At 72.9% G+C, this 55873-nt stretch carries 52 protein-coding genes (2 of these 52 cut by a window edge); 19 read left to right on the top strand and 33 right to left on the bottom strand.

The window, feature by feature from the left end; all coding sequences use genetic code 11:
- The 3 genes from ACZ6RC_RS17740 to ACZ6RC_RS17730 all read left to right on the top strand — a co-directional run.
- Positions 1 to 329, top strand: partial view of a VWA domain-containing protein gene (locus ACZ6RC_RS17740; protein WP_469583926.1) — the 3' end only. The gene continues 949 nt to the left of window position 1, outside the view; only the last 329 of its 1278 coding nucleotides appear in the window; its start codon lies off the left edge, out of view; it ends in the stop codon at positions 327 to 329.
- Positions 329 to 1183, top strand: coding sequence for a hypothetical protein (locus ACZ6RC_RS17735; protein WP_469583923.1), 855 nt, complete (start codon positions 329 to 331; stop codon positions 1181 to 1183). The genes ACZ6RC_RS17740 and ACZ6RC_RS17735 overlap by 1 nt, the downstream gene beginning before the upstream one ends.
- 84 nt (positions 1184 to 1267) lie before the next feature.
- The gene (locus ACZ6RC_RS17730) at positions 1268 to 2377 is read left to right on the top strand and encodes a DUF6183 family protein (RefSeq protein WP_469583918.1); all 1110 of its coding nucleotides are present in this window, start codon (positions 1268 to 1270) and stop codon (positions 2375 to 2377) included.
- Positions 2378 to 2502: 125 nt separating this feature from the next.
- Here the strand turns inward: ACZ6RC_RS17730 and ACZ6RC_RS17725 are convergent, their stop codons facing one another.
- The 3 genes from ACZ6RC_RS17725 to ACZ6RC_RS17715 all read right to left on the bottom strand — a co-directional run bounded on the left by ACZ6RC_RS17725 (position 2503) and on the right by ACZ6RC_RS17715 (position 5380).
- A complete protein-coding gene (locus tag ACZ6RC_RS17725; protein WP_469583915.1) occupies positions 2503 to 3120 on the bottom strand; it encodes a hypothetical protein in 618 nt (205 codons plus the stop codon).
- Positions 3121 to 3364: 244 nt separating this feature from the next.
- On the bottom strand, positions 3365 to 4657 hold the full coding sequence (locus ACZ6RC_RS17720) for a YncE family protein (protein ID WP_391137176.1): 1293 nt from the start codon (positions 4655 to 4657) through the stop codon (positions 3365 to 3367).
- A 156-nt stretch (positions 4658 to 4813) separates the two neighbouring features.
- Positions 4814 to 5380, bottom strand: coding sequence for a dihydrofolate reductase family protein (locus ACZ6RC_RS17715; RefSeq protein WP_469583911.1), 567 nt, complete (start codon positions 5378 to 5380; stop codon positions 4814 to 4816).
- A gap of 158 nt (positions 5381 to 5538) precedes the next feature.
- Between ACZ6RC_RS17715 and ACZ6RC_RS17710 the strand changes: the two genes are divergently transcribed.
- A complete protein-coding gene (locus tag ACZ6RC_RS17710) occupies positions 5539 to 6243 on the top strand; it encodes an NADPH-dependent F420 reductase (RefSeq protein ID WP_469584368.1) in 705 nt (234 codons plus the stop codon).
- Between the two features lie 89 nt (positions 6244 to 6332).
- Here the strand turns inward: ACZ6RC_RS17710 and ACZ6RC_RS17705 are convergent, their stop codons facing one another.
- Positions 6333 to 6656, bottom strand: a complete 324-nt coding sequence (locus tag ACZ6RC_RS17705; RefSeq protein WP_469583908.1) for a hypothetical protein — start codon at positions 6654 to 6656, stop codon at positions 6333 to 6335.
- Positions 6657 to 6824: 168 nt separating this feature from the next.
- Here ACZ6RC_RS17705 and ACZ6RC_RS17700 point away from each other — a divergent pair, with 168 nt between their 5' ends.
- On the top strand, positions 6825 to 7265 hold the full coding sequence (locus ACZ6RC_RS17700; protein ID WP_391137184.1) for an OsmC family protein: 441 nt from the start codon (positions 6825 to 6827) through the stop codon (positions 7263 to 7265).
- Positions 7266 to 7401: 136 nt separating this feature from the next.
- The gene (locus ACZ6RC_RS17695) at positions 7402 to 7962 is read left to right on the top strand and encodes a type 1 glutamine amidotransferase domain-containing protein (RefSeq protein ID WP_453616843.1); all 561 of its coding nucleotides are present in this window, start codon (positions 7402 to 7404) and stop codon (positions 7960 to 7962) included.
- A 65-nt stretch (positions 7963 to 8027) separates the two neighbouring features.
- Here the strand turns inward: ACZ6RC_RS17695 and ACZ6RC_RS17690 are convergent, their stop codons facing one another.
- From ACZ6RC_RS17690 to ACZ6RC_RS17670, 5 genes are all read right to left on the bottom strand, one after another.
- Entirely contained in the window at positions 8028 to 8522 is a 495-nt protein-coding gene (locus tag ACZ6RC_RS17690; RefSeq protein WP_469583904.1) for a hypothetical protein, read from the bottom strand.
- 73 nt (positions 8523 to 8595) lie between these two features.
- A complete protein-coding gene (locus ACZ6RC_RS17685; RefSeq protein ID WP_469583901.1) occupies positions 8596 to 9858 on the bottom strand; it encodes a DUF6357 family protein in 1263 nt (420 codons plus the stop codon).
- Positions 9859 to 10014: 156 nt separating this feature from the next.
- On the bottom strand, positions 10015 to 10692 hold the full coding sequence (locus ACZ6RC_RS17680; RefSeq protein WP_469583898.1) for a DUF4253 domain-containing protein: 678 nt from the start codon (positions 10690 to 10692) through the stop codon (positions 10015 to 10017).
- 350 nt (positions 10693 to 11042) lie between these two features.
- Positions 11043 to 11840, bottom strand: a complete 798-nt coding sequence (locus tag ACZ6RC_RS17675; protein WP_469583895.1) for a hypothetical protein — start codon at positions 11838 to 11840, stop codon at positions 11043 to 11045.
- A 127-nt stretch (positions 11841 to 11967) separates the two neighbouring features.
- Positions 11968 to 13461: a carboxylesterase/lipase family protein gene (locus ACZ6RC_RS17670; protein WP_469583892.1), complete on the bottom strand. Its 1494-nt coding sequence runs from the start codon at positions 13459 to 13461 to the stop codon at positions 11968 to 11970.
- A 155-nt stretch (positions 13462 to 13616) separates the two neighbouring features.
- On the opposite strand from ACZ6RC_RS17670, the gene ACZ6RC_RS17665 reads away from it, so the two are divergent.
- A complete protein-coding gene (locus ACZ6RC_RS17665) occupies positions 13617 to 13976 on the top strand; it encodes a hypothetical protein (RefSeq protein WP_391137202.1) in 360 nt (119 codons plus the stop codon).
- Positions 13977 to 14091: 115 nt separating this feature from the next.
- On the opposite strand, the gene ACZ6RC_RS17660 is transcribed toward ACZ6RC_RS17665, so the two are convergent.
- From ACZ6RC_RS17660 to ACZ6RC_RS17645, 4 genes are all read right to left on the bottom strand, one after another.
- Positions 14092 to 14502, bottom strand: coding sequence for a nuclear transport factor 2 family protein (locus ACZ6RC_RS17660; RefSeq protein WP_469583888.1), 411 nt, complete (start codon positions 14500 to 14502; stop codon positions 14092 to 14094).
- Positions 14499 to 15029, bottom strand: coding sequence for a GNAT family N-acetyltransferase (locus ACZ6RC_RS17655; RefSeq protein ID WP_391137208.1), 531 nt, complete (start codon positions 15027 to 15029; stop codon positions 14499 to 14501). Before ACZ6RC_RS17655 ends, ACZ6RC_RS17660 begins: the two co-directional genes overlap by 4 nt.
- A 65-nt stretch (positions 15030 to 15094) precedes the next feature.
- The gene (locus ACZ6RC_RS17650; protein WP_469583884.1) at positions 15095 to 15613 is read right to left on the bottom strand and encodes a DinB family protein; all 519 of its coding nucleotides are present in this window, start codon (positions 15611 to 15613) and stop codon (positions 15095 to 15097) included.
- A 55-nt stretch (positions 15614 to 15668) separates the two neighbouring features.
- Positions 15669 to 17015, bottom strand: a complete 1347-nt coding sequence (locus ACZ6RC_RS17645) for an ROK family protein (RefSeq protein WP_469583881.1) — start codon at positions 17013 to 17015, stop codon at positions 15669 to 15671.
- A 285-nt stretch (positions 17016 to 17300) separates the two neighbouring features.
- Between ACZ6RC_RS17645 and ACZ6RC_RS17640 the strand changes: the two genes are divergently transcribed.
- On the top strand, positions 17301 to 18716 hold the full coding sequence (locus ACZ6RC_RS17640; protein WP_391137218.1) for a sulfatase-like hydrolase/transferase: 1416 nt from the start codon (positions 17301 to 17303) through the stop codon (positions 18714 to 18716).
- Positions 18717 to 18847: 131 nt separating this feature from the next.
- On the opposite strand, the gene ACZ6RC_RS17635 is transcribed toward ACZ6RC_RS17640, so the two are convergent.
- Positions 18848 to 19219, bottom strand: a complete 372-nt coding sequence (locus ACZ6RC_RS17635) for a cupin domain-containing protein (protein WP_391137221.1) — start codon at positions 19217 to 19219, stop codon at positions 18848 to 18850.
- Positions 19220 to 19663: 444 nt separating this feature from the next.
- On the opposite strand from ACZ6RC_RS17635, the gene ACZ6RC_RS17630 reads away from it, so the two are divergent.
- The 3 genes from ACZ6RC_RS17630 (at position 19664) to ACZ6RC_RS17620 (ending at position 22246) form a co-directional block, all read left to right on the top strand.
- Positions 19664 to 20101 carry an SPW repeat protein gene (locus ACZ6RC_RS17630; protein ID WP_391137224.1) on the top strand — a complete coding sequence of 146 codons (438 nt, stop codon included), beginning with the start codon at positions 19664 to 19666 and terminating at the stop codon, positions 20099 to 20101.
- A 215-nt stretch (positions 20102 to 20316) separates the two neighbouring features.
- The gene (locus tag ACZ6RC_RS17625; protein ID WP_391137226.1) at positions 20317 to 20670 is read left to right on the top strand and encodes a DUF805 domain-containing protein; all 354 of its coding nucleotides are present in this window, start codon (positions 20317 to 20319) and stop codon (positions 20668 to 20670) included.
- 283 nt (positions 20671 to 20953) lie between these two features.
- Positions 20954 to 22246, top strand: a complete 1293-nt coding sequence (locus ACZ6RC_RS17620; RefSeq protein ID WP_453616872.1) for an ATP-binding protein — start codon at positions 20954 to 20956, stop codon at positions 22244 to 22246.
- 72 nt (positions 22247 to 22318) lie between these two features.
- On the opposite strand, the gene ACZ6RC_RS17615 is transcribed toward ACZ6RC_RS17620, so the two are convergent.
- Both ACZ6RC_RS17615 and ACZ6RC_RS17610 read right to left on the bottom strand, forming a co-directional pair.
- Positions 22319 to 22843: a GNAT family N-acetyltransferase gene (locus ACZ6RC_RS17615; RefSeq protein WP_469583875.1), complete on the bottom strand. Its 525-nt coding sequence runs from the start codon at positions 22841 to 22843 to the stop codon at positions 22319 to 22321.
- Positions 22844 to 22914: 71 nt separating this feature from the next.
- Complete coding sequence (locus ACZ6RC_RS17610; protein WP_469583872.1) at positions 22915 to 24633, bottom strand: hypothetical protein; 1719 nt, start codon at positions 24631 to 24633, stop codon at positions 22915 to 22917.
- A 178-nt stretch (positions 24634 to 24811) separates the two neighbouring features.
- On the opposite strand from ACZ6RC_RS17610, the gene ACZ6RC_RS17605 reads away from it, so the two are divergent.
- The gene (locus ACZ6RC_RS17605) at positions 24812 to 26323 is read left to right on the top strand and encodes a PP2C family protein-serine/threonine phosphatase (RefSeq protein WP_453616880.1); all 1512 of its coding nucleotides are present in this window, start codon (positions 24812 to 24814) and stop codon (positions 26321 to 26323) included.
- A gap of 240 nt (positions 26324 to 26563) precedes the next feature.
- On the opposite strand, the gene ACZ6RC_RS17600 is transcribed toward ACZ6RC_RS17605, so the two are convergent.
- Positions 26564 to 28057 (bottom strand): DNA-binding protein NsdB, encoded by a 1494-nt coding sequence (locus ACZ6RC_RS17600; protein ID WP_391137241.1) that lies wholly within the window; start codon positions 28055 to 28057, stop codon positions 26564 to 26566.
- A 234-nt stretch (positions 28058 to 28291) separates the two neighbouring features.
- Between ACZ6RC_RS17600 and ACZ6RC_RS17595 the strand changes: the two genes are divergently transcribed.
- From ACZ6RC_RS17595 to ACZ6RC_RS17585, 3 genes are all read left to right on the top strand, one after another.
- On the top strand, positions 28292 to 29416 hold the full coding sequence (locus ACZ6RC_RS17595) for an aminoglycoside phosphotransferase family protein (protein ID WP_391137244.1): 1125 nt from the start codon (positions 28292 to 28294) through the stop codon (positions 29414 to 29416).
- 361 nt (positions 29417 to 29777) lie between these two features.
- A complete protein-coding gene (locus tag ACZ6RC_RS17590) occupies positions 29778 to 31715 on the top strand; it encodes an N-acetylmuramoyl-L-alanine amidase (protein WP_469583869.1) in 1938 nt (645 codons plus the stop codon).
- 158 nt (positions 31716 to 31873) lie between these two features.
- Complete coding sequence (locus ACZ6RC_RS17585; protein ID WP_469583866.1) at positions 31874 to 34063, top strand: terpene synthase family protein; 2190 nt, start codon at positions 31874 to 31876, stop codon at positions 34061 to 34063.
- Positions 34064 to 34132: 69 nt separating this feature from the next.
- Here ACZ6RC_RS17585 and ACZ6RC_RS17580 read toward each other — a convergent pair whose 3' ends face one another.
- The 8 genes from ACZ6RC_RS17580 to ACZ6RC_RS17545 all read right to left on the bottom strand — a co-directional run bounded on the left by ACZ6RC_RS17580 (position 34133) and on the right by ACZ6RC_RS17545 (position 40721).
- Positions 34133 to 34501, bottom strand: a complete 369-nt coding sequence (locus tag ACZ6RC_RS17580) for an RNA-binding S4 domain-containing protein (protein WP_391137252.1) — start codon at positions 34499 to 34501, stop codon at positions 34133 to 34135.
- Between the two features lie 17 nt (positions 34502 to 34518).
- The gene (locus ACZ6RC_RS17575; RefSeq protein ID WP_391137255.1) at positions 34519 to 35019 is read right to left on the bottom strand and encodes a hypothetical protein; all 501 of its coding nucleotides are present in this window, start codon (positions 35017 to 35019) and stop codon (positions 34519 to 34521) included.
- Between the two features lie 786 nt (positions 35020 to 35805).
- A complete protein-coding gene (locus ACZ6RC_RS17570) occupies positions 35806 to 36216 on the bottom strand; it encodes an ACT domain-containing protein (protein ID WP_391137258.1) in 411 nt (136 codons plus the stop codon).
- Between the two features lie 48 nt (positions 36217 to 36264).
- Entirely contained in the window at positions 36265 to 36510 is a 246-nt protein-coding gene (locus ACZ6RC_RS17565; RefSeq protein ID WP_391137261.1) for a DUF397 domain-containing protein, read from the bottom strand.
- 73 nt (positions 36511 to 36583) lie between these two features.
- Entirely contained in the window at positions 36584 to 37750 is a 1167-nt protein-coding gene (locus ACZ6RC_RS17560; RefSeq protein WP_391137264.1) for a thiolase domain-containing protein, read from the bottom strand.
- Positions 37743 to 38816, bottom strand: coding sequence for a thiolase domain-containing protein (locus ACZ6RC_RS17555; RefSeq protein ID WP_469583859.1), 1074 nt, complete (start codon positions 38814 to 38816; stop codon positions 37743 to 37745). The genes ACZ6RC_RS17560 and ACZ6RC_RS17555 overlap by 8 nt, the downstream gene beginning before the upstream one ends.
- Positions 38813 to 39853, bottom strand: a complete 1041-nt coding sequence (locus ACZ6RC_RS17550) for a Zn-ribbon domain-containing OB-fold protein (protein ID WP_469583856.1) — start codon at positions 39851 to 39853, stop codon at positions 38813 to 38815. Before ACZ6RC_RS17550 ends, ACZ6RC_RS17555 begins: the two co-directional genes overlap by 4 nt.
- A 67-nt stretch (positions 39854 to 39920) precedes the next feature.
- Positions 39921 to 40721 carry a crotonase/enoyl-CoA hydratase family protein gene (locus ACZ6RC_RS17545; RefSeq protein ID WP_391137273.1) on the bottom strand — a complete coding sequence of 267 codons (801 nt, stop codon included), beginning with the start codon at positions 40719 to 40721 and terminating at the stop codon, positions 39921 to 39923.
- A gap of 176 nt (positions 40722 to 40897) precedes the next feature.
- Here ACZ6RC_RS17545 and ACZ6RC_RS17540 point away from each other — a divergent pair, with 176 nt between their 5' ends.
- Both ACZ6RC_RS17540 and ACZ6RC_RS17535 read left to right on the top strand, forming a co-directional pair.
- The gene (locus ACZ6RC_RS17540) at positions 40898 to 42532 is read left to right on the top strand and encodes an acyl-CoA synthetase (protein WP_469583851.1); all 1635 of its coding nucleotides are present in this window, start codon (positions 40898 to 40900) and stop codon (positions 42530 to 42532) included.
- Positions 42533 to 42671: 139 nt separating this feature from the next.
- Positions 42672 to 43481: a pentapeptide repeat-containing protein gene (locus ACZ6RC_RS17535; protein WP_453616899.1), complete on the top strand. Its 810-nt coding sequence runs from the start codon at positions 42672 to 42674 to the stop codon at positions 43479 to 43481.
- Between the two features lie 26 nt (positions 43482 to 43507).
- Here ACZ6RC_RS17535 and ACZ6RC_RS17530 read toward each other — a convergent pair whose 3' ends face one another.
- Positions 43508 to 44059 carry a cupin domain-containing protein gene (locus ACZ6RC_RS17530; protein WP_469583848.1) on the bottom strand — a complete coding sequence of 184 codons (552 nt, stop codon included), beginning with the start codon at positions 44057 to 44059 and terminating at the stop codon, positions 43508 to 43510.
- A gap of 64 nt (positions 44060 to 44123) precedes the next feature.
- Positions 44124 to 45347, bottom strand: a complete 1224-nt coding sequence (locus ACZ6RC_RS17525; RefSeq protein ID WP_469583845.1) for a cytochrome P450 — start codon at positions 45345 to 45347, stop codon at positions 44124 to 44126.
- Positions 45348 to 45636: 289 nt separating this feature from the next.
- Here ACZ6RC_RS17525 and paaK point away from each other — a divergent pair, with 289 nt between their 5' ends.
- Positions 45637 to 46926 (top strand): phenylacetate--CoA ligase PaaK, encoded by a 1290-nt coding sequence (gene paaK, locus ACZ6RC_RS17520; RefSeq protein WP_469583842.1) that lies wholly within the window; start codon positions 45637 to 45639, stop codon positions 46924 to 46926.
- A 249-nt stretch (positions 46927 to 47175) separates the two neighbouring features.
- On the opposite strand, the gene ACZ6RC_RS17515 is transcribed toward paaK, so the two are convergent.
- From ACZ6RC_RS17515 to ACZ6RC_RS17500, 4 genes are all read right to left on the bottom strand, one after another.
- On the bottom strand, positions 47176 to 48717 hold the full coding sequence (locus tag ACZ6RC_RS17515) for a fatty acyl-CoA synthetase (protein WP_469583839.1): 1542 nt from the start codon (positions 48715 to 48717) through the stop codon (positions 47176 to 47178).
- A gap of 37 nt (positions 48718 to 48754) precedes the next feature.
- On the bottom strand, positions 48755 to 49861 hold the full coding sequence (locus ACZ6RC_RS17510; protein ID WP_391137293.1) for a calcium:cation antiporter: 1107 nt from the start codon (positions 49859 to 49861) through the stop codon (positions 48755 to 48757).
- Positions 49862 to 50002: 141 nt separating this feature from the next.
- Positions 50003 to 51553, bottom strand: a complete 1551-nt coding sequence (locus ACZ6RC_RS17505) for an acyl-CoA synthetase (RefSeq protein ID WP_391137296.1) — start codon at positions 51551 to 51553, stop codon at positions 50003 to 50005.
- Positions 51553 to 52659 (bottom strand): NAD(P)H-dependent flavin oxidoreductase, encoded by a 1107-nt coding sequence (locus ACZ6RC_RS17500; RefSeq protein ID WP_469583835.1) that lies wholly within the window; start codon positions 52657 to 52659, stop codon positions 51553 to 51555. Before ACZ6RC_RS17500 ends, ACZ6RC_RS17505 begins: the two co-directional genes overlap by 1 nt.
- A 171-nt stretch (positions 52660 to 52830) precedes the next feature.
- On the opposite strand from ACZ6RC_RS17500, the gene ACZ6RC_RS17495 reads away from it, so the two are divergent.
- The gene (locus ACZ6RC_RS17495) at positions 52831 to 54642 is read left to right on the top strand and encodes a serine hydrolase domain-containing protein (protein WP_469583832.1); all 1812 of its coding nucleotides are present in this window, start codon (positions 52831 to 52833) and stop codon (positions 54640 to 54642) included.
- Positions 54643 to 54664: 22 nt separating this feature from the next.
- Here ACZ6RC_RS17495 and ACZ6RC_RS17490 read toward each other — a convergent pair whose 3' ends face one another.
- The gene (locus tag ACZ6RC_RS17490) at positions 54665 to 55705 is read right to left on the bottom strand and encodes a proline iminopeptidase-family hydrolase (protein WP_469583829.1); all 1041 of its coding nucleotides are present in this window, start codon (positions 55703 to 55705) and stop codon (positions 54665 to 54667) included.
- Positions 55706 to 55775: 70 nt separating this feature from the next.
- Positions 55776 to 55873: the 3' portion of a LysR family transcriptional regulator gene (locus ACZ6RC_RS17485; protein ID WP_391137308.1), read on the bottom strand. Its footprint extends 811 nt past the window's final position; the window shows 98 of its 909 coding nt (coding positions 812-909); its start codon lies off the right edge, out of view; it ends in the stop codon at positions 55776 to 55778.

The following is a 55873-nucleotide window of genomic DNA, read 5'->3' as shown; positions in this document are numbered from 1 at the left end:
GCACGGACGTGATCTCGACCGGTCTGCGCTATCCCAAGCCCCCGCGCGACGACGCCGACGGGGACGACGGCAAGCCGGCCGCCGAGACCGTCTGTCTCCAGATCGGCAACTCCTTCTCCGCGCCCCCTTCGGTGAAGACGACGCCCGGCATGCCGATCGAGCTGGCCGTCGACGTGGTCGACGCGCCCGACGAGGCGTCCGACGTGGCCGCCTTCGGTCTCGGGCGCGGCTGGTGGCTGCTCGGCGTGCTCGTACTGGCCGGTTTCGTGGGTGGCCTGCTGTGGGGCTGGCTGTCCCGCTGGCGCGTCGCCGTCTGGAGGACCAACTGATGCGTAGCGTACGCACGCTGACCGCCGCACTGCTGGCGGGCACCGCCCTGCTCGGTACGGCCGGACCCGCCCTGGCCGACTCGCCGACCCCGGCGGCCACCTCCACGGAGGCAGCCGGCGGGAACGAGGCGGACGGGAGCGCCCCGGCCCCGACGGAGGCGGGCACCACCTTCCGTACCGCCGCCGCGTTCCGGCAGGGGCAGCAGGCGACTGCCGAGGCCTCCACCGGCGACTACCTCTACTGGGTCTTCCCGGCCGACAGCGGGCAGCGCCCGACCGTGACCGCCTCGGTCACCCTGCCCGAGCCGGCCGCCCGGCACGGCGCGTCGACCTGGCGGATCGACGTCTACGACGGTCTGCGGCGCCACCAGCCGTGCGTGTACGGCATGCAGTCCAGGGTCGCGGCGAAGGAGGCCGCGACGGTCGAGCTCGCCTGCACCCTGCGCACCGTCCGCCCCTGGGCGGAGACCTGGGACGAGGATCCGCTGCCGGGCAGCTACTACGTACGGCTGACGGTGACCGGTCTCCCTGAGGAGGACCTCGGCCTGCCGTTCACCACGAAGGTCGGCGCGGTCTCCACCGAGCGGGGCGGCGCGTACGCCGGCGGCGGATCGCTCGCCGCCCCGCTCGTGCCCGGCGCTACCACGGCGGACGTCGCGGAGGCCGACGCCGACGCGGGCAAGCCGTCCGTGGTCGAGGCCCGGGCGCCCGAGGACGGCTGGTCCTCCGGCTGGTGGTCCGACCGCTGGGTGTGGACGGCGGTGGGCGGAGTGCTCGGCGCGCTCGCCGGGATCGGCGGCTACACCCTGACCCGCGGCGCGGGCCGCCCCTCACGGATCCCGCCGGCCGCCTGAGACGGACGAGCGGCCACGGCGCCCCCGTGGCCGCTCCCGCCCCGACGGGCCGACGGCTCGGCACCGGCCCGTACGCTGCTCACCATGCCCGCACCGTCCCCCCTGCCCGACGACGCCTCCCTCCGGGTCCACGCCGTCACCGACCCCGAGCGCCTCTACACCCTGGCCACCGACCCCGCCAGGACGGCCCGTTCGTGGTACGACCACGAGATCGTGCGCCTGGTCGTCGTCCTGACGGGCCATCACGGGCAGGCCGCCACGGACTGGGCGGTACGCCTCGGGGAGCACGCGGCCCGGCAGGGCGACGCCCCGGGGGCACGCTGGTTGACGCGACGGATCGCCTGGGAGCTGGTGCGGCGCCCCGGATCGGCCGCGCTCCGGCCGCACTTCGAGGCGCCGCCCGAGCGGCCGGACGCACCCGAGACGGAGTTCCACGCCTGCCTGCTCCAGGAGATGGCCCTGCGCTGGGGTCTGCGCGAGGAGCCGTACCTCGGCTACGGGACACGGCTGCGGACCCTGGGCCATCCGCTCGCCTGGCTGCCGCTCACCTCCCTGTACGCCGAGCACGCGATGCGCGAACGGGCCCCTCTCCAGGGCTCCATGCTCGGCTCCCTCACCCCCGAGGAGCTGTACGACCGCTATCCGGGCATACCGCCGACCGAGGGGGGCGCGGCCGCGGGACGGGACGCCGTACCGACGCCGGACGAGGGGCGTGCCGCGACGGTCGAGGCCCCGTTCGCCGGTTTCGGTGCGGCCGAGGCGCTGTTCTTCGCCCTGCCCCGCCCGCTCGATCCCGCGGACTTCAACGCCTCGCTCCTCACCTCACTGCGGGCGCCCTGCCTCGGGGGCCTCGTCCCGGACACGCTCGCGGCCGCGCACACCACCGTCGACGACGCGGCCGGAGACCTGTTCGTCGGAGCCTTCTCGGGCGGCGTCTGGGGGGACGGCGGGGAGCAGGGCGCGTACGCCAGGCTGCTGACCTGGCGCGCGCTGTACGCCCTGATGGATCTGGACCCCGCCGTCCCGCACCCCGAGGCGGTGCGCCGCGCGGCCGAGCACCGCTGGCTGCGGCTGGCCGCCCGGCGCGGGGCGGGCGACCGCTGGTTCCACGGGGACCTGTCGGACACCGCGTTCGCCGTGCTCGACCCGTCCCGCACCCGGGTCGCGGTGGTGGCGGCCACCGACACCGACTGACCCCGGGCGCCCGCCTTTCACGTCGGCGTAGTGGAGTCGTCGTGGTGTCGTCGTGGAGTCGTACCGTCGACGGTCGTCGGTGTGCGGCGCCGGTCCTGGCGGGGCGGCGCGCTCGGAGGCCGTCGTCAGCGTGGCGCCGAGCGGGTGCGGCGGGGCCAGCCGTAGCCGTCGATGAACTGGTCGAGGACGGGTGAGCTTCCGGTGGCGAGCAGGACGCAGGCGTCGATGCCGTCCGCGAAGGAGGCTTCGGGCCCGCCGACGGCCCGTGCCATCCGCTCCTGTGAGCTGACGCCGATCAAGCCGCCGTCGACCACGTGCTGCCACACCGTGGCGTAGCGCCGGCCGGGCATGACCAGTTCGGCCGTACCGGCCGCGGGGCGCGGGCCGGGGAACCGCAGGTGCAGTTTGAGCAGGGGGTCGTGGCCGCCTATGCCGGACCAGCCCGTGGCGATCTCCATCCGGCCGTACGTGTCGGCGGCGCCGGCCTCGTCGAGGAGCGCGAACGCCTCCCGCAGCTGCGGGGCAGCGCCGAAGGTCCGCTCGTCCTCGTGGACGTAGACGACGAAGAGGGGGTCGAGGGGTTCGAGGCCGGATCCGTCGCCGGCCGCCATGGTGCCGGCGGCGGCGACGAACACCGTTCCCGCCAGGAAGTCCTGACGGTGTCTCGCCTCGTCCTCCGGTGTGAACGACGTCTTGCGCAGCAGGGGCTCATGAGTGGGCCGTGTCGGCTCGTCCTGGTTCACGGCCGGGACACTTCCCCTCGCCCACCGCCGTACACCTCCGGTACGCCCGGGCGCGCCCCTGTGCCTCCGCACGCCGGGCGCATCGGGGTTGGACCCGTGACGCCGGTGGGACGACGTCCGCCACGGCCCGGGGTTTCCCAGCGTGCGGAGGCGGCCCGGGTTTCCGGAGTGCGGGCGCGGCCCGGGCTTCTCGGCGTGATGGCGCGGCCCGGGTTCTCAGCGCGCGAGCGGGGCCCGGGGTTTGTCAGCGTGCGGAGGGGCCGCTCCAGTCGGCGGGGACGCGGGCGAGCCTGACCCGCTGCGGGTGGTCGCCGACGGCGACTTCGGCGACCTTGCGGCCGGTGGCGAAGTCGATGGCCGTGACCCGGTCCGCGCCGCTCTCGGAGATCACGCAGGCGCGGCCGTCGCCGCTGACGGTCGCCCAGTAGGGCTTGGACGCCGGGACCAGCGGCCCCTCCCGCAGGGTGGTGCGGTCGACGACGGTGGCGTAGTCGTCCATGGTGCCGGCGACACAGAGACGGCTGCCGTCCGGGCTCATCGACATGCCGTGGTGGCGGGAGTCGTTGACCCAGGTCGTACGGTTCGGGTCGGTCTCGGGGTTCTTGGGAAGCTCCTTGACGCGGGTGATCCGGTCGGTGGCGACGTCGTACTCGACGAAGCCGTTGAAGAAGGAGACCTGGAAGTACATCTTCGACTCGTCGGGGCTGAAGGCCACCGGACGCACCGCGTCGGACAGGTCCTTGCGGCCGAAGGCGTCGAGCCGGGCGCGCATGTCGACGACCCGTACGGTCTCGAAGGTGCGGGCGTCGACGACGGTGATGCGGCGGTCGCCCTTGGTCCAGTCGAGCCAGGGTTCGTCCAGGGCGGTGGTCACCTCGCCGATGGCCATGTTCCAGAGGTGGCGGCCGTCGGCGCTGAAGATGTTCTCGTGCGGTTTGTCGCCGGTGGCGAACGAGCCGAGCTGCCTGCCCGTGACGATGTCGAGGACGTGCACGGTGTTGGAGGTGGAGGCGGAGACGGCGACGCGGGTGCCGTCGGGAGAGACGGCCATGTGGTCGGAGCGGAAGCCCGAGACGGGGAAGCGCCAGTTGATCGCTCCGGTACGGAGGTCGAGGGAGACGACGTCGGCGAAACTGGGCCGGGAGACGACCATCGCCGAGCCGTCGGGCGTGGCGTACATGTCGTCGACGAACTGGTCGTGCCCCTCGCCGGGGCCCTGCCGGATGCCGAGGAAGAACGCCAGCTTGATCGGGTTGAGGCCGATCTCCCACATCCGGCGCTCACGGTCGGGTATGACGTTGATCCGTCCGATCCGCCGGAAGTCGCCGGTCGACTCGATGACGTCGGCCGTGCCGTCCCAGTTGTTGCCGACGAACATCACCTCCCGCAGGCCCTGGGAGGCCGGGACGCCCGTGGTCCCCGTGCCGCCGGGGGCCGCGGCCACGGTCGAGCCGCTGCCGACGGCGAGCGCGAGGGTGGCGGCGAGGGAGCCGAGCAGGAGGCGGCGCGTGCCACGACCTGTGCGGGGAGCGGACATGCGTGGTCCTTCCGGGAGTACGTCAACGGCCCCGACTCCCGCGCGGCGACAGCGAGTTACCCCGAGTAAGTCGAGTTACTCGAAAGTAGGCATTCGTCGCTCCCGCCACAAGAGTGCGTACGGAACTCCCCGTCCGCCTGCCGCCCGGAGCGCGCCCTAGCGGACGCATTCGTAGTGCATGAGGACCACGCCGTTCCCGAAGGTCCGGGTCTCCGCGAGGCGGAGGGTGGTCGTCGCGTCGGTCGGGGGAAAGAGCGGCTTGCCCCGCCCGATGAGGACGGGATGCACGTAGAGGCGGTAGGCGTCGATCAGGTCGTGTTCCCTGAACGCGGCCGCCAGGTCCGCCCCGCCGAGGGCCAGGTCACCGCCCGGCGCCTCCTTGAGCGCCCGGATCTCGTCCGCGTCGACGCTCCGTACGATGGTGGTGTTCCAGTCGGCGCGTTCGAGGGTCGTGGAGTAGACGGTCTTCGGCTTCGTGCGCCAGATCTCGGCGAACTCCACCATCTCCGGGCTGCTCGCGGGGTCGCTGTCGGCCGTGGGCCAGAAATCGGCCATCAGCTCGTACGTCACGCGGCCGTCGATGAAGCCGGCCACGGCGGCCATCTCCTCGTTGAAGTGCCGGTGCAGCTCCGCGTCGACCATGTGCCAGTCGAGCGATCGGTCCGGCCCCTCCATGTAACCGTCGAGCGAGACCGACATGTACAGGATGATCTTTCGCGCCACGGCTCGGTCTCCCTCTCCTCGATCGCGCCCCGGCCGACAGTAGCCGCAGGGGGCGGCGCCGGGGGCGAGCCACGCCTCCCGCACCGGGTGATCCTCCCGCCGGCTCTCGAGGGTGAGGACGGAGGGGGGAATAGGTGCACAGGGTCGGCAGTTCTGGCCTGGCGTGGCACTCGGCCGCACCCGGTTCGGAAGGAAGCTCCATGAAGATCGGCATCATCGGCGCGGGCAACATCGGCGGCAACCTCACCCGGCGGCTCACCGCACTCGGTCACGACGTCTCCGTCGCCAACTCCCGTGGCCCGCACACCCTCACCGCTCTCGCCGAGGAGACCGGGGCGACGCCCGTACCCGTCTCGGAGGCCGCCCGCGGCGCCGAGATCGTCGTGGTCACCGTCCCGCTCAAGGCGGTCCCGGACCTCCCCTCCGACCTCTTCGACGGCGCGGCGGAGGGCTTCGCCGTCATCGACACCGGCAACTACTACCCCCGTGAGCGTGACGGCCGCATCGCCGCCATCGAGGACGAGGGCCTGACCGAGAGCCGCTGGACCGAACGCCACGTGGGCCACGCCGTGATCAAGGCCTTCAACGGCACCTACGCCCAGGACATCCTCGACAAGCCGCGCCCGGCCGGCGACCCCGAGCGGATCGCGCTGCCGGTGGCGGGCGACGACGAGGCCGCGAAGCGGACCGTACGCGAGCTCATCGACGCCCTCGGCTTCGACACGGTCGACGCGGGCGGCATCGACGACTCCTGGCGCCAGCAGCCCGACACGCCGGTCTACGGCCTGCGCGACGGCGTCGAGGCGGTGACGAAGGCCCTCGCGGAGGCCTCGCCGGAGCGCCCGGAGGCGTTCCGCGGCTGACCGCGATGCGATGTCGGGGCCGCTCACCCCTCCGTGTCATCCGGCGGGATGTCCGGCCGTCCCGCCGGACGTCGCTCCCGGTCGCCGGGCTACGCGCGGCGGGCGCGGGCGGGCCCTCCGACCCGGTCGGCGGTCGCGGCAGCACGCGCGGAACGCGCCGCCCGGACGGAGCGAACGCCCGCGCCCGCCCGGTGCAGCGCCCGGCCCGCCGAGCAGGTGCGCAGCTGGGAGCGGGAGAGACGGGCCCGCTGCCCACCGCTGGTGATCAGGGCGTTCACCGGCGTCATCGGGTCGGCGCCGACCGTCTTGGCCAGCAGGACGCCGACGACCAGGGGAACGAGCGCCACGGCCAGCGCCGAGCCGGTGGTGGTGACGTGCTGCATGCGGCGGTCGCGCCGGTTCTCCGAGGTCATGCACCGATTCCACCAGCGCGGCCGCGTCCGGGGATGGGGCGCCGTACTCAGTCCGTACGTACGCGGCTACTCACCCGGGGATCCGCGCGCCCCCTTGGCGGCCCGGAGCGGGTGGGGTTGCGTGGACGGACGACCACCACGCACCCGAGCCGAGGAGCACCGCCGAACATGGCCGACTACCGCATCGAGACCGTCCGCAACGGCTACCGCGACTGGACCGCCCGGAACGACCGGGGCGCCGAGGTACGGATCGGGGCGGCGGACGACACCTCGACCCAGCCGTCGTTCACCCCGGTCGAGCTGCTGCTCGCGGCGATGGGCGGCTGCGGCGGCCTGGTGATCGACCGCACGGCGCGCGCGGTGGACCACGACGAGCTGCGGATCGTGGTGGAGTCGGTCTCGGGCCCTGAGGACGAGGGGCGGGTGGGCCGGATCAGGGTCAGCTACGAGTTCGAGCTCCCGGAGAGCAACCCGAAGGCCGCCGAGGTCTTCGCCCGTGGCGTGCGGCTGACGCACGAGAAGCACTGCACGGTGAGCAGGACCGTGGAGCACGGCGCGGCGGTGGAGGCGGTCCTGCCGGACGGCACGGTCGGATTCCGGGCCGGCTGACGGCGTCGCCACCCGGATTTTCCGACACCTGGGGCCCGGGTGCCCACACGCTTCCGAAGTGTCCCGGTTTGGGATCGCGTCTGGTGGTGACACGAAAGGGGTGACAGCGACGCCTGCGATCAAGGAGGACACGGCCGTGACCCTGGACGGAAAGCACGTACTCGTCATGACGACGAACTACGGCACGGAGCAGGACGAACTGAAGAAGCCGGTGGAGGCGCTCCGCGAGGCCGGCGCGCAGGTCACCGTGGCGGCCCAGCAGGCCGAGCCCGTGGAGACGCTGGTCTCCGATCGGAAGCCGGGCGAGAAGATCCTTCCGGACACGACGTACGGCGAGGTGACGGCCGAACGGTTCGACGCGGTCGTGATCCCCGGCGGCACCGTGAACGCCGACAACCTGCGGCTGGACGAGACGGCGTGCCGCCTGGTCGAGTCCTTCGCCGAGGCCGGCAAGCCGGTGGCCGCGATCTGCCACGGTCCCTGGCTGCTCGTCGAGACCGGCTTGGTCAAGGACCGGGAACTCACCTCGTACGCCTCACTGCGCACCGACGTGACGAACGGGGGCGGAAAGTGGGTGGACCGCGAGGTCGTCGTCGACTCGTCGAACGGCTTCCACCTGATCACCTCACGCAACCCGGGCGACCTGGAAGCCTTCTCGGGAGCGATCATCAAGGCGCTCGGCGGGACGCCGTCCTGAGCGACGTACGCGGCGTGCGGGAGGCCGGCTTCCCGCACGCCGCCGTAACGGGCCACGATTCATGATCACAGGGATGTGTCGGGCCTGAACGCGTACGTCCGAAGCGGATCCAGATGGAGTTCGTGCGGCCCCATGCAGTCCGCGGCAAGCGTGGCCACGCCCGCCCCGCACACGCACGTCATGTTGAGGCCTCCCGTTCCGAGAGGTCCGCAACAACCGTGGTGCATACCCAGAGAGCCGGCCAGCCGCAGGCTCGGCGCGTCCTCCGGGTGCACGATGACAGAGTCCCGGGGGCCGGCGGGCACCATGTCGGTCATGGCGGGCGGCATCAGAAGAGCCCGGTTCGCAGGTGCGGACACCGCCCGGGGGACTGGGGCCACGAAGGGGGCGCCCCAGGGTTCGGGGTCGATGGCGTAGCTGCCTCGCGGGACTGTCGAAGGCGCGAGCCGCGTATCGCCGTGCCGGTCCGTGTCGCGTAGCGAGATGTCCGGGACGCCATGCAGCTTCTGCAGGTCCGGGGTGAGTTCGGCACCGCACTTCGCGCAGGAGAAGACCGTCATGCAACCGTTGTATCTCACTGAACCTGCCGGGTTCGACGAGGTGTACGGACGCGTGCGCGGGCTCCCGCTGGGACTACCGGGCGTTGCGCCGCCGACGCGCGCGCTCGAAATCAGCGACGTCCGACATCCAGGGGCCGTGCTGGTCGAGTGCGGCGCAGCCGCCGCGGACGAAGGCGCTCACCAGGTTCCGGTATCCGCCGATCCCGTCGACCAGGCTGTACTCGACCTGGTACTCCGGTTCGGACCCGCCTTTCCTCTCGCGCAGGGTCGTGATCCGGGCGATGGAGTCGGCGTAGAAGTGGAGCTGGATCCCTTCGCCCCTCTCCTCGTCCTCGATGGTGAACACTTCGTTGTCCGCGGCAGAGCGGTCGCCGACGAACTCCCAGAACTCGGCGGCGGCCGTGCGGGGGCCGTCCCGTAGCCACTTCTTCTCGACGCCCTTGTCGTCGGTGAAGGACAGGGCGGTCTTCCGCGCACTTCCGCCGGATTCGGCGCGGTGGTCGGCAGCCTCCTCGTCGTCCTCCATGGGTGTGTTCCTGGAGCGCTCCGCGGCCTCCGAGCACATCAGGAAGCTGACGGTACGCACCGCGTCATCGACGAGCTCAGGGTGTGCACGGCGCACGGCCGCTTCGACCGTCGTCTTCATCCGATCCCAGTCGCACTTGTCCGTGGCGCGTTTTCCCCGTCGCGGGTCGCGGCCGATCCGCATCCCGGCGCAGGCCTGCTCCGCGGTGGCGATCACCCGCGTGACCTCGGGCAGCAGCGCGGGGGCGACGGCATCGGGTATCCGCCGCGGGATCGTCGCGCCGTGCAGATACTGGCCCGTGTATCTCAGGATCGCGGCGTCGAGCGGACCGAGCACTGCTCCGCGCTCGGCGCGACGGCGGTTCGCCTGGTACTCCTGCGCTCGTTTCCCATCTGACGTCTCTGTGGCCGTGCGCATCGCCGCGCAGACCTGGCCGCGCTCCAGCAGCGCGATGTCGGCGCCGTGGGCGACGAGCCGGCTCCTGTCCCACCCGATGCGCTGGAAGAGCGCGTCGACGTCCGCGGGCGCGGCGAGGAGGATCGGGTCCAGGAGCGCGACGGCAGCGTTCTCGTCGAGCCGGCCCCGGGTTCCGGCGGCGTCGCACAGCGGAAGGACCGCGCTCCACAGCAGCAGGTGTCGAGCCAAGTCCTCCCGGATCACCCGAAGATGCGCTTCGCTGATCGGGAACGTGAACGTGCGAGGCTCGTGGTTGGCGTCGGCCCCCGCACCGAGCATCAGCTTCAGCTCGCCGTCCTCGCGGATCACGTTCGGGATCCAGCCGCTCTGGCGGGTGAAAACGACGTCTCTCATGAACTCAGGCTTCCCCGTCCTGGCACCGGCCGGCATCACGGCGATGTCCATCGACACCACGCGGTCGACGAAGGCTACCTGGTCACCGACAGAGGCCCCCGAGTGCTTTTGCTCGGGCATGCGCGCAGTCCTCGACCCGCCGTTCTCCGGGCAGGGTCAGTCCCACCAGAAGTCCCAACGGTGGGCGCCGATGATCCGGTCGGCGTACGCAGTCAGTGTGTACGGTCTGCTGCCCTGCCAGATGTTGTCCGGGCAGAACCCGAAGTGCTCGGCCGCAACCAACAGAGCCTCACGCTCGCTCACCGGTGGCGCAGCGACACTGAGGTGCAACGTGGAGAACCCGACCGCGACGACACGGGCGCCGAACCGGTGCTCCCAATCCCGGATGACCGCGGAGAACTTCGCCGTGTCGTTGTCGTAGTTGCAAGGCCCGGCCCAACCCACGGCCGTCAACGCTTCCGCACCGGACTCTGCGGCGACCAGCCCCAGTCGTACCTGTGCGCGGTCGGCGAGGAATGCCTGGGCGAACTCGGAGGCCAATCGCTCCGGACTCGTTGCAGTCTTCCTGCTGAGCGCGGGGCCGGGCCAGACCTGCCCGAAGGGCGCCGTGACGGCGAGGCGCCCGTCGGTGCCAAGGATGTCGCCTTCTTCGTCGACGGCCGTGTAGGTCGCCCACCACCCTGCGAGGAGGCCGACAGGGTCGTGGCCGGCCGGGGAGGACATCTGGTCGGGGAAGAGCTCCCCGGATCCCCACGGGCGACATGCGCCGTCGTTCGGATCCAGTGCGTCGAGCAGCAGCGGCCACAGGCCGGAGCGCGGGTGTTCGGCGTGCATCCGCGTCCACAGCTCAGCCGTGGCCGGCCCCTCACTGAGCCACAGGGGCTGTACGTCTCCGCCCCCTTCATCCGACGTGACCATCCGACCCGGCGGCAGCAGGCCCCGAGGGCTCAGCGGAGATCCAGGATGCATGCGGCAGATGCTACTGCTGCGACCGGTAACCATCACCGAGAGCCCCGACACTCGATGCAGGTCCGCTGAACGCCTGCCGGATGGCTTCCTGGTCGGGCGTCGGTCCGGCAGCGGCCGGCCAGCCGGGAGCGCCGGCCACGGCCGGTAAGGACGGCGTGCCGCCCCGCCCCGCCCCGCACGCAGGACGGGGCGATGGCGGCACGAGCCTCCAGAGGTCAGAGCGTGAGCACCGGTCGGGTGGAGAAGTCCTCGTAGAGGTCGTCACCGTCCGGGCCGTACACGAACTCGGCCATGGAGGGGTTGCGGTTGGCGGTCGCCAGGGGCAGCCACGCCAGCACATGGCCGTACCCCCCGCACACCGACTCGCCACCGTCACCGCCATGGGCGGCAGTGACGTCGCTCGACAGTTCCGTGCGGTAGGTGTCGTAGGCGATGCGCAGGCCGAAGGCGCTCAGCTGCTCGTGCGGGCCGGTGCGGTCGCCGTAGGGAATGCGGTCGAGGGGGCAGTCGTCGCCCCACCGGAAGAGAGTGTCCGCGCCGGCTCCGCAGGCGTGCTCCCATTCGTCGGAACTTGGCATCCGTAGGCCACGGGCCGCAAGGACGGTCGGCATGTCGGCAGGCAGGTCGGTCAGATTCTCGTCCTCCACGGCCATCAGCACCGTAGGCAAGACGACGCTCCGGCGGGGGCTCAGTACCCGTGCGAGGTGGGTCCGCAGATCGGGGCCGTAGCCGAACCCCTGTTCCAGGCTCTCGGCATAGTCGGCGGCCTGCTCAGGCGTCGGCTGCCAGACGTCGAGGTCGAGTCCGAGCGTGACCGCGCCGCCGGGTATCAGGGCGAACTCCTGCCCATCGCGCTCGATGCGAACCCGGTGCAGCGGAGCACCGAGATGCTCGACGGTTTCCACGACGGTCACGCGGCCACCCACCTGGTGGGCGGCCTCCTGGGCGACGCGACGTGCGGCAGGCAGCTCGAAGGACCGCCACTGGTCGAGACCGAGATCAGCGAGAGACATGGATCGCAGTGTCGCACTCAGGTCTGACACGACGCGCGACCGACGAACCTCGAAGCCCCGCGACCGCCCTCGGTGCTGCTTCGGCATCGTGGGCGCGGCCGCCGGGTTTCCCGGAACCGTTCGACCGTCAGGCCAGCCAGATCTCGCGGACCCGGCCCAAAGGGTCGGTCTCGATGCGCGGCTGCGCGCCCCACAGCATCGTGGCCCGGGCGTCCGCCGTGTAGCGCGGCCACTCCTCGCCCGGGTCCTGGTCCCGTACGAAGGCGACCCAGGCACGGTGCATCGCGTCGGCCAGCGCCTGAGGGGGCGCCTCTCCGGCCGCCGCCGTGACGCCCTCGGCGGCGAGCAGGTCGAACGCGAACGGCAGGTCGAGGCAGTGGAAAGCCGAACCGTTCACCGGTGACTCCCATCGGAACTCGTAGAACCATGTGGGGTGTTCGCGCTCCGCGCGGGCGTCGGCGACGGCCAGGGACGGGGCGCGGAAGGTGGCGTCGGTCAGGGCCTGGCCGAAGAGCCGGTCCGGGGCTTCCGTGGCGTAGGCGGCGGTGAAGCGGTCCACCCGGGTCGCGTCCAGGCCCAGTGAGCCCAGGAGGACGGGTACGGGCGGTCCGTCCGGGCCGGGCGCGGGGAAGGCGTTGAACTCGTGCGCGGTGAAGCCCAGCATCAGCGGGACGTCGGCGCCCGCTTCGCCGGTGGCCAGCGCGTCGGCGACCGGAACGGGGATCAGCTCCCCGTCCGCGAAGGGGGCCAGCGACAGCAGCGGCGGCAGTCCGGCGCGGTCGGGGCCCGGCTCCCCCAGCCGGTCCTGGAGGGCCAGGAGTTCGTCGTCGCCGAGGTCCCGCAGCGCCGCGGCGGTGGCGGGGACGCCGGTCCGGTCGGTGAAGAGCCGGGAGGCGGCCCGGGCGACCTCGGGCCCGTCCGGCCGCAGCACCGCGCCGGAGACGGAGATCGCCGACCGGAACAGTCCGCGGGCCGCCGGGACGGCCAGCAGCGTCTGCACCGCGCCGCCGCCCGCCGACTGTCCGGCGATGGTCACCTTGGCCGGATCGCCCCCGAAGCGGGCGATGTTGTCCCTGACCCATGCGAGGGCGGCGATCCAGTCGCGCACGCCTCGGTTGTCCGGTGCGCCGTCGAGGTGGAGGAACCCCTCGATGCCGAGACGGTAGCCGAGAGAGACCAGGACGACGCCGTCGCGGTTGAAGGAGGCGCCGTCGTACCAGGGGCTGGCCGCCGAACCGGCGACGTAACCCCCGCCGTGGATCCACACGAGGACCGGCAGGGCGGCCGCCGGATCGGTGGCGGGGGTGAAGACGTTCAGATTGAGCACGCCGGCACCGGGGACGGACGGCTCGGGGATGGTGGTGACCTCGGCGAAGGGGCGGCGCTGGGCCGTCGGACCGTAGGCGGTGGCGTCGAGGGGCTCGGTCCAGGGCTCAGGCGGCACGGGCGCCGCGAACCGCAGCTCCCCCACAGGGGGTTGCGCGTACGGGATGCCCAGGAAGCGGAGGCAGTCGTCGGCGCGGCGCTCGCCGCGTACGGGGCCGCGGGTGGTGGCGACGACGACGGCTTCGGCGTCCGCCCTCCGCGAGGAGGGGGCTGGCGGGGAAGTCGGGGCGGACATGGTGAGCCTTCCTGGCCGGGGCGGCGGGTATGGGAGTCGCACGTCAAAGTGACACGTGTAACTTAGCGTGTCAAGGCGCTCCTTCGTGTGCCGCGCGCCCCTCTCGGGTAGACCGGGTGCGAGCGATACGACGAGAGCGGGGGCGGGTCGTGGCCATGAGCGCTGACACGGCGATCGGTGTTCTGATCCTGGCCGGCGGTGCGGCCCTGATCGCGGCGGGCGTGCTCAGGAAGGGCCGCGCCGTGCAGCCGCTGTCGCCCCGGCGGGCACGTGCGGTGGACGAGCGCAGATCCGCCCGCGCCCTGCTTCGCGCGGCCGACCTGGCCCTCGCCACCGCCCGCGAAGCGGCCGGCCCCGGCGAACCGGCCATCGTGACGGTGGAGGACGTGATCCGGGTGGCCGAGGACCACTTCGGCCAGGTGGACGTCCCCCGCTCCCGGGCCGCGGCGGCCCTGCGCTGCGAGTACGAGCGGGGCGACTACGCCACGGACTGCATGACCGACGCTTACGCCTGACGAGGCCTGGGGCGGTTTTCGAAAGTCCGATCCGGCCGCGGGGCCGGTCGGCACGGTGCCCCTGGCGGAGGCCGGCCACCCCGGCGGTCCGGTAGGACCCGGCGTGCGGTTCCGGCTACGCCTCCTCGGGCGGGTCCGGGACGGGTGTCGCCTGGTGGTAGTACATCCGCCATCCGTGACCGGCGCGGTCATCGCCGCGGCGCCACAGGGAACTTCGGCGCGCCCGACGTCCGTCGATCACCGTCTCGTAGGTCAGGTGGACCAGGCCGGGTGCGAGGGCGACGCCGGTCATGGCGGAGGGTTCGTAGCGCGGGGTGTCCGTCGACGCGCCGGGCAGGGCGGGGAGGGCGGCGAGCATGGTCTCGTAGGTCCAGCGGCGGCCGGAGGAGCCGATCTCGACGAAGTCGGGGTCGAGGAGTTCCGCGGCGAGCCGACGGGAGGCGCGGACGGCCGGGTCCATGAGGCGCAGCTCGGCGGCGACCGCCTCCGCGACCTCCCCCGCCTCCTCCGCCTCAGCACCGCTCACAGGGTGATCCAGTAGCGCCGCTTGAGGCCGATCTCCGTCTGCCGTACGTCCTCCAGCACACCGCCGTTACGCTCGATCGTGCGCGCGGACGCGATGTTGTCGTCGTCGCAGGTCACAAGGAGCCGCTCGATGCCCAGGGCGCGCGCCTCGGGGAGGACCGCGCCCAGCGCCCAGGTCGCCAGGCCCCGGCGCCGTGCGGAGGGGCGGATGCTGTAGCCGACGTGGCCGCCGGCCCGCAGCAGGAAGTCGTTGAGCGCATGGCGCAGGTCGATGGCGCCGAGATAGGCGTCGTCCTCCACGATCCACCAGTGCGTCGCACGGACCCAGCCCTCGGCGAGGGGTCGCGCCGGGTCGGACTGTTCGCGCAACCGTCGCACCCAGCCGGCGAACACGTCGGGGTTCGCGAGGACGTCCTTCCCCGCCAGGCGCATGCCTCCGCCGTCCTGCCGCGCACCCGGGGTCCACTCCTCGTGGGCTTCGAGCCAGGAGGTGTGCAGGCGTGCCGTGGGAGCGATCAGTTCGGGCATGCGGGCGACGATAACAGGGCAACGACCCCGTGATCAGCGGATATACGACACGTCGGGGGAGGTCCTCACTCGCCGGTCGTGCCGTCGATGCGCTCGCGCAGCAGGTCGGCGTGGCCGTTGTGCCGGGCGTACTCCTCGATCATGTGAGCGATCACATACCGCAGGGAGTACGTGTCGTCGCCGATGCTGCCGCAGAGGTCCAGCGACTCGGCCGCGTCCACGACGGCCCGGGCGCGGGCGCACTCCTCCTTCCACACGGCGAAGGCCTCGTCGACATCCGCGTCGTCGACGTCGAAGTCCGCCCAGTCGGTCGACCCGGCCGCCGTCCACCGGCTGGTGCTCCGCTCGCCGTTGATCACGTTCCGGAACCAGCCCCGCTCGACCTCGGCCGCGTGCCGCACCAGGCCGAGGAGCGACAGACCGGAGGGTGCTATCGCCCGGTCCTTGAGCTGTTCCGGCGTCAGTCCCACGCACTTGAGCGCCAGGGTGTCGCGCTGGAACTGGAGCATCGCGGTGAGCGTGGCCCGCTCGTCGGCATGGCGGGGCGGCTCGGTGCGGGTGGGCGGTGTGCGGAGATCACTCATGGCGGCATCCTGTCAGGGGCCACTGACAACGCATGCCGGAGCCCGCTCCCCTTCCTCACTCCCCGCTCCTCGTGGGCGAGGGCCCCGCGTGCCCGAAGGGGCTCTTGAAGAGGGTGCTCAGCAGGACGGTGCCCGCCGCGACCGGCAGCACGGCCGGTCCCGCGTGGGGGCTGACGATGCGTTCGGGGTCGTCGCACCCGTGCGAGAACGCGAGGGCCGCGCACCTGATCTCGTCCAGGTAGGCCGGTTCGAGGCCGCTGGCGTACTCGGTCACGACGAGCAGGTCCGGGTTGAGGACGTCGAGCAGCAGGGCCGCGGCCCGCCCCACGGCGCGGGCTCGCTCGCGCAGCAGCAGGTCCGCCCGCCGGTCGCCCGCCGCGGCGGCGTCCACGACGAGGAAGACGTCGGGCTCGGGCACGATCCCGCGGCGCCGTGCCTCCTGTCCCAGCGCCGTGTCCGATGCGGTCGCCTCCAGGCATCCCGAACGGCCGCATTGGCAGGGTGCCGTGGACTCCGGTACGAGGAGGTGGGAGACGTCTCCGGCGGCCGATCCGGGGCCCTGGTGGACGACCCCGGCGATGCCGACGGCCGCGTCCACGACCGTGCCGACGAAGAGATGGACGAGGCTGCGCCGGGCGGCGGGCCTGCCGAAGAGGATCTCGGACTGGGCGATGGCCCGCGCGTGGTTGTCGATCCGCACGGCTGGACCACCGGGCCCTGCGGTGAGCCCGCCCAGCCCCGCGCCGCCCCCGCTCGTCCCTGCCGTGAACCCGTCCAGTCCGGCGGCGCTCCCGCTCGTCCCTGCCGTGAACCCGTCCAGCCCAATGCCGCTCCCGCTCCTCCCCGTAAGCCCTCCCAGGGCGGCGGCGCTCCCGCTCGCCCTCGTCGTGAACCCGGCCACCCCCGTGGCGAGTTCGGCCGCGAGCGGCCGCCCCTGCCAGCCCAGTGCGTCGTGACGCACGACCACACCGCTGGAAGGGTCGACCCAGCCGCCGAGGGCCGCGCCGATCCCGAGGAGGGGCCGTCCCTCGGTGTGGTCCGCGAGGAAGGCGCCCAGTGCGCGGGCGATCCGGGCAGGCAGCTCGCGGGGGTCGGTGCCGTCGTGCGGAAGGGCGCGGCGGGCGAGGACCCGGCCGCGCAGGTCGACCAGGCCGAAGGTCGATCCGGGGACCCCGATGTGGACGCCACCGGCGACCGGGCCGCCGACCTCACCCAGGTGCAGGTCCACCGGGATCTGGGGGCGGCCGACGGTGCCGCCCTCCCACAGGTCGGGCCGTCCGCGCAGCAGCCCGAGGCGGGCGAGGTCGGTGGCCTGCCGGGAGACGGCGGCCGGACTGAGCCCGGAGAGCCGCGCGATGGCTCCGCGGGAGACCGGACCGTGGTCGAGGACGGCCCGGAGCACGGCGGCCGCGTTGGCCTCCCGGCGGCCATCGCCCGTCTTCGGCCGGCCCTTACCCGTACTCCTGGGACCTTCGCCAGCGCCGCGCCCGCCACCGCCCGCTCTCTCCGGGGCGTGGCCCGCTCCCTGCGCGCCGTGCGGGGTCGTCGCCATCGGAGGCCTCTCTGCGCGGCGCGGTCGTCGACCGCCTCTGGCGGCGACATTACTTCCGCTGCGAGAATAATCCCCCGCCCGCCCTCCTACGCCGTCGTCCTCCGATCTGTCCGACCCGTCGAAGGGACTCCCCCGGTGCACCCGAGCGCCCCGCCCCATGTGATCGTCGTCCTCACCGACCAGCAGCGGTGGGACACCACCGGCGCGCACGGCAATCCGGCGGGGGTGACCCCGGAATTCGACCGGATGGCCCGCGAGGGCACGCTGGTCGAGCAGGCGATCACCCCCAATCCCGTCTGCGCGCCCGCTCGTTCCTCGCTCCAGACCGGTTGCTATCCGACGCGGACGGGGGTGTTCCGCAACGGTCTGCCGCTGCCCGCCGACGTCCCCACGCTCGCGGGGGTCTTCGCCGAGGCCGGGTACGTCACCGGTTACATCGGCAAGTGGCACCTCGCGGGCGAGGAGCACCCGGACGGGCCCGTGCCGGCCGAGCGGCGCGGCGGCTACCGGAGGTGGCTCTCCTCCGACCGGCTGGAGTTCACCTCGGACGCCTACCGCACGGTCGTGTACGACGAGGAGGGCGAGCCGGTCCGGCTGCCGGGCTACCGCTCGGACGCGCTGGTCGACGCGGCGATCCGGTTCGTCGCCGACCACCACGACCGCCCGTTCCTGCTGTTCCTCTCACTCCTCGAGCCGCACCACCAGAACCCGACCGACGACTATCCGGCGCCGGTCGGGTACCGGGAGCGGTACGAGGGGCGTTGGCTGCCGCCGGATCTGGCGGCGCTCAGCCCGGGCGCTCCGCAGGGAGGCGCCCACCGCCATCTCGGCGGCTATCTCGGGCAGATCAAGCGGGTGGACGAAGGCGTGGGCCGGCTGCGCGACACGCTGCGCAGCCTGGGGATCGAGAAGGACACGATCCTGGCCTGGACGGCCGATCACGGTTCGCACTTCCGTACCCGCAACGGCGAGTACAAGCGTTCCGCGCACGAGGCGTCGGTGCGGGTGCCGTTCGCGATGACGGGGCCCCGTTTCCGCGGCGGCGGGCTGATCCGGCAGCCGGTCGGCACGGTCGACCTGATGCCGACGCTCGTCGAGGCCGCGGGGCTCGCGGTGCCGGACAGTGTGCAGGGCCGGTCCCTGCTGCCCCTGATCGGGGGCGGGACCGATCCGGAGCGACCGTGGTCGGTCCTCGTTCAGATCAGTGAGGACCAGGTGGGCCGTGCGGTCCGTACCGACCGGTGGAAGTACGTGGTGACGGCGCCGCCCGGCGTCGACCCCTGGCGCCACGCGGAGGCCGACCGGTATCGGGAGACGGAGTTGTACGACCTGGCCGCCGACCCCTACGAACTCGAGAACCTCGTGGGCCTGACCTCGCACCGGGTGGTCGCGGACGGGCTGCGGGACACCCTGGCCGAGTGGCTGGCGCGGGTCGAGGGTGTGAGGCCGGTGATCGAGTCGGCGGCGCCGCGCACCCTCGACGGGCGCGGCCCGGACACGCTGCCCGCGGGACTGCCGTGGGAGGGAGTGCGGTTCGGGCACGCGTCCTGAGGCCGTCGCCGGCCGGACACCACGCGTTCGGAGACGGGAGGGGCGGGGAAGGCCGCACCGACGGACGGCACGACGCCCGGGGGGAGACCCGCGGTACGGGCGGAGGGGAAGGGGGGCGGCGCCGTCGGGTGTCAGCCGTCCTTGCGCACGGCGTAGTCGCCGAAGCCCGCCCAGTCCAGGACCACGCACGCTTCGTCGCCGAGGACCCAGGCGTCATGCCCGGGGGTGACCGTGAAGTACTCTCCCGGGCCCACTTCCCCGGTCTCGCCGTCGTCCATGACGATCTTCATCCGGCCGCTCGCCACGTATCCGACGTGGGACGCCTGGCAGGTGTCGGTGCCGGCGATCGGCTTCACGTGCTTGGTCCACTGCCAGCCGGGCTCGAACACGGCACGGCCCACCGGTCCCTGATCGGTGGTGAGTAGGTCCAGCCTGCCCATGCCGCCCTCGAAGGGGCGGGTCTCGTCTGCGGAGTCGAAGCTCCTGGACATGATTCCGGTCATGGTCATCCGCCTCCCGGCGGTGGACGTGGAGCAACCCCGAGTCCACTTCCAGGCTACGCCCGAAGGCCGCCGCGGCGGACGTCGAAACGGACGTCCCCGCGGAGGGCGTGGAAGGGTGCCCGTGCGTTCGGCGTCGCCTCCGGTAGGCCCGTCCCGCAATCGCCGACCCAGACGGGCACAATCCGGAGATCATGACGCGCCCTTACAGCCGGTAGACCGCCGACGCCGCTTATAGAGCTCTCCGGAGGTTTTCGCAACCTTTCGGCGGTCATTCACTGAGCGGTCACTTTCTTGGTGGATCCCCGCACATCCCCCGGCTCATTTCTGTACAGATCCCTATCGGACAGACCTACACATAAAGCCCAGATAAGAGCACAATGAAAGCGCGGTACGTTGCCGCACAGCATGGTCGGACGTGCATGACGCCAGAAGGAGGCGAGTCGTATGTCTGACGTCTCTCACCGCCCCGGTGATATGCGGGGCCACCCCGACGCACCGGAAATGCGGGACCGCTACTCCCGGATGCTGCAGACCCGCGGCGTCACGGCGGTCGAGGAACTGGTGATCCTGGCCGGCGTATGGGCCGCGATCTCCCCGTACACGGTCCACTTCGCAGCCGCGACCCCGGATCTCGCCATCAGCAACCTGATCGTCGGAATCGCCCTGGCGGTCGTCGGCCTGTGCATGTCGATCGCCCCGGAGCGAACGGGAGACCTCAATCTCGCCGTTCTGTTGATGGGCGCCTGGCTGATCATCTCTCCGTGGGTGGTCGCAAGGGACGCAGGCACCGGCGCGATCCTCAGCAATGTCATCACCGGCGCGTGCGTGTGCCTCTTCGCGCTCACGGCGGGCGGTCTGCTCATGAGCAAGAGAAGGACGTGAGGAGTTCCTGACCTCCCCCGGACGGCGTCGCATCCCATGGATGCGACGCCGTTCTCCGTATGCCCGCCCACAGGGCGCAAATCCAGACAGATCCCCGCCCAACACCCCTTCCCAGGTAACGAATTGACCCACGCCGTTTCAGCCACATAAGTTCTGCGTAAGCTTGCTCCACAGGGACAGGCTCCCGCTCACATCCCAGTCCTTGGGGGGACGAAGTGAACTGGTACCTCGACGTTCTCAAGAAGTACGCCGTATTCAGCGGCCGGGCGCGCCGTAAGGAATTCTGGATGTTCACGCTCTTCAGCGTGCTCATCAGCATCGTGCTCACCATCATCGACAGCATGCTGGGAATCCAGCTGCTCAGCCTGATCTACTCGCTGGCCGTGCTGATCCCGACGCTCGCCGTCTCGATCCGCCGCCTGCACGACACGGGCCGCTCCGGTTGGTGGATCCTCATCGGTCTGATCCCGCTCGTCGGCGCGATCATCCTCATCGTCTTCTACGCGAGTGAGGGCAACCAGACCGAGAACGCCCACGGCCCGAACCCGAAGCTCGCGCCCGCGTACTGAAGGTAGCGCCGACGGTCCGGTCGACGTCGCACCCAGAAGCCCCCGGAAGGTTCCTTCCGGGGGCTTCGTGCGTGCCCGTCCGGCTCCGCGCCCGGCTCCCCGGACGGTCCCCACCCCCCCCTCCGTGAGGCTCGCGCGTCCCGGGTGCAGGCCGAGACCGGCCCCCACAGACCAGTGACGGTTCGTAGCATTCGCCGCGGCCGCCTTGTGCACTCCGGCGCACGACCGGGGTCCCCGGCCGCCCCTAGCCTCGCCGCATCAGTACGAACGAGGGGCGGTACCGGTGAACTGGCTCATCCATGACTACCGCGAGAGCGATCTCGCCGCGGTCGTCCACCTGATCGACACCACGGCCGAGCTCGGGCAGGAGTCCGTCTTCTCCCTCGCCGAGTGCATCGGCGCCCTGACCTCCCGCCAGCCCGCCGTCGTCGCCGTCCACCAGGGCGTGCCCATCGGGGCGGCCCTGGCCTGCGTGGCGGGCGAGCGGGCCTGGGTGATGCGGATCGCCATCGCCTCCGCGTGGCGCGGCCGCGGACTCGCCAGCGCGCTGCTGGTCGAGCTGGAGCGGCGGCTCGTCGCCGCGCGGGTGGGACGCATCGCGTACGTCCTGCCCGAGGAGGACCTGCTCGGCGAGGGTCTCCTCAACGCCGGCTACACCCGCCAGCCCGCCGTGGCCTACTTCGAGAAGGTCGAGCCGCTGCACGGGCCCGCCGCCAATCTCCTGGACGACCTCGGCGGACGGCTCCTCCCCGGCGATCTGTGGGCCAAGGTGGCCGGCATGGAGCGCGAGAAGGACCTGATCGAACGGCGGGTCGTGCTGCCCCTCGCCGAGCCGGAGCGCGCGGCGCGGCACGGCGTGCGTCCGCCGCGCGCCGTGGGCCTCTTCGGTCCCCCGGGGACCGGGAAGACGACGTTCGCACGCGGGATCGCCTCCCGGCTCGGCTGGCCCTTCGTGGAGATCCTGCCGTCGCGCCTCGCCGACGAGGGCAATCTCGCGGCGGCGCTGCGGGACGCCTTCGCCCGGATCGCGGAGCTGGAGCGGGTCCTGGTCTTCATCGACGAGGTGGAGGAGATCGCCCCGGTCCGCCAGGAACCCGCGCAGCCCGGCGGGATGCACGGAGTCACCAACGAACTGCTCAAGCTCATCCCCGGCTTCCGGGAACGGGACGAACGGCTCCTGGTGTGCGCCACCAACTCGATCCGCTCCCTCGACCCCGCCTTCCTCCGCCCGGGCCGGTTCGACTACCTCATCCCGATCGGTACGCCGGACAAGGCGGCCCGCGCCGCGATCTGGGGGCGCTACACCGACGGCAGGACCGATGTGGACGTCGACGAACTCGTGGTGGCGAGCGAGTTGTTCACGCCCGCCGACATCGAGCACGCGGCCCGGATCGCCGCCCAGAACTCCTTCGAGCGCGACCTGGTCGCCGTCGGAGCGCGCGGCGGTGCCGACGAACGGGTGCCGGGCGCGACGACCGCGGACTACCTTGCGGCCATCGCCGAGTGCCGGCCGACCGTGACGCCGGAGATGATCACGCAGTTCGAGTCGGACATCACCACGCACGCGCGGTTCTGACGTCGCGGCGGGGAGCGGCACCGGGGCCGCCGGATCGGTGGCGGTGCCGAGTGACAGGCGGTGGGTGGTGGCTCAGGCGGGGCCGGGGCGCTTCCGGTAGAGGACCTGGTGGGCGTCGAACTCCACGAAGGACGCGGCGTGGGTCATGCCGATCCCCTCCAGGAGCCGCCGGGAGCGGTCGTTCGCCTCCTGGGTCACCGCGACGACGCTCGGCGCGCTCTCCAGGGCGCGGTCGACGGCGGCGCCGACGGCCTCGCGGGCGTAGCCGTGTCCCCAGTACTCGGGCAGGAACTGGTAGGAGACCTCGGTCTCCCCGTCCCGGGCGTCCGGCTCCAGGGTCACGAGCCCGAGCAGCGCCCCGTCCGACGACCGGACCACGGCGTGGACGCCGGGTGCGCCGACGATCCGCCGCTGCCGGATGCGTACGACCTGGTCGGCGACCGGCCCTCCCAGGTGGTGGCGGACCAGCGGATCGGTCCACAGGCGCGTGACGGCCGGTACGTCGCCCGTCCGTACGGGCCGCAGCAGCAGGCGTTCCGTGGTGAACGCCGTCCGATCGGCTCGGTCGCCCGCGGCCGGGGCGGAAGAGGTGGCCATACTCCGATCATGACACTGCCCTCCCTCCTGCCGCGCCCCACCCCGGGCGGCGGCTTCGGGGGTACGGCGGGTCAGCGCATCCGGCGCCGCAGTGCGGCCAGCGCCCCGGGCTGGCGGCCCGGCACCTGTCGGCGCAACGCGTAGAGGACGGGGCCCAGTTCACCCGCGCGGGCGGGGTCCTCGATCTGCTCCCACTGGTGGTGGGCGCGGTCGACGGCGCCTTCGACATCGGGGTCGCCGGGCCCCTGGCGCAGTCCGAGTCGGGCCTGCGCGGCGGAGATCCACAGTTCGCAGCTGCGGGCCGGGTCCCCTGCCAGCCGGGCGAGGTCGGCGCGCACCTCCATCCAGTGCACGGCCTCCTGCGAGCGGGCGCCGTGCCTCCGCAACGCCTCCCTCTCCCAGGCCGCGGCCACCGCGATGGCCTCCCCGTGCCGGCCCGCCTGCGCGGCGGCCAGGATCTCGCGATGGGGGTCGTGGGCCGGGGCGGACGAAGCGGGCACGGTCCCGTTCCCTGCGGGCGCCCCGCCGTCGGCGCCCCGCCCCGAACCGGCCGGCGCACGGCCGGTTCCGCGGTGGTCCGCGGCCTCCTCGACGCCGGGGGCGTGCGCCTCCGCGGGCGCGGGTGCGCCGTCGGCCGGGTGCGCGACCACCGCGCTCCCCCCGGCCGCCACCACGTCGGCGACGGCGTGCGCCTCCGCGGGCGCGGGTGCGCCGTCGGCCGGGTGCGCGACCACCGCGCTCCCCCCGGCCGCCACCACGTCGGCGACGGCGGGCGCGGTCAGGGGCGCGGGGTTCGCCGTGGCGGGCCCCGTGGCCGGTGGCCGGCCGGCTGCCGGCGCCTCCTTCACGCGGGCGGTGGTGAGCCGCATCGTCCGGCCGGCCGACACGGGCGGCACACCGGCCGCCCCACCGGACACGGCGCTCTGCCCGCCCTGGAAGGGGGGCGCATCGGGAAGCGGCCCCGGGCCGGCCGCCGGGACCGGTCCCTGCGCCTGCCCCTGCGCCGAGCCCCGCGCGAAAGCCAAGGTCGGCGCCGGCGAAACTGCCGGGCCGGGCGTCACCACGGGAGCCGGCGCATGACATACCACCGGCGAAGCTGCCGGGCCGGGCGTCACGACCGGTCCCTGCGGGTGGGGCTCAGGGGTCAGCAGCAGGGCCTGGCCGCCGCCTTCGTCGGCGACGGCCTCCGCCGCGCGTCGGTGGAGGTCGGCGAGCGAGGGGCGGGCGCCCGAGCGCCAGACGGTGGCGAACGTACGGAGGTACTCCGGCGTCGCCGGTTCACCGCGCCGGGGTGCCGGGGCGACGCGGCCGTACAGCAGCGGGCCGGACCCCAGGAAGAGGAGGCCGGGGGCGGCGGTCAGGCGCTGCCAGAGCTCCGCCTCCGCGACCAGGTCGGCCACCACCGTCGTCGTTCCCGGCGCACGGACGGCGAGTTCGCCCGCCAGCCAGTGCCACGGCAGGCCGGTGTACCGCAGCGTGGTCGTGGTGGTGCGGGCGAGTGCCAGGTGGGGCAGGTGCTGGCGGCGGTCCAGATGGAGCTGGCCCGCGAGGTAGACCGCCAGCGGTCCCGGCGTCGCCGCCGCCGCGCGCAGCCGGGTCAGCACGGTCTGCGGGTCCAGCGGATCGGCCAGTTCGACGACCGTCGCCGCCGGCGTGCCGGTCAGCACGCTGGGCGGCACCGCCGCCAGCGCCGGCAGGACGGACGCCGCGTCCATCGCCCGTCCGCGCCCCGCCGGCGCCGCCGCCAGCAGTACCGCCGTTCCCACCGTGTCCACCGCGTCGCTCACCACAGCAGCACCGTAACCCGAGCACGGGTGGCCGATAATCGGCGGGCCGTAGGCATATGTCAGAAGCACCACCGGATCGAGTGTTGCCAAATCCCTTACGGCCTGTCTCGCCCTGTGCAACAGTCGTATCCGGGCCTTGTTTTCCACACTCGGCCGCGCCGCGCCTGTATCGGAGTACGACATGCCGTCCCATCTGTTCGCGGACCGTCCCGCCCAGCCGCCGGAGCCCGGCATGGTGGACGCGTTGATCTCGCAGACCCGCCGTCTGCGCGGTGACGTGGACGCCGTGCGCCGGGACGCGGTCCTGGACGAGGACGATCCGAAGAACCGCTGGCAGCGCGCCCTGTGCGATCTCGCCGTCCATCAACTCGACGACTTGGGCGCGCACTTGAGCCAGCTCAAGGTGGGGATGCCGGGCGAGCCGTCCGCGCCGCCCGCCCTGGAGCCGGCGAGCGCGGAGAGCCCCGATCGGCTCCCGCGGGTCGATGCCGTCCCGGCGGTCGTCCCCGAGCCCGGCGCCGCGTACGGCGGCCCGGCCCCGGCGCGCACCGGCTCCCTGCTGAGCCGGGTCGGCAGCGCCGAGTGGAATCTGCTGACCGACGAGGTCAGCTGGTCCGAGGAGCTGTTCCAGATCTTCGGTCGCGCTCCGGAGAACGGGCCGATGTCCCTCGACGAGCTTCCGTCGATGGTGTTCGCCGAGGACCAGCCCGTCCTCCAGGCGATGGTGACGGACTGCCTGATCGACGGGAAGCCGATCGACGGCGAGTTCCGGATCGTCCGCACCGACGGGCGGGTCCGCACACTCCACATGACGGGCGAGCCCGTCCTCGACGCCGACGGGTGCACCGCCTCGATGTGGGCCGTCTTACGCGACGTCAGCGAGCTGCGCCGCAGCGAGCGCGCGGTGCGCGAGTCCCGCGACTCCCTGCAGCACCGCCGCCACGTCGAGCGCACCGAACGCCGGGTCGCCGTCGAACTGCAGGAGGCGGTCCTGCCGCCCTGGCGCGGTTCGCTCCGCTTCGCCCACGGCGGCCCGGGCGCTCCGCTCGACGTCGCCGGCCACTATCTGCCCGCCGCCTCGACCGGGCTGATCGGCGGCGACTGGTACGACGCGCTCGCCCTCCCCGACGGGGACGCCCTGCTGACGGTCGGCGACCTGACGGGGCACGGCGTCTCCGCCACCTCCTCGATGGCCATGCTCCTCGGCGCGCTGCGCGGCATGGCCGTGGCCGGCATCCGGCCCGGCGCCCTGATGGGCCATCTCAACCAGCTCCTCGAGACCGCCGCGCAGCCGGCGCTGGGCAGCGCGATGTGCTGCCGCTACGACCCGGCGACCCAGACGCTCTCCTGGGCGCAGGCGGGTCACCCCGCCCCGCTGCTCTTCCGCGACGGGACGGGACGCGCCCTGACCAGGCCGGACGGCGTGCTCCTCGGAGCGACGGCCGGGGCCGCGTACGAGGAGGCCGACGTCCGGCTCCTCCCGGGGGACTTGCTGGTGCTGCACACGGACGGGCTGACCCGTGGGACGGGCGGCGCCCAGGACGATTCGGGTACGCGGCGTCTCCTCTCCCTCGCGCCACGGCTGGCCGGGGCCCGGGACGCGCAGGACTGTGTACGGGCGGTGGTCGAGGAGTTCGGCGAGGCGCCTCGCGAGGACGACGCCTGCGTGATGGTGGTCCACGTCGGACGGTAGGACACGGAGGGGGGCGGCCCGGGCCGGCAGGCTCGGTCCGGGTCAGCCGGTGGACCGTATCGGCGGCGTGCGTCGGTCTCGGTCAGGGGCGCGTGACGGCGCCCTGGAGGGCATACCGGCAGGTCCGGTGTGCCCCTTCTCGTACGTACGGGAAACAGCGAGCGCCGCGGGCGGTGCCCCCGCCCGGTGCGGACGGCCGCCGGTCCTCTGGCGTCGTCGGTCCTCTGGCGTCGTCGGTCCTCAGATGCCGCCGACCCTCGGGCGCCTCGCCGCGGGCTTGGGCAGGGCGAGGGCGATCTCCTCGCGGAGGTCCTCGATCCTGGCGTAGCCCGCGTACTGCCCGGTCAGCCGGTACATCTCGCGCAGCCGGTCCCAGGTGCGGTGCGAGGACGTGTCCCCCATCGACACCAGCGCCAACCGTGCGTAGCGGTCGGCCTGTTCGGGATCGTCGGCGATGAAGCAGGCCGAGGCGAGCGAGATGTAGTCGAAGAGCTTCGAACGGTTGTGGCCACTGCGGCGGAGCTCCAGCGCCAGCTTGGCGTGACGCTGGGCCGGGACCGCGGCGGCCGGATCGTGTTCGGCGAGCGTGCGGTAGGCGAGGGCCTGCATGCCGTGCATGTCCGCCTCGTCGAAGTTCTGCATCCAGCTCGGCGGCTCGACGTTCCTCCGGTCCGAGACGAACAGCTCCTCCGCCTCGCCGAGGGTCCGCCGCATGGCCTGGCCCTTGCCCATCGACGCCTGCGCCCAGGCCTCGATGGTGTGCAGCATCGCCTGTGTGCGGGGCAGGACCTCCTCACCGGAGCCGGACCTGGCGAGCTTCATCAGGTCCAGGGCGTCGTCCGGCCGGCCCAGGTGGACCATCTGCCGGGCGGCGCGGGAGAGCGCCTCGCCGGCGCGGGGCCGGTCGCCGCCCTCGCGCGCCGCGTGCGCGGCGATCACGAAGTACTTCTGCGCGGTGGGTTCCAGGCCCACGTCGTGGGACATCCAGCCGGCGAGGACCGCCAGGTTGGCGGCGACGCCCCACAGGCGCCGCTGGAGGTGGTCGGGGTGGTGGTAGGCGAGCATGCCGCCCACTTCGTTGAGCTGTCCCACCACGGCCTTGCGCTGGAGGCCGCCGCCACGGGAGGCGTCCCAGGCGCGGAACACCTCCACCGAGCGTTCCAGCGCCTCGATCTCCTCCGACCCGATGGGGGCCGCTTCGTAGCGGTCGAACCCGGCGGGTTCGGCGTGGAGGGGATCGGCGGCCCGGGCGGGCCCTTGGTTCCGTGAGGGGTCGGTGTGCAGCCAGTCGTGCATGGCGTTGCTGAGTGCGGAGCCTGCCGCGAGCGCGGCGCCCGCGCCCACCAGGCCGCGTCGGTTGAGCATGAGGTCCATTCCCGTGAATTCGGTGAGGACCGCCGCCGTACGTTCGGGCGCCCAGGGCAGCGCGTCAGGGTTGTCGGTGTTCCTGACGTTCTGCCGTTTCCCGGCACGCCCGCGTCGTACGAACCCGAGGTCCTCGATGGTCACGACACGGCCGAGTCGCTCGGTGAACAGTGCAGCCAGCACCCGGGGGACGGGATCGCGCGGGGTCTCCCCCATGTCGATCCAGCGCCGCACCCGCGAGGTGTCGGTCGCCAGTTGGGGGTGGCCCATGGCCGCCGCCTGCCGGTTCACGAGTCTCGCGAGTTCGCCCTTGGACCAGCCGGTCAGGCCGAAGAGGTCTGCCAGGCGGGTGTTGGTCTGTCCGGTCACGTCAAAGCCCCCAGGTTCTCGGCTGAGTTGACACTAACCCCGTGTCATAGGGCTGGCGACTATTCGCCAGGGTTCGCCAGGGTGCGCCCGATGTTCCGCCACCCGCGCCCCGGTGTCAGGTAGGAAAGCGCCACCCCGCCCCGGCAGCCGGCCCTCATTCCCCAGGGTGCGGCCCGGAGGTCGGGCGGGGCGACGCACGCAACTCGTCGGCGCACGAAGGGATCTGTCTCCTCCATGTACACAGCATCGTCCTCCGTGTCCGCCCCGCCCCGGCCGCAGCACCGCTCCTTGCCGACCGGTGGCGGACCGTACCTCGCCCCCGCGGCCCCGGCGGTCCGGCCACGGCGCTGGGCCGGGGGCGTGACCCCCGCGCCCAGCGGAAGAATCGATCTGTCCGGCCCCCAGGGGGCCCAGGTGCGGATGGCCATCGCCTCCGTCCACCGGATCTGCCCGGAGTTCAACCCCGTGCAGGTGCTGCGGCGCAGCGGCCGTTCGGTCCTCATCGTCGGGACGACGGGACGGACGACGGCGGTCGCGAAGTGTTTACTGGACCACTCCCCGGCCTGGGTCGAGCGGTTCCAGCACGAGATAGCGTCCTACCGCGCCTTCGTCCGGCACCGGCCACCGGTGCGCGCCCCGCGGCTGATCGCCGCGGATCCGGAGAACTGCACGCTGGTCATCGAGCGGACGCCCGGTCGGGCGGCGGCGCTGACACGCCACCCCGTGGAGGCCCCGCCCCGCGCCGACGTCCGGGCGGCGCTCGGGGCGATCGCCCGGCTGAACGCCTGGCGTCCACCGGCCGGCACCTTCGACGCCCCGCTCGACTACGCCTCGCGGATAGCGCGCTATCACGAACTCGGGCTGTTCACCGACCGTGACCGCGACGACCTGCAGAAGTTGCTCCACGGCCTCGCCCACGCGGGCGGCCGGCAGGGCATGGGCCAGTTCTGCCACGGCGACGCCCTGCTCTCGAACATCCTCCTCTCCCCCACGGGTCCGGTCCTGGTCGACTGGGAGCACGCGGGCTGGTACCTCCCGGGGTACGACCTGGCGACGATGTGGGCGGTGCTCGGGGACGCTCCGCTGGCGCGCCGCCAGATCAGCCAGCTCGCGCAGCAGGCCGGGCCGGCGTCCCGGGACGCCTTCCTGGTGAACCTGATGATCGTGCTGACGCGGGAGATCCGTACGTACGAGACGGCGGTGCAGCGCACCATCAAGGAGGCGCCGCCCGCCGGTTCGGTCCCCGTTCCCTCCGGCGCGGTCTCGCCGGGTGAGGAGCAGCGGCTGCTGCTACGGCGGCTGCACGACGACTGCGCCATGGCCCGGCGGGCCGTGCGCGCCGCGGTCGGCACGCGCTGAGACGCGCGGAGGCCGATCGACGAAACGGGGGAACGCCCCGCCCGCCCGGTGCCGACACACCGGGGCGGGCGGGGCGTCGCCGTTCCCGGAGCGAGGGCCCCCGGATGGAGATGCGTCGTGGCGCGGGCGCCGCGGGCGGCATTGGTCCATTCCACTGACGGGCCGCAGGCCCGCGGCCCGTCGGAGCGAAAGCGCGCGGCAGTGCTGCTGACATGGGAAATCCCGTGCCGAGGGGCGTGATTGACGGATCGTCCGGGAGCCGATACCCCTGTACGGGTTCGGCTCCGCACGCACCCTCGTCACCCCGTTCCCGGAGGTTGCCTTGCACCGTTCCGCATCGCGCAGGAGGGTCCCGAGGGCGGTGGGCGCCGTGGCGTCCGCCGCTCTGCTGTTCCCGCTCCTCGGCGCCGTCCCGCCGGCGACCGCCGAAACCCCGGAGGCGGTGGACGGCGGGGCGGGCGCGCTGCAGCGCCAGTTCGCGGCGGCCGCCGCACGGCACGAGGTGCCGGAGAGCGTGCTGCTCGCCGTGGCGTACCTCCAGTCGCGGTGGGACACGCACGGCGGTGCCCCGAGCGTGACCGGCGGCTACGGCCCCCTGCACCTGACGGACGCGGTGACCGCGCTCGCCGAGGCCCCGCACCACGCGCACGGCACGGAGGACGCGCGCGGCGACGGCTCCCGTAGCCGCAGGACGGTCACGGCCGCGGCCCCTGCGTTGCCGAAGGCGGCCGATCTGCCGGCGCGGCTGCGGACGCTGGACCGGGCGGCCGCGCTGTCCGGGATCTCGGCCGAGGAGCTGCGGACGAGCACGGCGGCGAACATCGAGGGCGGGGCGGCGCTGCTCGCCGCGGCCCAGCGCGCCTCGGGGCGGCCCGCGAGCGCCGACCCGGCGGACTGGTTCGGGGCGGTGGCGCGCTACTCCGGCGCGGACGACGTCGCGACGGCCAGGACGTACGCCGACGACGTGTACGACGTCATCCGAGTCGGTGAGAGCCGTACGACGGACAGCGGGCAGGTGGTCAGGCTCCCGGCCGACCCGGACATCGCGCCCGCCACCGAGCAGGTGGAGTCGCTGGGCCTGCGGACCGCGGACAGCGGACGGACCGAGTGCCCGCGGACCGTGGCCTGCGAGTGGATCCCGGCTCCCTACGAGGAGTTCGGGGACGGCGACTACGGCAACCACGACAAGGCCGAGCGGCCCGCGTCCCAGTCGATCGACTACATCGTCGTGCACGACACCGAGGCCACGTGGGACGTCACGCTGAAGCTGGTCCAGGACCCCACCTACGTCTCCTGGCAGTACTCGCTGCGCTCCTCGGACGGTCACATCGCGCAGCATCTGCCGCTGAAGGACGTCGGCTGGCACGCGGGCAACTGGTTCGTGAACGCCAAGTCGGTCGGTCTGGAGCACGAGGGCTTCCTCGCGGCCCCGGACTCCTGGTACACGGAGGCGATGTACCGGGCGTCGGCGCGTCTGGTGCGCCATCTCGCCCGGCGGTACGGCATCCCGCTGGACCGGCAGCACATCCTCGGCCACGACAACGTCCCGGGAACGCTCGCCTCGACCATCGCGGGGATGCACACGGATCCGGGTCCGTACTGGGACTGGGCGCACTACTTCCGGCTGCTCGGCAGCCCGTTCACACCGACCGCCGGGCCGGGTGCGGCGGTGGTGACGATCCGGCCGGACTATCCCGTACACCGGCCGGTGTACACGGGCTGCACAGCGGCAGGTCAGGCGTGCGCCCCGCACGGCAGCGGCGCGGTACGGCTCCACACGGCGCCGGACGACGCGTCCCCCCTGGTGCGGGACATCGGTCTGCGGCCGGGCGGGCAGGACTCGACGACCGGTGTGAACGACACCGGCGCGCGGGCCTCGACGGGCCAGCAGTACGCGGTGGCGGAGCGCCGCGGGGAGTGGACGGCCATCTGGTACCTGGGGCAGAAGGCCTGGTTCCACAACCCGAAAGCGCGGCCCACAGCGGTGAACGCGCGCGGCTGGGTGCTGACCCCGAAGGCGGGAGTCGCGGAGGTCCCGGTGTACGGACGCGCCTATCCGGAGGCGTCGGCATACCCGGCCGGCGTACCCGTCCAGGCGGTGTCGCCGCTGCCGTACAGGCTCCTGGCCGGGCAGCGGTACGTGGTGGGGGACCGTACTCCGGGCGAGTACTACTTCGCCCCGGTGTTCGATACCACGGGACATCGGGTCGTGCGCGGCCAGGAGGAGTACTACGAGATCCAGTTCGGGCACCGGGTCGCCTTCGTGCGCGCCGCTGACGTGCGGGTTTCCCGCGCCTGAGCGGAGTGGCACGGGAACGGCCGGGGGTGTCGCCGGACAGGAGCTCCGGCGACACCTCTCGGCGTTCATATGACTATTCCGGGCTCTGTGTGGGTCGTACGGGTGAGGGGTAATGCTGGGCCGGATATCGACCGCTTTCACCGAGAGGCCCCGCACGCATGGCTCAGCCCTTCGTTCTGCCGGATTTCTACGTCCCGTATCCGGCGCGGCTCAATCCCCATGTGGAGGTGGCCCGTTCGCACACCCGGGAGTGGGCGCGGGCCATGGGGATGCTGGAGGGCTCCGGCGTCTGGGAGGAGCACGACCTCGAGTCCCACGACTACGCGCTGCTGTGCTCGTACACCCACCCGGACTGCGACGCCGAGGCGCTGTCGCTGGTCACCGACTGGTACACGTGGGTCTTCTTCTTCGACGACCACTTCCTCGAGGTCTTCAAGCGCACCCAGGACCGGCCCGGCGGCAAGGCGTATCTGGACCGTCTGCCGCTGTTCATGCCGATGGACGCGGCGGCTCCGATGCCCGAGCCGACCAACCCCGTCGAGGCCGGCCTCGCGGACCTGTGGACCCGAACGGTCCCGTCCATGTCGACAGCGTGGAGGGAACGGTTCGCCGAGGCCACCGAGCACCTGCTGTACGAATCGTTGTGGGAGCTCGACAACATCAACGAGGGGCGGATCGCCAACCCCGTCGAATACATCGAGATGCGCCGCAAGGTCGGCGGGGCGCCGTGGTCGGCGGGTCTCGTCGAGTACGCGGCGGGCGCCGAGGTGCCGGAGCAGGTGGCGCACTCCCGGCCGCTCTGCGTGCTGCGGGACACGTTCTCGGACGCGGTGCACCTGCGCAACGACCTGTTCTCCTACCAGCGCGAGGTCGAGGACGAGGGGGAGAACAGCAACGGCGTCCTGGTCCTGGAGAAGTTCCTCGGATGTACGACCCAGGAAGCCGCCGAGGCCGTCAACGACCTGCTGACCTCGCGGCTCCAGCAGTTCGAGAACACGGCGCTCACCGAAGTACCGGCGCTCGCCCTGGAGAAGGGCCTCACACCGGCGGAGTGCGCGGCGGTGGCGGCCTATACGAAGGGCTTGCAGGACTGGCAGTCGGGCGGCCACGAGTGGCACATGCGGTCCAGCCGGTACATGAACGAGGGCGCGGAGACCGGACCGTCGCGGCTCTCGGGGGTGCTCGGCACCTCGGCGCTGGACATCAGGAACGTCTTCGGCCGCCCGGCGGCCGCCCGGCTGCGGAGCCTCACCCATGTCCCCCACCAGAAGGTCGGCCCGTCGATCCTTCCCGCGTTCGACCTGCCCTTTCCCCTGACGCTGAGCCCGCACCACGCGGAGGCGAAGCGGCGGTCCGTGGACTGGGCCGAGCGGATGGGGCTCCTGGGCGACATCTGGGACCGCCCCATGCTGGAGGGGTTCGACCTCGCACTCTGCTCGGCGGGGCTGGATCCGGACGCGACCCTGGAGGAGCTGGAGCTCAACGCGGAGTGGCTGACCTGGGGCACGTTCGGCGACGACTACTACCCGGCGGTGTTCGGCCGGCCGCGTGACCTGCTGGGGGCGAAGGAGTGCACCGAGCGGCTCAAGGCGTGCATGCCGGTGGACGACCCGGCCGCGGGAGCGGCGATCGCCCTCACGACGATGGAGCGGTCCCTCGCCGATCTGTGGATCCGTACGACCGCGCCGATGGGGCCGGGCGCGCGGGCGCAGCTGCGGGAAGCGCTGGACCGGATGCTCGACAGCTGGATGTGGGAGCTGCACAACCAGGCGCAGCACCGAGTCCCCGATCCGGTGGACTACCTGGAGATGCGGCACAACACGTTCGGCTCCGACCTGACGATGATGCTGTGCCGCCTGCGGCACGCCCATGAACTCCCGCGCGGGATCTTCCGGTCGGGGACCGTCAACCGGCTGGAGAAGTCGGCATCGACCTACGCCTGCCTCGTCAACGACCTGTTCTCGTACCAGAAGGAGATCGAGGTCGAGGGAGAGGTCCACAACGGCGTCCTCGTGGTGCAGAAGTTCTTCGACATCGACTATCCGACCGCCGTGGGCATGATCGACGACCTCATGCGCGGGCGGCTGAACGAGTTCCTGCACGCCAAGGAGCACGAACTGCCGGTGCTCTACGAGGACTTCGGGCTCGGTGCGCAGGGGCGGGCCGCGATGGAGGCGTACGTACGGGAGCTGGAGGACTGGCTGGCGGGGATCCTCCATTGGCACCGGGAAGTGCGGCGTTACGCCGCGGAGGACGTGCACGCGGGCAGCGGGACGCCGTTGCTGGGCCGGGGCCCGACGGGCATCGGGACCTCGGCCGCGCGGCTGGCGTCGCAGTTCACGCCGTAGGCCGGTGAAGGGGCGCCGGGGAGACCCGGGGCCCCACCCGCGGGGGGCGGACGGTTCAGGCCGGGTGGTTCAGGCCGGGCGGTGGCCGCGCAACTGGTCGAGCTCGCGGCGTTCGCGCTTGGTCGGACGCCCGGCACCCCGGTCGCGGACGCCCGCGAGGGCGACGTGCTCGCGCGGGGGCGGCGGCGGGCTGTTGTCGACGTAGGCCGTGGCGGCGACGGGCGGACCGACGCGCTTGGTGAGCAGCTCCTTCACCTCGACGATCCGCTCCCGGCCGCCGTGGAAGAGGCGGACCTCGTCGCCCGGCTTCACCGGCTGGGCGGGCTTGGCCCGCTCGCCGTTCACCTTGACGTGGCCGGCCCGGCAGGCCGCGGCGGCCTGCGAGCGGGTCTTGGTGAGGCGGACCGCCCAGATCCAGCTGTCGACGCGTGCGCTCATCGGCCCCCGCCCCTCCCTCAGCCCTGCTGGAACAGTTCGGCCGGCAGCGGCTTGAGCAGAGCGTACAGGTCGTCCGTGATCGGCCGGTCCCAACTGGCGATCGTGACGAGGACGTTGTCGCTGCGGTCGAACTGCACGCAGGAGATGCGGCTCTCCGAGAGCTTGACGCGGCGGACGATGAGCAGGTTGTCACCCTGCATGACCGGCATGTCCTCGGTCTCCACGACCTCGACCGGCTCGTCGTTCTCCAGCGCCGCGAGGAGCTGGGCGACCTCGAAGGGGATCTGCCCGTCGGCCAGCTCGCGCGCCGGGGAGCCCGCGGGGAGGTTCCCGATGATCATCGCGGGGCCGCGGCCGCCGAAGAGGTCGTAGCGCAGGAAGACGCCCTGGCAGGTGCCGTCGGGGGCGGGGAGCAGACCGGCGCCGAGGTTGCCGGGCCAGTCGCCCGGGTCCATGGCCAGGACATCGAAGTCCGGGCCCGCGGGGGTGGCGGCGCTGCGGCGGCGGAGGAAGGACATACGGCCATGGTACGTGCCCGGGCGCCGGACACGGCGCGCCGGGGCGGGGCCACACCGCAAGCCGACGCGCCCGCTCCCGAGGGGGTCCGGGGGCCTCTCGGGGCGGGCGGGGCGACACGGGTCCTGGGGCTCGGGGACAGGTTCCCCCAGGGGGCGACGCCGGTCCGGATGGGCCTCGGCGCGAGCGGGAGGGGCGAGGGTCGGGGCTGGGGGACACCATGCCCGGTGGGGCGGGATGGGCGTCGGCGTGAGCGACCGGCACGGGGGCGGGGCGGGCGTCCGGGGACGGGGCGGCTCGGCGCGGGTAAGGGGGCGGGGCTGGGGGACGCCGCGCCCGGCGGGGCCCGGGGCGGCCTCGGCGAGAGGCCGCACTGGGCCGTCCGGGACAGCTCGGGTCAGGTCGGGGAGGTCGCTCGCCCGGCGGAGGAGGGAGCCAGGGTGGGACATCGCCCCAGCGGCGAACCCACCCGCTCGGGCCCCGGGCGCGGCCGGACCAGGGCGCGCACGCCGAGCACCGCGCCGAAGGGCCGAACCGAACACGGGCCGCGCGCACCTCGCCGTACGCCCGCCCGGCGGGGCAGCCACCCCCGGCCACCGCGCCGTACGCCCCCCTCGCCTCGGGCAGGTGCCGCCCCGGTCCGCCGGGCTACGTCGGGCAGCGCGGCCGCTCCCGGTCTCCCTGCCGGCCCCGCCGGAGACGGGCGCCTGCCCGGGGAAGGCGACCCACACCGGCGGCCACCCGCCGCCTCGCCGCCCTCCGGCTCCCACCGGGCGCCGTACCGCCCCTCAGGCCGCGGAGCGGGACGCGCGTTCGGACAGGGTGTGGAGGACCATCAAGGCCTCCTCCGCGCGGGCGTGTTCGACGAAGAGGTGGTCGTGGTGGAAGCCCGCGACGACGTTGCAGCTCAGGCCCGCCTCGGCGAGTTCGCGGGCGACCGCCGCCGTCAGGCCGACGGCGTCCAGGGCGGAGTGGACCCGCAGGGTGATCCAGCCCGCCACATAGTCGTACGCCAGCGCGGCCGCGTCGGCCTCCTCCTGGCGTACGACCAGGGTGAGCCCTTCCCTCTCGGCGACGGTGGCGACCGGGGCGACGCCCGCCGGGACGGGGCCGGCCACGGTGGCGAAGACGAAGCGGCCGGGGTTCAGCTCCGGCCGCATCCCGGCGACGAGCCGGGTCAGATCACGCTCTGCACTCATGATCACCACCCTAGGCCGGGCGGGACCTCCCCCAGACGTGACGGCGCGTCACGTCAGGTCGAACTCGCCGTCGCGCGCGTTGCCCACGAACGCCCGCCACTCCGCCGGGCTGAAGATCAGCGACGGAGCTTCGGGCCGTCCGCCGTTGCGCATCGCGATGAACCCTTCGACGAAGGCGATCTGGACGTCTCCCGCGCCCTGGCTCCCCGAGCGCCAGTCGGCGTTGCTGAGGTCGAGTTCCGGCTTGTCCCAGGCCGCGAAGGCGTGCTGGGTGGTGGTGGTGCTGTCCGTCACGTCCGTGCTCCTCCCGCATCCCGCGTCGTCGTCCGGCCTCAGCGTAGCGAGCGGTACGGGCGCCCGACAGACCTCAGGAGGCCGGCGGCCGGTCCCCCACGAGCCACATCGAGAAGAACTGCGCGCCCCCTCCGTACGCGTGTCCGAGCGCCCTGCGCGCGCCTTCCACCTGGTGCTCTCCCGCCTGCCCCCGGACCTGCAGCGCGGCCTCGGCGAAGCGGATCATGCCCGAGGCGCCGATCGGGTTGGTGGAGAGGACTCCGCCGGAGGGGTTCACGGGCAGGTCCCCGTCGAGCTCGGTGACGCCGGCCTCGGTGAGCTTCCAGCCCTCGCCCTCCTCCGCGAAGCCCAGGTTCTCCAGCCACATCGGCTCGTACCAGGAGAAGGGGACGTACATCTCGACCGCGTCGATCTCCCGGCGCGGGTCGGTGACGCCCGCCTGCCGGTAGACGTCGGCGGCGCAGTCCCGGCCCGCCCGCGGCGAGACGAAGTCCTTGCCGGCGAAGAGGGTGGGTTCGCTGCGCATCGCGCCGCCGTGGACCCAGGCGGGCGGATGGGGCGCGCGCTCGGCGCCGGCCCGGTCGGTGAGGATCATCGCGCAGGCGCCGTCGGAGGACGGGCAGGTCTCGGAGTAGCGGATCGGGTCCCAGAGCATCGGGGAGGCCTGGACCTTCTCCAGGGTGATGTCGTGTTCGTGGAGGTGGGCGTAGGGGTTCTTCAGCGCGTTGCGGCGGTCCTTGTACGCGACGAGGGAGCCGACGGTGTCCGGCGCGCCGGTGCGGCGCATGTAGGCGCGCACGTGCGGGGCGAAGAATCCGCCGGCGCCGGCGAGCAGCGGCTGCTGGAAGGGGACGGGCAGGGACAGGCCCCACATGGCGTTGGACTCGGACTGTTTCTCGAAGGCGAGGGTGAGGACCGTGCGGTGGACCCGGGCGGCCACGAGGTTCGCGGCGACGAGGGCGGTGGAGCCGCCGACCGAGCCGGCGGTGTGGACGCGGAGCATGGGCTTGCCGACGGCACCGAGGGCGTCGGCGAGGTACAGCTCCGGCATCATCACGCCCTCGAAGAAGTCGGGGGCCTTGCCGATGACCACGGCGTCGACGTCCGCCCAGGTCAGCCCGGCGTCCTCCAGGGCGCGGACGGCGGCTTCGCGGACGAGTCCGGCGATCGAGACGTCGCGGCGGGCGGCGACGTGTTTGGTCTGGCCGATCCCGACGACGGCCACGGGCTCCTTAGGCACGTGATTCCCCTTCCAGGACGGCGACCAGGTTCTGCTGCAGGCAGGGGCCGGAGGTGGCGTGGGCGAGGGCGCGGTCGGAGGCGCCGCGGTGGATGCGGGCGGCGGCCTCGCCGAGGCGGACGAGTCCGGCGGCCATGACCGGGTTGGCGGCGAGGGCCCCGCCGGACGGGTTGACCCTGACGCTCTCGTCGAGGTCGAGGGCCTTGCGCAGGACGACCTCCTGCGCGCTGAAGGGCGCGTGGAGTTCGGCGGTGTCGACGGGCCGTTCGAAGGCGCCGGCGCGTTCGGCGGCCAGCCGGGTGGAGGGCGAGTCGGTCAGGTCGCGTACGCCGAGGGAGTGGGCCTCGATGCGGTGGTCCATGCCCCGGATCCAGGCGGGGCGGGCGCACAGTTCGCGGGCCCGGTCCCCGGCCGCCAGGATCACGGCGGCGGCGCCGTCGCCGACGGGCGGGCAGTCTCCGGTGCGCAGGGGCCGGACGAGGTAGTCGCCCTGGGGGCGGGCGCCGGGCAGTTGGGCGTGCGGGTTGGCGGCCGCGTCCTGGCGGTTGCGCGCGGCGATGCCCGCGAGGGCCGGTTCGTCGGTGTCGCCGGCGTCGATGAGCGCCTGGGCCTGGAGGGCGGCGAGGGCGACGGAGTCGGGCCAGAGGGGGGCGAGGTAGTAGGGGTCGAGCTGGCGGGTCAGGACCTCGCGTACGTTGCCGGCCGAGGACTTGCCGGAGGCGTAGACGAGCGCGGTGTCGGCCTCGCCGGTCAGGAGCTTCACCCAGGCCTCGTAGAGGGCCCAGGCGCCGTCCGTCTCGACGTGGGACTCGGAGATCGGCGGCCAGGCGCCGACGCCGTCGAGGGCCATGGTGAAGGAGAAGGCGCGTCCGGCGAGGTAGTCGGAGGAGCCGGAGCAGGTGAAGCCGATGTCGGCGGTCGACAGGCCGGTCTGGCGCAGCACGTCGTGGAGGACGGGCATGACCATCTCGACCTCGGAGAGTTCGTCCGTGTGCCGCCGGTGGTCGGTCTGGGCGAAGGCGACGATCGCCACCTGCCGCTCGGGCGTGGCTCGCTCGGCGCTCACAGCAGCTCCTTGTACGTCTCGTAGTCGGCGTCGGGTTCGCCGCAGGGGCGGTAGTGGTCGGGGTAGCGGCTGTCGTCGCTCCAGACGGGCTCGACGCGCAGGCCCATGCGGACCTGGTCGTAGGGGATGCCGCCGATCCGGCCGTGCAGGGCGAGCCCGGCGCCGTCGAGGGCGATGTGGGCGTAGACGTAGGGGACTTCGATGTCGAGGTTCTTCGCCTTGATGTTGACGATGCAGAAGGTGGTGACGGTGCCGCGCGGGCCGACCTCGGTCCGGTCGGTGGTGGCGACGCCGCAGGTGGGGCAGGCGCCGCGGGGCGGCACGTAGACCTTGGTGCAGGAGGGGCAGCGTTCGCCGACGGTCCTGCGTTCGGTGAGGGCGTGGAGGTAGCCGGTCTGGGCGCGTCCGGGGCTGTACGTGTAGTCCAGTCGGGCGGGGGCGACGATGCCGGTGACGGGGTCGGGGAAAAGCCCGTCGTGGTCGCGGACTGCGGTGGCGGGACGGTCGGCTTCGGTGGCGGGGTGGCCGGCTTCGGTGGCCGAGTGGCCGGCTGCGGTGCCTCGGCGATCGGCTTGCGTGGTGTCGTCCGCGCACGGTTCGAAGCAGGCGATGTCGGTGATGGCGCCGTGCCGGTCCTCCGCCCAGCGGATCCGGACCCGCATGCCGGTGTGGACGGCCTCGGGGCCGGGTGCGTCCAGGGCGTGCAGCAGGGCGGTGTCGGCGCCGTCGAGGCGGACGAGGACCCAGGCGAAGGGGGTCGTCAGCGGCTGTCCGCGGCTCGGTTCGTGGTTCCAGGCCCAGGTGGTGACGGTCCCGGTGGGGGCGACCTCGACGAGGGCGCGCAGTTCGGCGGCGGTCACGGGGTCGTACTCGACGGGCGGGACCAGCACGCGACCGTCACCGGCCCGCACCCCGAGCACGGTCCGCTCGCGCAGCCCGGTCAGGAAGGCGGACTGGACGGGCCCGAGGGAGCGGGTGAAGGGGAACTCGACGACGAGGGGCGCGCGGAGGATGTCCGGTGCGGGGGCGGCGGTCATGGATCGGGGTTCCTTCCGTGAGGTGGGCGGTGCCGCGGGGCAGCGGCCGCTGCTCGGGTCCCGCCGGTCACTCGCGGCGGTACACCGGATCGCGCTTCTCGGCGAAGGCGCGGGCGCCTTCCTTCGCGTCCGCCGTCTCGAAGACCGGCCAGCCCCGCCGGAGTTCGGCCGCGAGTCCTTCGGTCTCGGTCATCTCGGCCGTCTCGTAGACCGACGCCTTGACGGCCTCGACGGCGAGGGGGCCGCAGGCGTTGATCCGCTCGGCGATGTCGAGGGCGGTCTCCAGGGCCCGGCCGTCGGGGACGACCCGGCCGACGAGGCCGATCCGGGCGGCTTCCTCGGCGCTGTAGGGGCGGCCGGTCAGCAGCATTTCCAGGGCGTGGGTGCGGGGGATCTGGCGGGGCAGCCGGACGGTGGACCCGCCGATGGGGAAGAGTCCGCGCCGCACCTCGAAGAGGCCGAAGGTGGCGGAGGCGCCGGCGACCCGGATGTCGGTGCCCTGGAGGATCTCCGTGCCGCCTGCCACGCAGTGGCCCTCGACGGCGGCGATCACCGGTTTGCGGGGGCGGTGGTGGCGCAGCATCGCCTTCCAGTGCAGGTCGGGGTCGGCCTTCATCCGGTCCCGGTACTGCTCGCCTTCCATGCCTTTGCCGGCGAGCGCCTTGAGGTCCATGCCGGCGCAGAACGCTCCCCCGGAGCCGGTCAGGACGACGGAGCGGATGCTGTCGTCGGCGTCGGCCTCCAGCCAGCCGTCGTACAACCCGACCAGCATGGGAAGTGAGAGCGCGTTCTTGGCCTCCGGCCGGTCGAGTGTGAGCACGAGTGTGGCGCCTTCGCGCCGCACGGTGAGGTGTTCGGTCCCACCCATGACGTCTCCCGTCTCCAGACCTAGAACAGGTTGCAGTAGGAGGGGGTCCAGTTCAATAGTTTTCTGACACTCAGTCAGTTTCTTCTGCGGGACCCCTTCCGCCCTCCGCCGGTCGGCGCTCTAATGACCGCCCGGGTCGGTTCCGGCCGTGACGATCAGCGGGGTCAGGAGGAACGGTGGAGTACAACCTTGCCGACCTGTTCGAGTCGGTCGTCGACGTGGTCCCGGACCGCGAGGCGCTCGTCTACGTCGACCACCCCGGCACCGGCTCCGAGCGCCGGCTCACCTACGCGCAGCTCGACGCGGCCGCCAACCGCGTCGCCCACCATCTGATCGACTCCGGCATCCGGCCGGGCGAGCACCTGGGTCTGCACCTCTACAACGGGGTCGAGTACCTGCAGACCGTGCTGGCCTGCCTCAAGGCGCGGATCGTCCCGGTGAACGTCAACTACCGCTACGTGGAGGAGGAGCTGGTCTATCTCTACCGGGACGCCGATCTGGCCGCGCTCGTCTTCGACGCGGAGTTCACCGGGCGGGTTGCCGCCGCGCTGCCGCGGACGGAGAAGCTGCGGCACCTCGTGCGGGTGGGGACCCGGCCCGAGGACGAGGCGGCGGCCCCGGCCCTGCGGTGCACGGCCTTCACCGACGCCGAGGCGGCGGGATCTCCGGAGCGGGGCTTTCCCGAGCGGTCGGGCGACGACCTCTTCATCATCTACACCGGTGGGACGACCGGGATGCCGAAGGGTGTCATGTGGCGCCAGGAGGACCTCTTCTTCGCGGGTCTCTTCGGCGGCGAACCGGCGGGCGAGCCGGTGAAGCGACCCGAGGAGCTGGCCGAGCGGGTGGCGGCGCGCGGCTCCGGACTGACCTTCTTCCCGACTCCCCCGCTGATGCACGGCACGTCGACGCTGACCTCGTTCGTCGCCTTCAACTACGGCCAGCGGCTCGTCGTCCACCGCAAGTACGTCCCCGAGGAAGTGCTCCGCACGATCGAGAAGGAGAAGGTCTCCAGCGTGTCCCTGGTGGGCGACGCGATGCTCCGGCCGCTCGTGGACGCGCTGCACGGGCCGCTGAAGGGCACGGACCTCTCGTCGCTGTTCAGCGTCTCCTCGTCCGGGGCGATCATGTCGGACACGGTGCGGGCGCAGTTCCAGGAGCTGGTGCCGAACGTGCTGCTCCTGAACAACTTCGGCTCCTCCGAGTCCGGCTCCAACGGCAAGGCGACGGACGACTCCGGCCCGGAGAAGGGCTTCCGACTGGAGGTCAACGAGCGCACCCGGGTGGTGGACCCGGCCACCTACGAGCCGGTGCCGGTGGGCGGGATCGGGCGCCTGGCCCAGCGGGGGCACGTGCCGCTCGGCTACTACAACGACCCGGCGAAGACGGCGGAGACTTTCTTCCGGAAGGGCGACGAACGCTGGGTCCTCCTGGGCGACATGGCGACCGTGGACGAGGAGGGCATCGTGACCGTCCTCGGCCGGGGCTCGCAGTGCATCAACACCGGCGGCGAGAAGGTCTATCCGGAAGAGGTCGAGCAGGCGCTCAAGTCCCACCCGGACGTCTACGACGCCCTCGTCGCGGGCGTGCCGGACGCGACGTGGGGCAACCGCGTGGCCGCGGTGGTCCAACTGCGCGCCGGGGCGGAACGGCTCGACCTGGACGCGGTCCAGTCCCACTGCCGCACCCGGCTGGCCGGCTACAAGATCCCCCGGCAGCTGGTGATCACCGACATCATCCAGCGCTCCCCGAGCGGCAAGGCGGACTACCGCTGGGCCCGGTCGGTGGCGACGGCAGAGGACGCGAAGAGCTGAGGGGGGCGGGGGGCGGCGCAGCTCGCGGGCCCGGGGGTGAGGCCCGCCCCGGCGGGGCGCGATACGGTGAGATGTCCGTCCGGCGGGGCCGCGTGCCCGTGTGGACGTCCGGCCCCCCGTACGAAGGAAGCGCACCACCATGCCCGAGACCCTGCGCGGTGACTGCGCGAACTGCTTCGGGCTGTGCTGTGTGGCGCTTCCCTTCGCCCGGTCGGCGGACTTCGCGGTGGACAAGGCGTCCGGCGATCCGTGCCGGAACCTGGGGGACGACTTCCGCTGCGGGATCCACACCAGGCTGCGGCCGAGCGGCTTCTCGGGCTGCACGGTGTACGACTGCTTCGGCGCCGGCCAGAAGGTCTCCCAGGTCACCTTCGGCGGCGTCTCCTGGCGGGAGGCGCCGGAGACGGCGGGGCAGATGTACGAGGTCTTTCCCGTGATGCGGCAGCTCCACGAACTGCTGCGCTATCTCACCGAGGTCCTCGCACGGCCCGCCGCCCGCCCCTTGCACGCCGAGGCGCGGAGCCTGCTGGCCCGGGTGGAGGGGCTTACCGAGGGCTCCGCGGACGCGCTGGAGAAGTTGGACGTGGCCGGCGTCCGCGCCGAGGTGAACCCGCTGCTGCTGAAGGCCGGCGCGCTGGTCCGGGCCACGGCCGGCGGCAAGCCGAAGAACCGGCGGGGCGCCGACCTGATCGGCGCCCGGCTCCGCGGGGCGAAGCTGCGGGGCGCGGATCTGCGCGGGGCGCTGCTGATCGCCGCCGACCTGAGCGGCGCCGACCTCTCCCTCGCCGACCTGATCGGTGCCGACCTGCGGGACGCCGACCTCTCCGGCGCGGACCTGACCGGCGCGCTCTTCCTGACCCAGCCCCAGCTGAACGCCGCCCGCGGCGACGCGGCCACGCTCCTCCCCGAGGGCTTCGAGCGCCCCTCGCACTGGGCTGGCCGCTGCTAGGTCGTGTTGCGGTAGCCCCCCCCCGCTCAGTCCGTCGGCGTCACGTCATGGGCGTGGCGCAGGGGGGTGAGCTGTTCGATGTCGTAGCGGCGGCGCAGTGCCTCCACCGCCGTGTGGTCGACGTCTGCGCCCGAGCCGAGGATGTCCAGCAGCTCCTCGAAGTACCTCTCGTGGTCCGGTGGCGGGGACGCCTGGAACAGCATCCTCGCGGGGTCCCCCGTCGGGTTGGCGAAGGCGTGCGGGCAGCCCGGCGGGACGAGGATGAGGGTGCCGGGCGTGGCCCGGACGACCCGGTCGCCGGCGGCGGACTCCCAGTCCCGCCAGCGGTCGGGGGTGCGCACCAGGGGCTCGAAGGCGAGGACGTCCAGCTCGCCTTCGAGGACGTAGAACAGCTCCTCGCTGTGGCCGTGGGTGTGGGCGCCGACGTCGAAGCCGGGCGGGACCTCGACCTCGAAGGTGGAGGCGGTCGCGCTGTGCTCGCCGGTGACCTTGAAGGTGACCCGCTGCGCCGCGGTGGTGAGGGTCCTGCCGTGGCCGGGCGGCACCACGAGCCCGTCACGTGTCCGGATCGCCGTCATCGCGCCATACGTCCTCTCGTGGCCGTCCTGTCGCCGTGCGGCCGGGCCGGGCGGTCCGACCGGGTCACCATGTGACCGGAAGGGTCTCGGGACCCCGGATCAGGGCACCGCGCTGCCACTGGATCTCGTCCTCCGGCACGGCGAGGCGGAGCCCGGGGAAGCGCGTCCAGAGCGAGTCGAGCAGGATCTCGGACTCGATGCGGGCGAGTGCGGAGCCCGGGCAGTAGTGGGGTCCGTGACCGAAGGCGACGTGGGGGTTGGGGTCGCGGTCGAAGTCCAGGCGCTCGGGGTCGGGGAAGACCTCCGGGTCGCGGTTGGCCGTCAGGTAGGAGACGTAGACGGGGTCGCCGCGCGGGATGAGGACGCCGCCGACCTCCACGTCCTCCATGGCGATCCGGGAGAGTCCGACGGCGTTGCGGTGCGGGATGTACCGCAGCAGTTCGTCGACGGCGCGGGGCAGCAGAGCGGGTTCGGCCCGCAGCCGGGCGAGGTGCTCGGGGTGGGTGAGGAGGGCGTAGACCATGTTGGCGCTGTTGTTGCGCACGGCGTGCGCGCCGCCGATCTGGATGAGGACGGCGAGGCCGACGGCCTCGTGCTCCTCGAGGGTGGTGTCGTCCACGGCGTCCGCGAGGACGGCGACGAGCGTCTCCTCGCCCGTGCCGTGGCTGCGGGCGATGAGGTCGGTGAAGTACTTCCCCATCTCGTCCTTGGCCCGCTCGCTGGCCTCGCGGCCGGCCGCGGCGGAGATGATCGTGTCGGACCAGTGGGCCGTCAGGGGCTGCTCGTCCTCGGGCACGCCCATCAGTTCGCTGACCATGGCGAGCGGGAAGGGACGGTTGACCATCGCCATGAGGTCGGCGGGGGCGCCGTGTCGCTCCACCTCGTCGAGGAGGCGGTCCATGGTGGCCTGGGCGTGGTCCCGCAGGGACCCCAGCGCGCGGGCGCTGAAGGCGCGGGCGACGACGCGGCGCATCCGGGTGTGGTCGGGCGGGTCGGCGAAGCCGACGGCACCGTCCATGGGGATGAAGTGGGGGGCGAGCCGGGTCACCTGGCGTCCCCAGACGGCCTGCCGGCTGAAGCGGGGGTCGACGGAGACGAACTTCACGTCCTCGTGGCGGGTGACCAGCCAGGCGTGCCCCTCGCCGTGGGGAAGCCGGACGCGGGTCACCGGGTCCTCGTGGAGCAGCCGGGCGAGCAAGGGGTCGAAGTCGAGACCGGTGAGGTCGGGCACGGCCCAGAAGTGGACCTGGGGGGCGTCGGTGGGCTGGGGGGTGACGGTCGTGGTCATGGGGCGGCCTTCGAGGGTGCGGGTGCGGGTCCGGTGCTCTCCCTGTCCCCTCCCCCGCTGTCGCACGAAATCGCACGGATGCGGTCAAACACACTCCATCGCGTGATCCCGCCCCCTCTGCCGACACGGTCTCCCCCGCGGACCCCCGCACGCGCCCGAATCCGGAAAACCGCGCCCGCCCCCTTGCCAAGGACCGGGTCCCGGCGGATTTACTGAACCGAACGGATCAACCGAATGATCGGTCGCCCGATTTACGGGGGTGACGGACGGCGGGACGGGAGTACGGCGCATGACGGACCTGTGGGACAGCGGCGAGCGGCTCGGGCGCGCGGAGCTGGAGACCTTGCAGCTGGAGCGGCTGCGCTCCAGCCTGCGGCACGCGTACGAGAACGTGGACTTCTACCGCCGCTCCTTCGACAAGGCCGGAGTGCGCCCCGAGGACTGCCGCTCGCTCGCCGACCTCGCCCGCTTCCCCTTCACCGCCAAGACCGATCTGCGCGAGCAGTACCCCTTCGGCATGTTCGCCGTCGACCGCTCCCGCGTCCGGCGGATCCACGCCTCCAGCGGGACCACCGGCCGTCCGACGGTCGTCGGCTACACCGACCGCGACCTCGACACCTGGGCGGACGTCGTCGCCCGCTCGATCCGCGCGGCCGGCGGACGCCCCGGCCACCGGGTCCACGTGGCGTACGGCTACGGCCTCTTCACCGGCGGGCTCGGCGCGCACTACGGCGCGGAGCGCCTCGGCTGTACGGTCATCCCCGCGTCCGGCGGCATGACGGCCCGCCAGGTCCAGCTCATCCAGGACTTCGAGCCCGAGATCATCATGGTCACGCCCTCGTACATGCTCACGCTGCTCGACGAGTTCGAGCGCCAGGGCGTCGACCCCCGCACCACCTCGCTCAAGGTGGGGATATTCGGCGCCGAGCCGTGGACGGAGGCCATGCGGCGGGAGATCGAGGAACGGTTCGCCATCGACGCCGTGGACATCTACGGACTCTCGGAGGTCATGGGCCCGGGGGTGGCGCAGGAGTGCGTGGAGACCAAGGACGGTCTGCACATCTGGGAGGACCACTTCTACCCCGAGATCGTGGACCCGGTCACGGGCGAGGTGCTGCCGGACGGGGAGGAAGGCGAGCTGGTGTTCACCTCGCTCACCAAGGAGGCCATGCCCGTCGTCCGCTACCGCACACGGGACCTGACCCGGCTGCTGCCGGGCACGGCGCGGGTGTTCCGGCGGATGGAGAAGGTGACCGGCCGCAGCGACGACATGGTGATCCTGCGCGGAGTGAACCTCTTCCCCACCCAGGTCGAGGAGATCGTGCTGCGGACGGCGGGGGTCGCCCCGCACTTCCAGCTGCGGCTGACCCGGGAAGGGCGGCTCGACGCCCTGACCGTACGGGCCGAGGCGCGCCCGGAGGCGACGCCCGAGCAGCGCTCGGAGGCGGCCCGGTCGATCGCGCAGGCGGTCAAGGACGGGATCGGGGTGTCGGTCGGGGTCGAGGTGGTCGACCCCGAGACGCTGGAGCGGTCCGTGGGCAAGATCAAGCGGATCGTGGACCTGCGCGACGAGCGCTGACCACGGCGACGCGGGGGCCGGGCGCCTGACCGGCCACAGGGGCGCCGGCCCGGGGCGGGCGCCTGAGCAGCGTCAGGAGGGGGCGCCGGCCCGGGGCGGGCACCGGAGCAGCGCCAGGAGGAGGCGCCGGCCCGGGGCGGGCGCCGGCCTGGTCGGGCGCCGGAGCGTCAGGAGGGGAAGCCGGCCCGGGCGGGCGCCGGGCCCGCCGGGAAGGCGACGCGGGTGCGGTCCCGGGCGACCCCCGCGGCCTCAGGACGCCGCGAAGCGGTCCCGTAGCTCCCGCTTCAGGATCTTCCCGCTCGCGTTGCGCGGCAGCTCGTCCACGAAGACGACCTTCTTGGGCGCCTTGAAGTGGGGCAGCCTCGCGCGGGCGTGGTCGAGGAGTTCCGCCTCGGTGGCCCCGCCGCGCGGCACGACGATCGCCGTCACCGCCTCGATCCACCGCTCGTCGGGGAGCCCGACGACGGCGACCTCCGCCACGTCCGGATGGGTGTAGAGGACGTCCTCGACCTGCCGGGAAGCGATCAGGACGCCGCCGGAGTTGATGACGTCCTTCACCCGGTCCACGATCGTGAAGTAGCCCTCGGCGTCCCGGACGGCGAGGTCACCCGAGCGGAACCAGCCGTGACGGAAGGCCTCCTCGGTCTCCCGCGGCCGGTCCCAGTAGCCGTCGCACAGCTGCGGCGAGCGGTAGACGATCTCGCCGGGCGTCCCGTCGGGGACGTCCCTGCCGTCCTCGTCGACGACCTTGGCCTCGACGAAGCGGACGGGCCGGCCGCAGGAGTCCATCCGTCCCTCGTGCTCGTCGGGGCCGAGCACGGTGGCGAGGGGCCCGATCTCGCTCTGTCCGAAGCAGTTGTAGAAGCGCAGGCCCGGCAGTCGCTGCCGCAGCCGCTCCAGGACGGGGACGGGCATGATCGAGGCGCCGTAGTACGCCTTGCGGAGGGCCGAGAGGTCGCGGGCGGCGAAGTCCGGGTGGTTGCCCAGGCCGATCCAGACGGTCGGCGGGGCGAAGAGGCTGTCGGCGCGCCCGGCTTCGATCAGGTCGAAGAGGACCGCCGGATCGGGCGCGTCGACGAGGGTGTTCTCGGCGCCGACCGCCAGATACGGCAGCAGGAAGACGTGCGTCTGCGCGGAGTGGTAGAGCGGCAGCGCGTGGACGGGCTTGTCGTCCTCGTGGAGGTCCAGCGCCTCGATCGCGCTGGCGTACTCGTGGACCAGCGCGCGGTGGGTCATCGTCGCGCCCTTCGGCAGGGCGGTCGTACCCGAGGTGTAGAGGAGCTGGACGTACGCGCGGGAGTCGCGGCCGACGTCGTCCGTGACCGGCTGCGTGTCGTCCGTGACCGGCTGCGTGTCGTACGTGTCCGGCTCGGCGAGGGCCGCGAGGAAGGAGTCGTCCGTGTCCCGGAGCGCCGTCACGGCGAAGCCCTCGGGGATCCGGCCGGCGAGCCCCGGATCGGCGAGGACCAGGGAACTCCCGGACTGCTCCAGGATGTACGCCAGGTCGTCGCCGGTGAGGTGGTGGTTGACGGGCACGTGGATCAGACCGGCGCGCGAGCAGGCCAGGAAGGCGATCAGATAGGCGTCGGAGTTGTGCCCGTAGGTCGCGACGCGGGCGGACTCCGCCAGGCCGTACCGCTCCCGCAGGACGGCGGCGGCGGTGCTCACGGCCGCGTCCAGCTCCGCGTAGGTCCAGGAGCGGTCGGCGTACCGGACGGCGGTCCGTTCGGGGACGCGCCGCGCGCTCGTCCGCAGGACGCCGTCGACGGTGCTGCTCAGGAGTCGTTCCATGGCGCGATCCTCGGCGGGTGCGGGGGGCGGGTCAAGGTCAGGGGCTGAACGAGAGGAAGACGAACGCGGCGAAGATGGAGAGGTGGACGCCGCCCTGGAGGAGCGTGGCCCGGCCGGGCACCACGGTCAGGGCGCTCACCACCGCGGTGAGGACCAGCAGCACCATGTGGAGGGGGCCGAGCCCGAGTACCAGGGGGCCGGACAGCCAGATCGAGGCGAGCGCGATCGCCGGAATCGTCAGGCCGATGCTGGCGATGGCGGAGCCGTACGCGAGGTTGAGGCTGGTCTGCATCCGGTCGCGGCGGGCCGCCCGTACCGCCGCGAGGGTCTCGGGGAGCAGGACCATCAGGGCGATGACCACGCCGACGACGGCCTTGGGCAGGCCCGCGGACTGCACGGCGTCCTCGATGGTCGGCGAGACGAGCTTGGCGTTGCCGACGACGGCGATCAGGGCGAGGACCAGCAGGCCGAGGCTGATCCAGGTCAGCCGGGCGGTCGGCGGTGCGGCGTGGTCGTCCTCCGACAGCGGGGCCTCCCGGCCGTCGGGGGTGACGGGCAGGAAGTAGTCGCGGTGCCGGAAGGTCTGGACGGCGACGAACACGCCGTAGAGGCAGAGCGAGGCGACGGCGGCGAAGGCGAGTTGGGCGCTGGAGAACTCGGGGCCGGGGTGGCTGGTGGTGAACGAGGGCAGGACCAGCGTCATGGTCGCGAGGGTGCAGACGGTGGCGAGCGCGCCGCCGGAGCCCTCGGCGTTGAAGACGGCGACGCGGTTGCGCAGGGCGCCGACGAGGACGGAGAGGCCGACGATGCCGTTGCAGGTGATCATGACGGCCGCGAAGACCGTGTCGCGGGCGTACGTGGAGGTCTTCTCGCCGCCGCCCACCATGAGGCTGACGATCAGTCCGACCTCGATGACCGTGACGGCGACGGCGAGGACGAGCGAGCCGAAGGGTTCGCCGACGCGGTGGGCGACGACCTCGGCGTGGTGCACGGCCGCGAGGACGGCAGCGATCAGGCAGACCGCGATGAGCGCGACGGCGAAGCCGGGTAGGTCCCTGCCCCACGCGAGGCCGAGGGCGACGGCCGCCACGACCGGTCCCCAGGTGGTCCACTGCCGTGCCAGCCCTGCCGCGCTCGAACTCATGATCAGCATACTGCCACAAAGGGTGTGCACACCGGCCATAAGGGTCGGGGGGCCGGGGCGCACGCCCCGGCCCGGCTCACCCGCCCGGCCCGACTGACCCGCCCGGCCCGGCTCACCCGCCCGGCCCGGCTCGTCCGCCCGCTACACCGACCGGTCGCGGCCCTCCCAGTACGGCTCGCGGAGCCGTCGTTTGTAGAGCTTGCCGTTGGGGTCGCGGGGCATCGACAGGATGAAGTCCACGGATTTGGGGCGCTTGTAGCCGGCCAGCCGCCGGGCGCAGTGGTCGAGGATGTCGGCGGCGAGGGCGTCGCCGGGCTCGTGTCCTTCGGCCGTCTCGACGACGGCCTTGACCTCCTCGCCCCACTCGGCGTGCGGGATGCCGAAGGCGGCGGCGTCGGCGACCGCGGGGTGGGCGAGGAGGGCGGCCTCGATCTCGGCCGGGTAGATGTTGACCCCGCCCGAGATGATCATGTCGATCTTGCGGTCGCGGAGGAAGAGGTAGCCGTCCTCGTCGAGGACGCCGAGGTCGCCGACGGTGAAGAAGTCGCCGATGCGGCTCTTCGCGGTCTTCGACGCGTCCTTGTGGTAGGTGAATCCGCCGGTGGTCATCTTCATGTAGACGGTGCCGAGTTCGCCGGCGGGGAGGCGGTTGCCGTCGTCGTCGAAGACGGCGAGTTCGCTGATGGGCCAGGCCTTGCCGACCGTGCCCGGCTTCTTCAGCCACTCCTCGGCGGTGGCGAAGGCTCCGCCGCCCTCGCTCGCCGCGTAGTACTCCTCGACGCAGCCGCCCCACCAGTCGATCATGTCCCGTTTCACGTGTTCGGGGCAGGGCGCGGCGCCGTGGATGGCGTGGCGCATGGAGGAGACGTCATAGCGGCCGCGCACCTCCTCGGGGAGGGCGAGCAGGCGGTGGAACTGGGTGGGGACCATGTGGGTGTGGGTGCAGCGGTGGGTGTCGATCAGCCGCAGCATCTCCTCCGGCGTCCACTTGTCCATGAGGACCAGGGGGTGACCGATGTGCAGGGCCGCCGCGGCGAACTGGAGGACGGCGGTGTGGTAGAGCGGTGAGCAGACGAGGTGGGTGTTGCCGTCGAAGGGCCGGATGCCGAAGATGCCGAGGAAGCCGCCGAGATGGGTCTCCTCGGGGAGCTTGCCGGGCAGCGGGCGGCGGATGCCGCGGGGGCGGCCGGTGGTGCCGGAGGTGTAGTTCATGACCCAGCCGAGGGTGCGGTCCTCGGGCGCCGTCGCGGGGAAGCCCGCGAGGAGCTCGCCGTACGGGCGGAAGCCGGGGATCGCGCCGACCGCGTGGCGGCGGCCCGCGGGCAGTCCGGCCTCGTCGGCGGCGGCGGTCGCGGCGGAGGCGAAGCGTTCGTGGGCGATGAGCACCTTGGCGCCGGAGTCGGCGACGATCCAGGCGATCTCCGGGCCCACCAGGTGGTGGTTGACGGGGACGAGGTAGAAACCGGCCTGGGTGGCGGCGAGGTGGGCGGTGAGGAACTCGACGCCGTTGGGGAGGACCACGGCGAAGGCGTCGCCCCGCTCCAGGCCGGCCGCGCGCAGTCCGTGGACGAGCCGGTTGGCGTCGGCGTGGAGGCGTCCGGCGGTCCACTCCGTGCCGTCCGGTGCGACCAGGACGGTGCGGGAGGGGTCGGCGGCGGCCTGGGACCAGAATCCGTTGGGCGGCTGGCTCATCACTCGCTCCGTCCTGCGATGCGGTTGACGCGGTCGACGGCCCGCTCGAAGCCGCGGGTGAGCTCGTCGAAGACCTGCTGGACGCTCCGTTCGGAGTTCATCCGGCCGACGATCTGCCCGACGGGTGTGCCGAGCAGGGAGTCGACCTCGTACTTCTGGATACGGGAGACGGCCTCGGCGACGAGGAGGCCCTGGAGGGGCATGGGGAGGGTGCCGGGCCCGTCGGGGTCGTCCCAGGCGTCGGTCCATTCGGTGCGCAGTTGGCGGGCGGGCTTGCCGGTGAGCGCGCGGGAGCGGACGGTGTCCCCTGAGCCGGCGGCGAGGAGCTTGGCGGTCAGAGCGCGGGAGTGGAGTTCGGCCTCGGTGGTGGTGAGCCACAGCGAGCCGAGCCAGACGCCCTGGGCGCCGAGGGCGAGGCCGGCGGCGATCTGTTCGCCGCTGCCGATGCCGCCCGCGGCGAGGACGGGCAGCGGGGAGACGGCGTCGACGACCTCGGGGGTCAGGACCATGGAGGCGATCTCGCCCGTGTGGCCGCCCGCCTCGTACCCCTGGGCGACGACGATGTCGATGCCGGCGTCGGCGTGGTGGCGGGCGTGCCGTGCGCTGCCGGCGAGGGCGGCGACCAGGACGTCCCGGTCGTGGGCGCGGGCGACGACGTCGGCGGGCGGGGAGCCGAGCGCGTTGGCGAGGAGCTTGATGGGGTAGTCGAAGGCGACGTCGAGCTGGTCGCGGGCGACCTGTTCCATCCAGCCGGTGATGCGCCAGCCGGAGGCCTCTCCCTCGGCGAGTTCGGGGACGCCGTGCTTGGCGAGGGTCGTACGGACGAACTCCCGGTGCCCCTCGGGGATCATCGCCTCCACCTCCGCCTCGCTCACCCCCTCGACCTTCTTGGCCGGCATGACGACGTCGAGGCCGTACGGCAGCCCCTCGGTGTGCTCCTGCATCCAGTCGAGGTCGCGGGCGAGCTCGTCGGGGGCGGTGTAGCGGACCGCGCCGAGGACGCCGAATCCGCCGGCTCTGGTGAGGGCGGCGGCCACCGCGGGGAAGGGCGTGAAGCCGAAGATGGCGTGCTCGATCCCCAGTTTTTGGCTCAGCTCCGTCTTCATGGGCGGCAGGATGCCGCAGCGGAGCGGACGAGGGAAGAGAGTTTCTGATGCCACGTCAGATTCTTTGTGGCACCGACCGCTTCCTTGACGCCTTCCCGCCCCGGTAAGAAAGTTTCAGATGTGATGGGTGTTCCCGAAGGATTCTTTCAGTGGCATGGGAGAGGGTAGGGGATGACGGAGGAAGCGACAGCGGGCGCACCGGGCCGGGGCGTCGGCCGCCGGGTGTTCGGCGGCGGGCTGCTGGCCCTGGGAGGTGCGGTGATGGTCGGCTCGATTCCGGGGGCCGCCGCCGCCTCCGGGGCCGCCCGTGCGGGACGGCCCGGCCCGACCGGCAGGACCACGCTGCGGTACGGCTCCGCGGCACGCGCCGGGCTGCTTCCCGGGCCGCTCGACCGGCTCGTCGCAGAAGCCGAGACGTACCTCGGCCCCTCCCCCGCCCACCCCTGGTACGCGGGCGCGGTGCTGCTCGCCGGGCGGGGCGGAACGGTCGCGCTGCACCGGGCCATCGGCTCGGCCGTACGGTACGCGCGCTACGACGAGAAGACGGACACCGGCGTCGAACTCCCCGAGGAGCGGCGGATCGCGATGGCCGAGGACACGGTCTTCGACCTCGCGTCCGTCTCCAAGCTGTTCACCTCGCTCCTCGCGGTCCAGCAGATCGAGCGCGGGGCGCTGGGGCTGGAGGCGAAGGTCACGACGTACCTCCCGCTGTTCGGCGGGGGCGGGAAGCAGGACGTCACGGTCCGTCAGCTGCTCACCCACACCTCGGGGTTCCGGGCCTGGATCCCGCTCTACAAGGAGCCGACGCGGGAGGGGCGGCTGAGGCTGCTGTGGAACGAGGTACTCGCCGCCCCGCCGGGAACGGCGTACCTCTACTCCGACCTGAACCTGATCACGCTCCAGCTGGTCCTGGAGGAGATCACCGGCCGCCCGCTGGACGTCCTGCTCCGCGAGGAGATCACCGACCCCCTCGGCATGCGCCGCACACGGTTCAACCCGCCGCCCTCCTGGCGGCCGCGGATCGCGGCGACGGAGGACGCCCGGCTCCCCTGGTCCGGTCTCGACCGGGGCATGGTGTGGGGCGAGGTCCACGACGAGAACGCCTACGGCATGGGCGGGGTGGCCGGGCACGCCGGGGTCTTCTCCTGCGCGTGGGACCTGGCGGTGCTGGCCCGCACGCTCCTCAACGGCGGGGCGTACGGCCGCGCCCGGATCCTCGCCCCGGAGTCCGTGGAGCTGATGTTCACCGACTTCAACACCGCGTTCCCGGGCGACGAGCACGGCCTCGGCTTCGAGCTCCACCAGCACTGGTACATGGGCGCGATGGCCACCCCGCGCACGGCCGGCCACACCGGTTTCACCGGCACCAGCCTGGTCCTGGACCCGACCACCGACGCGTTCCTCGTCGTCCTCGGCAACTCCGTCCACCCCGTGCGGACCTGGCGCTCCGGCTCGGCGCCCCGGGTCGCGGCGGCCGACGCGCTGGCCCGCGCCGTGCCGGTCCGCCCGGCTCACGGCCGGACGGCCTGGTTCTCGGGGATGGCGAGCGCCACGACCGCCACGCTCGCCCTTCCCGCACTGCCGCCGGGCGCCGCGCGGCTGCGGTGCGCCGTGTGGTGGGACACCGAACCCGGCGCGGACGCCGCCTTCCTGGAGGCGTCCCGGGACGACGGAGCGACCTGGGGGCCGGTGCCGTTCACCACCGTGCGCAGGGGCGAGGAGCCCCGGCCCCGGCCGTCCGGCGCGGTGGGCGGCTGGTCCGGACGGGTCTGGTACGAAGCGGCCGCCGACCTCACGACCTGGGGTTCCGCATCCGTGCGCCTGCGCTGGCGGTACACGACGGACGGGCGCTACGTCGGGCGTGGGGTGTACGTGGACGGGCTGCGGATCCTCGACGGCGCGGGCCGGCCCCTCTTCGACGAGGCGCGGGCGTCGGACGCGGCCCGGATCGACGCGGTGGGGTGGACCAGATCGGCCGACTGAGCAGGGCGGGGACGGGCGCCGCTCAGCGGTGCCCGGTGTCGGTATCGGTATCGGTCGCGGTCTCGGTCGCGGTCACGGTCTCGGCCTCCGCATCGGTGAGGAACTCCTCCACGACGCGGCGGTAGCGCTCCGGCTCCTCGACGGAGGCGAGGTGGGCGCTGTCCTCGAAGAGGACCCACGCGGCGCCCGGGATGGCGTCCGCCAGGGGCCGGACGAGGTCGGGCACCACCACGTCGTGGCGTCCGGAGGTCAGCAGGACGGGCAGGTCGAGCTCGCCCAGCCGGGCGCTGACGTCCCAGTCCTTCAGGCTTCCGGTGACGTTCCACTCCGGGCCCCACAGCGCCGCGTTCACCTCCTCCCGCAGGGTGAGGACGGAGCGCACGACGTGCTCGGGCCAGGGGTCCAGACGGCACAGCCACCGCTGGTAGAAGGCCATGGCCGCGCCGAGATAGGCGTCGTCGTCGGTGGTGCCCTCCGCCTCGCAGCGGTCGATCACCTCGCGCACCTCCGCAGGGAGGGAGTCCTTCAGCCGCCGCGCCTCGGCGGCGTAGGCGGGGGCGTCGGCGATGGGGCCCGCCAGCACGAGAGAGACCACCCCGGAGGGCTTGCCGAGCATGTACTCCAGCAGCACCTGGGTGCCCCAGGAGTGGCCGAGGAGGTGGACCCGGTCCAGTCCGAGGGCGCCGCGGACGGCGTCGATCTCGGCGACGAAGGTCTCCATCGTCCACAGGGCGGGGTCCTCGGCCGTCTCGGACCGGCCGCAGCCGAGCTGGTCGTAGAAGACGACGGTCCGGCCGCCCACGGGAGGACCTCCGTCGGGGTGGGCGCCCGCGTCGTCCCCGCCCTTGCTGGCGCCCGCGTCCTCGCCGCCGCTCCCGAGCCGGCCGGGGCCCGCGTCCTCGCCGGCGAGGGCGGCGAGGTCCTCCATATAGTCGTGCGGCAGCCCGGGCCCTCCGTGGACCACGAGGAGCGGCACCTTCTCCCCCACCGACGGCAGCGGGCCCACGGCCTGGTACCAGGTGTGGAAGCCGCGGAACGGCACGGTCCCTTCGGTCACGGCCATGGCGCCTCCTGAGAAGATCCGGCAGCCCTTCCATGATGGGCGGGCCGGCGGCGGGGGCGCACGCCGTGGATCAGCCGGCGGGCTCCGCCGCCGCGCGCAGCGCGGCCAGGACCGGGCTGATCAGCGGATGCTCCTCGGCCCCGCGCCGGACGGCGGCGAAGACCCGGC

Source organism: Streptomyces sp. NPDC048353 (assembly GCF_055587165.1).
This window is presented reverse-complemented; position numbering and strand designations above follow the sequence as displayed.

What these genes read in the sequence shown, in the direction of transcription:
- ACZ6RC_RS17605 (WP_453616880.1), top strand. Translation starts at nt 24,812, where the DNA reads ATGCCGTCCCATCTGTTCGCGGACCGTCCCGCCCAGCCGCCGGAGCCC.
- ACZ6RC_RS17580 (WP_391137252.1), bottom strand. Translation starts at nt 34,501, where the DNA reads ATGAGCGCACGCGTCGACAGCTGGATCTGGGCGGTCCGCCTCACCAAG.
- paaK (WP_469583842.1), top strand. Translation starts at nt 45,637, where the DNA reads ATGACGGACCTGTGGGACAGCGGCGAGCGGCTCGGGCGCGCGGAGCTG.
- ACZ6RC_RS17585 (WP_469583866.1), top strand. Translation starts at nt 31,874, where the DNA reads ATGGCTCAGCCCTTCGTTCTGCCGGATTTCTACGTCCCGTATCCGGCG.
- ACZ6RC_RS17690 (WP_469583904.1), bottom strand. Translation starts at nt 8,522, where the DNA reads ATGACGGTCTTCTCCTGCGCGAAGTGCGGTGCCGAACTCACCCCGGAC.
- ACZ6RC_RS17730 (WP_469583918.1), top strand. Translation starts at nt 1,268, where the DNA reads ATGCCCGCACCGTCCCCCCTGCCCGACGACGCCTCCCTCCGGGTCCAC.
- ACZ6RC_RS17700 (WP_391137184.1), top strand. Translation starts at nt 6,825, where the DNA reads ATGGCCGACTACCGCATCGAGACCGTCCGCAACGGCTACCGCGACTGG.
- ACZ6RC_RS17545 (WP_391137273.1), bottom strand. Translation starts at nt 40,721, where the DNA reads ATGGGTGGGACCGAACACCTCACCGTGCGGCGCGAAGGCGCCACACTC.
- ACZ6RC_RS17720 (WP_391137176.1), bottom strand. Translation starts at nt 4,657, where the DNA reads ATGTCCGCTCCCCGCACAGGTCGTGGCACGCGCCGCCTCCTGCTCGGC.
- ACZ6RC_RS17575 (WP_391137255.1), bottom strand. Translation starts at nt 35,019, where the DNA reads ATGTCCTTCCTCCGCCGCCGCAGCGCCGCCACCCCCGCGGGCCCGGAC.
- ACZ6RC_RS17615 (WP_469583875.1), bottom strand. Translation starts at nt 22,843, where the DNA reads ATGGCCACCTCTTCCGCCCCGGCCGCGGGCGACCGAGCCGATCGGACG.
- ACZ6RC_RS17505 (WP_391137296.1), bottom strand. Translation starts at nt 51,553, where the DNA reads ATGAGCCAGCCGCCCAACGGATTCTGGTCCCAGGCCGCCGCCGACCCC.
- ACZ6RC_RS17510 (WP_391137293.1), bottom strand. Translation starts at nt 49,861, where the DNA reads ATGAGTTCGAGCGCGGCAGGGCTGGCACGGCAGTGGACCACCTGGGGA.
- ACZ6RC_RS17685 (WP_469583901.1), bottom strand. Translation starts at nt 9,858, where the DNA reads ATGAGAGACGTCGTTTTCACCCGCCAGAGCGGCTGGATCCCGAACGTG.
- ACZ6RC_RS17535 (WP_453616899.1), top strand. Translation starts at nt 42,672, where the DNA reads ATGCCCGAGACCCTGCGCGGTGACTGCGCGAACTGCTTCGGGCTGTGC.
- ACZ6RC_RS17550 (WP_469583856.1), bottom strand. Translation starts at nt 39,853, where the DNA reads ATGACCGCCGCCCCCGCACCGGACATCCTCCGCGCGCCCCTCGTCGTC.
- ACZ6RC_RS17515 (WP_469583839.1), bottom strand. Translation starts at nt 48,717, where the DNA reads ATGGAACGACTCCTGAGCAGCACCGTCGACGGCGTCCTGCGGACGAGC.
- ACZ6RC_RS17630 (WP_391137224.1), top strand. Translation starts at nt 19,664, where the DNA reads ATGTCTGACGTCTCTCACCGCCCCGGTGATATGCGGGGCCACCCCGAC.
- ACZ6RC_RS17495 (WP_469583832.1), top strand. Translation starts at nt 52,831, where the DNA reads ATGACGGAGGAAGCGACAGCGGGCGCACCGGGCCGGGGCGTCGGCCGC.
- ACZ6RC_RS17680 (WP_469583898.1), bottom strand. Translation starts at nt 10,692, where the DNA reads ATGCACGCCGAACACCCGCGCTCCGGCCTGTGGCCGCTGCTGCTCGAC.
- ACZ6RC_RS17490 (WP_469583829.1), bottom strand. Translation starts at nt 55,705, where the DNA reads ATGGCCGTGACCGAAGGGACCGTGCCGTTCCGCGGCTTCCACACCTGG.
- ACZ6RC_RS17595 (WP_391137244.1), top strand. Translation starts at nt 28,292, where the DNA reads ATGTACACAGCATCGTCCTCCGTGTCCGCCCCGCCCCGGCCGCAGCAC.
- ACZ6RC_RS17675 (WP_469583895.1), bottom strand. Translation starts at nt 11,840, where the DNA reads ATGTCTCTCGCTGATCTCGGTCTCGACCAGTGGCGGTCCTTCGAGCTG.
- ACZ6RC_RS17705 (WP_469583908.1), bottom strand. Translation starts at nt 6,656, where the DNA reads ATGACCTCGGAGAACCGGCGCGACCGCCGCATGCAGCACGTCACCACC.
- ACZ6RC_RS17655 (WP_391137208.1), bottom strand. Translation starts at nt 15,029, where the DNA reads ATGCCCGAACTGATCGCTCCCACGGCACGCCTGCACACCTCCTGGCTC.
- ACZ6RC_RS17525 (WP_469583845.1), bottom strand. Translation starts at nt 45,347, where the DNA reads ATGACCACGACCGTCACCCCCCAGCCCACCGACGCCCCCCAGGTCCAC.
- ACZ6RC_RS17670 (WP_469583892.1), bottom strand. Translation starts at nt 13,461, where the DNA reads ATGTCCGCCCCGACTTCCCCGCCAGCCCCCTCCTCGCGGAGGGCGGAC.
- ACZ6RC_RS17570 (WP_391137258.1), bottom strand. Translation starts at nt 36,216, where the DNA reads ATGAGTGCAGAGCGTGATCTGACCCGGCTCGTCGCCGGGATGCGGCCG.
- ACZ6RC_RS17635 (WP_391137221.1), bottom strand. Translation starts at nt 19,219, where the DNA reads ATGACCGGAATCATGTCCAGGAGCTTCGACTCCGCAGACGAGACCCGC.
- ACZ6RC_RS17530 (WP_469583848.1), bottom strand. Translation starts at nt 44,059, where the DNA reads ATGACGGCGATCCGGACACGTGACGGGCTCGTGGTGCCGCCCGGCCAC.
- ACZ6RC_RS17650 (WP_469583884.1), bottom strand. Translation starts at nt 15,613, where the DNA reads ATGAGTGATCTCCGCACACCGCCCACCCGCACCGAGCCGCCCCGCCAT.
- ACZ6RC_RS17665 (WP_391137202.1), top strand. Translation starts at nt 13,617, where the DNA reads ATGAGCGCTGACACGGCGATCGGTGTTCTGATCCTGGCCGGCGGTGCG.
- ACZ6RC_RS17735 (WP_469583923.1), top strand. Translation starts at nt 329, where the DNA reads ATGCGTAGCGTACGCACGCTGACCGCCGCACTGCTGGCGGGCACCGCC.
- ACZ6RC_RS17500 (WP_469583835.1), bottom strand. Translation starts at nt 52,659, where the DNA reads ATGAAGACGGAGCTGAGCCAAAAACTGGGGATCGAGCACGCCATCTTC.